The sequence below is a fragment of the Streptococcus thoraltensis DSM 12221 genome (assembly GCF_000380145.1).
Taxonomy (GTDB): domain Bacteria; phylum Bacillota; class Bacilli; order Lactobacillales; family Streptococcaceae; genus Streptococcus; species Streptococcus thoraltensis.
The window spans coordinates 115,344-173,014 of record NZ_KB904587.1 but is presented as its reverse complement, the minus strand read 5'-3'; the positions used below and the strand labels follow the sequence as shown (position 1 = coordinate 173,014).

At 38.7% G+C, this 57,671-nt stretch carries 48 protein-coding genes, 3 tRNA genes, 1 other RNA gene and 4 pseudogenes; 47 read left to right on the top strand and 9 right to left on the bottom strand.

The genetic code is table 11. The features are described from left to right. Positions 1 to 14: 14 nt before the first annotated feature. The 6 genes from A3IA_RS0102385 (at position 15) to A3IA_RS0102360 (ending at position 4,919) form a co-directional block, all read left to right on the top strand. Entirely contained in the window at positions 15 to 1,226 is a 1,212-nt protein-coding gene (locus A3IA_RS0102385) for a phosphopentomutase (protein WP_018379745.1), read from the top strand. A gap of 10 nt (positions 1,227 to 1,236) precedes the next feature. Further along, positions 1,237 to 1,647 carry an arsenate reductase (glutaredoxin) gene (gene arsC / locus A3IA_RS0102380; RefSeq protein ID WP_018379744.1) on the top strand — a complete coding sequence of 137 codons (411 nt, stop codon included), beginning with the start codon at positions 1,237 to 1,239 and terminating at the stop codon, positions 1,645 to 1,647. Positions 1,648 to 1,665: 18 nt separating this feature from the next. Next, a complete protein-coding gene (locus A3IA_RS0102375; RefSeq protein WP_018379743.1) occupies positions 1,666 to 2,475 on the top strand; it encodes a purine-nucleoside phosphorylase in 810 nt (269 codons plus the stop codon). Next, positions 2,475 to 3,176 carry a LemA family protein gene (locus A3IA_RS0102370; RefSeq protein ID WP_018379742.1) on the top strand — a complete coding sequence of 234 codons (702 nt, stop codon included), beginning with the start codon at positions 2,475 to 2,477 and terminating at the stop codon, positions 3,174 to 3,176. Before A3IA_RS0102375 ends, A3IA_RS0102370 begins: the two co-directional genes overlap by 1 nt. Before the next feature lie 263 nt (positions 3,177 to 3,439). After that, the gene (gene deoD, locus A3IA_RS0102365) at positions 3,440 to 4,150 is read left to right on the top strand and encodes a purine-nucleoside phosphorylase (RefSeq protein ID WP_018379741.1); all 711 of its coding nucleotides are present in this window, start codon (positions 3,440 to 3,442) and stop codon (positions 4,148 to 4,150) included. 1 nt (position 4,151) lies between these two features. Further along, entirely contained in the window at positions 4,152 to 4,919 is a 768-nt protein-coding gene (locus A3IA_RS0102360; RefSeq protein ID WP_018379740.1) for a hypothetical protein, read from the top strand. Between the two features lie 11 nt (positions 4,920 to 4,930). Here A3IA_RS0102360 and A3IA_RS0102355 read toward each other — a convergent pair whose 3' ends face one another. Further along, entirely contained in the window at positions 4,931 to 5,839 is a 909-nt protein-coding gene (locus A3IA_RS0102355) for a LysR family transcriptional regulator (protein ID WP_026217520.1), read from the bottom strand. A gap of 294 nt (positions 5,840 to 6,133) precedes the next feature. On the opposite strand from A3IA_RS0102355, the gene pyrF reads away from it, so the two are divergent. The 10 genes and pseudogenes from pyrF to A3IA_RS0102310 all read left to right on the top strand — a co-directional run bounded on the left by pyrF (position 6,134) and on the right by A3IA_RS0102310 (position 14,498). Beyond that, positions 6,134 to 6,832 carry an orotidine-5'-phosphate decarboxylase gene (gene pyrF / locus A3IA_RS0102350; protein WP_018379738.1) on the top strand — a complete coding sequence of 233 codons (699 nt, stop codon included), beginning with the start codon at positions 6,134 to 6,136 and terminating at the stop codon, positions 6,830 to 6,832. 41 nt (positions 6,833 to 6,873) lie between these two features. Beyond that, complete coding sequence (gene pyrE, locus A3IA_RS0102345) at positions 6,874 to 7,503, top strand: orotate phosphoribosyltransferase (RefSeq protein WP_018379737.1); 630 nt, start codon at positions 6,874 to 6,876, stop codon at positions 7,501 to 7,503. 104 nt (positions 7,504 to 7,607) lie between these two features. Next, positions 7,608 to 9,050 carry an amidase gene (locus A3IA_RS0102340; RefSeq protein WP_018379736.1) on the top strand — a complete coding sequence of 481 codons (1,443 nt, stop codon included), beginning with the start codon at positions 7,608 to 7,610 and terminating at the stop codon, positions 9,048 to 9,050. 100 nt (positions 9,051 to 9,150) lie between these two features. After that, a complete protein-coding gene (locus tag A3IA_RS0102335; protein WP_026217519.1) occupies positions 9,151 to 10,020 on the top strand; it encodes a transporter substrate-binding domain-containing protein in 870 nt (289 codons plus the stop codon). Between the two features lie 182 nt (positions 10,021 to 10,202). Continuing rightward, a complete protein-coding gene (locus A3IA_RS0102330; RefSeq protein WP_018379734.1) occupies positions 10,203 to 10,871 on the top strand; it encodes an amino acid ABC transporter permease in 669 nt (222 codons plus the stop codon). A gap of 86 nt (positions 10,872 to 10,957) precedes the next feature. After that, positions 10,958 to 11,458, top strand: a complete 501-nt coding sequence (locus A3IA_RS0102325) for a YbhB/YbcL family Raf kinase inhibitor-like protein (protein ID WP_018379733.1) — start codon at positions 10,958 to 10,960, stop codon at positions 11,456 to 11,458. 9 nt (positions 11,459 to 11,467) lie between these two features. Further along, on the top strand, positions 11,468 to 12,121 hold the full coding sequence (locus A3IA_RS0102320) for a uracil-DNA glycosylase (RefSeq protein ID WP_018379732.1): 654 nt from the start codon (positions 11,468 to 11,470) through the stop codon (positions 12,119 to 12,121). Between the two features lie 510 nt (positions 12,122 to 12,631). Further along, positions 12,632 to 12,805, top strand: a pseudogene (locus A3IA_RS13630) (DUF1398 family protein); the annotation flags it as partial. A gap of 57 nt (positions 12,806 to 12,862) precedes the next feature. Then, positions 12,863 to 13,201, top strand: coding sequence for a MazG nucleotide pyrophosphohydrolase domain-containing protein (locus A3IA_RS0102315; protein ID WP_018379731.1), 339 nt, complete (start codon positions 12,863 to 12,865; stop codon positions 13,199 to 13,201). Between the two features lie 28 nt (positions 13,202 to 13,229). Then, on the top strand, positions 13,230 to 14,498 hold the full coding sequence (locus A3IA_RS0102310) for a dihydroorotase (RefSeq protein WP_018379730.1): 1,269 nt from the start codon (positions 13,230 to 13,232) through the stop codon (positions 14,496 to 14,498). Positions 14,499 to 14,566: 68 nt separating this feature from the next. On the opposite strand, the gene plsY is transcribed toward A3IA_RS0102310, so the two are convergent. Next, a complete protein-coding gene (gene plsY, locus A3IA_RS0102305; RefSeq protein ID WP_018379729.1) occupies positions 14,567 to 15,202 on the bottom strand; it encodes a glycerol-3-phosphate 1-O-acyltransferase PlsY in 636 nt (211 codons plus the stop codon). A 124-nt stretch (positions 15,203 to 15,326) separates the two neighbouring features. Between plsY and parE the strand changes: the two genes are divergently transcribed. The 10 genes and pseudogenes from parE to A3IA_RS0102250 all read left to right on the top strand — a co-directional run bounded on the left by parE (position 15,327) and on the right by A3IA_RS0102250 (position 24,699). Beyond that, a complete protein-coding gene (parE, locus tag A3IA_RS0102300; RefSeq protein WP_018379728.1) occupies positions 15,327 to 17,276 on the top strand; it encodes a DNA topoisomerase IV subunit B in 1,950 nt (649 codons plus the stop codon). Positions 17,277 to 17,572: 296 nt separating this feature from the next. Further along, positions 17,573 to 17,989 (top strand): YkvA family protein, encoded by a 417-nt coding sequence (locus tag A3IA_RS0102295; protein ID WP_026217518.1) that lies wholly within the window; start codon positions 17,573 to 17,575, stop codon positions 17,987 to 17,989. Positions 17,990 to 18,051: 62 nt separating this feature from the next. Next, positions 18,052 to 18,690, top strand: a pseudogene (fic, locus tag A3IA_RS11700) (protein adenylyltransferase Fic). A 312-nt stretch (positions 18,691 to 19,002) separates the two neighbouring features. Continuing rightward, complete coding sequence (gene parC / locus A3IA_RS0102280) at positions 19,003 to 21,462, top strand: DNA topoisomerase IV subunit A (protein ID WP_026217517.1); 2,460 nt, start codon at positions 19,003 to 19,005, stop codon at positions 21,460 to 21,462. Positions 21,463 to 21,641: 179 nt separating this feature from the next. Further along, complete coding sequence (locus A3IA_RS0102275; RefSeq protein ID WP_018379721.1) at positions 21,642 to 22,667, top strand: branched-chain amino acid aminotransferase; 1,026 nt, start codon at positions 21,642 to 21,644, stop codon at positions 22,665 to 22,667. Between the two features lie 114 nt (positions 22,668 to 22,781). Continuing rightward, on the top strand, positions 22,782 to 23,012 hold the full coding sequence (locus A3IA_RS0102270) for a DUF2969 domain-containing protein (protein WP_026217516.1): 231 nt from the start codon (positions 22,782 to 22,784) through the stop codon (positions 23,010 to 23,012). Between the two features lie 58 nt (positions 23,013 to 23,070). Next, a tRNA-Tyr gene (locus A3IA_RS0102265) sits at positions 23,071 to 23,151 on the top strand. Positions 23,152 to 23,156: 5 nt separating this feature from the next. Then, positions 23,157 to 23,228, top strand: a tRNA-Gln gene (locus A3IA_RS0102260). A 122-nt stretch (positions 23,229 to 23,350) separates the two neighbouring features. Then, entirely contained in the window at positions 23,351 to 24,556 is a 1,206-nt protein-coding gene (gene rpsA, locus A3IA_RS0102255; protein WP_018379719.1) for a 30S ribosomal protein S1, read from the top strand. Between the two features lie 71 nt (positions 24,557 to 24,627). Then, positions 24,628 to 24,699 (top strand) — tRNA-Arg (locus A3IA_RS0102250). A 697-nt stretch (positions 24,700 to 25,396) separates the two neighbouring features. Here the strand turns inward: A3IA_RS0102250 and A3IA_RS0102245 are convergent. Beyond that, the gene (locus tag A3IA_RS0102245; protein ID WP_018379718.1) at positions 25,397 to 26,023 is read right to left on the bottom strand and encodes a DUF3862 domain-containing protein; all 627 of its coding nucleotides are present in this window, start codon (positions 26,021 to 26,023) and stop codon (positions 25,397 to 25,399) included. Between the two features lie 105 nt (positions 26,024 to 26,128). Continuing rightward, positions 26,129 to 26,737, bottom strand: coding sequence for a TVP38/TMEM64 family protein (locus tag A3IA_RS0102240; protein ID WP_018379717.1), 609 nt, complete (start codon positions 26,735 to 26,737; stop codon positions 26,129 to 26,131). 78 nt (positions 26,738 to 26,815) lie between these two features. Between A3IA_RS0102240 and ssrA the strand changes: the two genes are divergently transcribed. The 10 genes from ssrA (at position 26,816) to A3IA_RS0102190 (ending at position 41,413) form a co-directional block, all read left to right on the top strand. Next, positions 26,816 to 27,163: a transfer-messenger RNA gene (ssrA, locus tag A3IA_RS12430) on the top strand. An 81-nt stretch (positions 27,164 to 27,244) separates the two neighbouring features. Next, entirely contained in the window at positions 27,245 to 30,349 is a 3,105-nt protein-coding gene (locus tag A3IA_RS0102235; protein WP_018379716.1) for a DNA polymerase III subunit alpha, read from the top strand. Positions 30,350 to 30,429: 80 nt separating this feature from the next. Further along, the gene (gene pfkA / locus A3IA_RS0102230; RefSeq protein WP_018379715.1) at positions 30,430 to 31,437 is read left to right on the top strand and encodes a 6-phosphofructokinase; all 1,008 of its coding nucleotides are present in this window, start codon (positions 30,430 to 30,432) and stop codon (positions 31,435 to 31,437) included. Positions 31,438 to 31,511: 74 nt separating this feature from the next. After that, the gene (gene pyk, locus A3IA_RS0102225) at positions 31,512 to 33,014 is read left to right on the top strand and encodes a pyruvate kinase (RefSeq protein WP_026217515.1); all 1,503 of its coding nucleotides are present in this window, start codon (positions 31,512 to 31,514) and stop codon (positions 33,012 to 33,014) included. A gap of 102 nt (positions 33,015 to 33,116) precedes the next feature. Continuing rightward, positions 33,117 to 33,674: a signal peptidase I gene (lepB, locus tag A3IA_RS0102220; RefSeq protein WP_018379713.1), complete on the top strand. Its 558-nt coding sequence runs from the start codon at positions 33,117 to 33,119 to the stop codon at positions 33,672 to 33,674. A 379-nt stretch (positions 33,675 to 34,053) separates the two neighbouring features. Continuing rightward, entirely contained in the window at positions 34,054 to 35,865 is a 1,812-nt protein-coding gene (glmS, locus tag A3IA_RS0102210; protein WP_018379711.1) for a glutamine--fructose-6-phosphate transaminase (isomerizing), read from the top strand. Positions 35,866 to 36,001: 136 nt separating this feature from the next. Then, positions 36,002 to 37,771 carry a PTS mannitol transporter subunit IIBC gene (locus A3IA_RS0102205; RefSeq protein ID WP_018379710.1) on the top strand — a complete coding sequence of 590 codons (1,770 nt, stop codon included), beginning with the start codon at positions 36,002 to 36,004 and terminating at the stop codon, positions 37,769 to 37,771. An 88-nt stretch (positions 37,772 to 37,859) separates the two neighbouring features. Further along, positions 37,860 to 39,809: a BglG family transcription antiterminator gene (locus A3IA_RS0102200; RefSeq protein WP_018379709.1), complete on the top strand. Its 1,950-nt coding sequence runs from the start codon at positions 37,860 to 37,862 to the stop codon at positions 39,807 to 39,809. 1 nt (position 39,810) lies between these two features. Then, complete coding sequence (locus A3IA_RS0102195) at positions 39,811 to 40,248, top strand: PTS mannitol transporter subunit IIA (protein WP_018379708.1); 438 nt, start codon at positions 39,811 to 39,813, stop codon at positions 40,246 to 40,248. Positions 40,249 to 40,261: 13 nt separating this feature from the next. After that, positions 40,262 to 41,413: a mannitol-1-phosphate 5-dehydrogenase gene (locus tag A3IA_RS0102190; RefSeq protein WP_018379707.1), complete on the top strand. Its 1,152-nt coding sequence runs from the start codon at positions 40,262 to 40,264 to the stop codon at positions 41,411 to 41,413. Positions 41,414 to 41,719: 306 nt separating this feature from the next. Here A3IA_RS0102190 and tnpC read toward each other — a convergent pair. The 4 genes and pseudogenes from tnpC to A3IA_RS0102170 all read right to left on the bottom strand — a co-directional run bounded on the left by tnpC (position 41,720) and on the right by A3IA_RS0102170 (position 43,800). Next, positions 41,720 to 43,073, bottom strand: a pseudogene (gene tnpC / locus A3IA_RS11695) (IS66 family transposase). After that, the gene (locus A3IA_RS0102180) at positions 43,021 to 43,233 is read right to left on the bottom strand and encodes an IS66 family transposase (protein ID WP_018379706.1); all 213 of its coding nucleotides are present in this window, start codon (positions 43,231 to 43,233) and stop codon (positions 43,021 to 43,023) included. The pseudogene tnpC and the gene A3IA_RS0102180 overlap by 53 nt, the downstream one beginning before the upstream one ends. Before the next feature lie 50 nt (positions 43,234 to 43,283). Then, positions 43,284 to 43,634: an IS66 family insertion sequence element accessory protein TnpB gene (gene tnpB, locus A3IA_RS0102175; RefSeq protein ID WP_018379705.1), complete on the bottom strand. Its 351-nt coding sequence runs from the start codon at positions 43,632 to 43,634 to the stop codon at positions 43,284 to 43,286. After that, positions 43,615 to 43,800 carry a hypothetical protein gene (locus tag A3IA_RS0102170; protein ID WP_018379704.1) on the bottom strand — a complete coding sequence of 62 codons (186 nt, stop codon included), beginning with the start codon at positions 43,798 to 43,800 and terminating at the stop codon, positions 43,615 to 43,617. The genes tnpB and A3IA_RS0102170 overlap by 20 nt, the downstream gene beginning before the upstream one ends. A 202-nt stretch (positions 43,801 to 44,002) precedes the next feature. On the opposite strand from A3IA_RS0102170, the gene A3IA_RS0102165 reads away from it, so the two are divergent. From A3IA_RS0102165 to A3IA_RS0102150, 4 genes are all read left to right on the top strand, one after another. Next, a complete protein-coding gene (locus A3IA_RS0102165; RefSeq protein ID WP_018379703.1) occupies positions 44,003 to 44,338 on the top strand; it encodes a zinc ribbon domain-containing protein YjdM in 336 nt (111 codons plus the stop codon). A 283-nt stretch (positions 44,339 to 44,621) separates the two neighbouring features. After that, entirely contained in the window at positions 44,622 to 45,263 is a 642-nt protein-coding gene (locus A3IA_RS0102160; RefSeq protein WP_018379702.1) for an amino acid ABC transporter permease, read from the top strand. Between the two features lie 162 nt (positions 45,264 to 45,425). Further along, positions 45,426 to 46,055, top strand: a complete 630-nt coding sequence (locus tag A3IA_RS0102155) for an amino acid ABC transporter ATP-binding protein (protein WP_018379701.1) — start codon at positions 45,426 to 45,428, stop codon at positions 46,053 to 46,055. Between the two features lie 15 nt (positions 46,056 to 46,070). Continuing rightward, a complete protein-coding gene (locus tag A3IA_RS0102150) occupies positions 46,071 to 46,907 on the top strand; it encodes an amino acid ABC transporter substrate-binding protein (RefSeq protein WP_018379700.1) in 837 nt (278 codons plus the stop codon). A gap of 309 nt (positions 46,908 to 47,216) precedes the next feature. Here the strand turns inward: A3IA_RS0102150 and A3IA_RS13360 are convergent, their stop codons facing one another. Beyond that, on the bottom strand, positions 47,217 to 47,885 hold the full coding sequence (locus A3IA_RS13360; protein ID WP_018379699.1) for a hypothetical protein: 669 nt from the start codon (positions 47,883 to 47,885) through the stop codon (positions 47,217 to 47,219). Between the two features lie 329 nt (positions 47,886 to 48,214). Here A3IA_RS13360 and guaC point away from each other — a divergent pair, with 329 nt between their 5' ends. The 7 genes and pseudogenes from guaC to A3IA_RS0102115 all read left to right on the top strand — a co-directional run bounded on the left by guaC (position 48,215) and on the right by A3IA_RS0102115 (position 56,236). Beyond that, positions 48,215 to 49,198 carry a GMP reductase gene (gene guaC / locus A3IA_RS0102140; protein WP_018379698.1) on the top strand — a complete coding sequence of 328 codons (984 nt, stop codon included), beginning with the start codon at positions 48,215 to 48,217 and terminating at the stop codon, positions 49,196 to 49,198. Between the two features lie 156 nt (positions 49,199 to 49,354). After that, positions 49,355 to 49,936 carry a xanthine phosphoribosyltransferase gene (locus tag A3IA_RS0102135; RefSeq protein ID WP_018379697.1) on the top strand — a complete coding sequence of 194 codons (582 nt, stop codon included), beginning with the start codon at positions 49,355 to 49,357 and terminating at the stop codon, positions 49,934 to 49,936. Between the two features lie 96 nt (positions 49,937 to 50,032). Further along, positions 50,033 to 51,574 carry an ABC-F family ATP-binding cassette domain-containing protein gene (locus A3IA_RS0102130; protein WP_018379696.1) on the top strand — a complete coding sequence of 514 codons (1,542 nt, stop codon included), beginning with the start codon at positions 50,033 to 50,035 and terminating at the stop codon, positions 51,572 to 51,574. A gap of 713 nt (positions 51,575 to 52,287) precedes the next feature. After that, positions 52,288 to 53,190 (top strand): annotated as a pseudogene (locus A3IA_RS13745) (SH3 domain-containing protein); the annotation flags it as partial. 84 nt (positions 53,191 to 53,274) lie between these two features. Beyond that, positions 53,275 to 54,681 (top strand): LD-carboxypeptidase LdcB/DacB, encoded by a 1,407-nt coding sequence (ldcB, locus tag A3IA_RS13740; protein WP_483294758.1) that lies wholly within the window; start codon positions 53,275 to 53,277, stop codon positions 54,679 to 54,681. Between the two features lie 428 nt (positions 54,682 to 55,109). Then, a complete protein-coding gene (locus tag A3IA_RS0102120) occupies positions 55,110 to 55,817 on the top strand; it encodes a CPBP family intramembrane glutamic endopeptidase (protein ID WP_018379694.1) in 708 nt (235 codons plus the stop codon). Between the two features lie 20 nt (positions 55,818 to 55,837). Beyond that, positions 55,838 to 56,236 carry a hypothetical protein gene (locus A3IA_RS0102115; protein WP_018379693.1) on the top strand — a complete coding sequence of 133 codons (399 nt, stop codon included), beginning with the start codon at positions 55,838 to 55,840 and terminating at the stop codon, positions 56,234 to 56,236. Positions 56,237 to 57,671 lie beyond the last annotated feature (1,435 nt).

The window sequence follows — 57,671 nt, the reverse complement described above, 5'->3', positions numbered from 1 at the left end:
AGATAGGAAAATTTATGTCTACTTTTGATCGAATTCACTTAGTGGTACTTGACTCTGTTGGTATCGGTGCTGCGCCAGATGCTAATAATTTTGTCAATGCAGGGGTTCCTGACGGTGCTTCTGATACCCTTGGTCATATTTCAAAAACGGTGGGTCTCAATGTACCAAATATGGCTAAATTAGGTCTTGGAAATATCCCGCGTGAAACACCGCTTAAAACCGTACCTTCTGAAAGTCATCCAACTGGCTATGTGACAAAATTAGAAGAAGTATCACTCGGAAAAGATACAATGACTGGTCACTGGGAAATCATGGGTCTAAATATCACTGAACCTTTTGATACCTTCTGGGACGGATTCCCTGAGGAAATTTTGACAAAAATTGAAGAATTTTCTGGACGTAAAGTTATTCGTGAAGCTAATAAACCTTATTCAGGAACAGCTGTTATTGATGATTTTGGTCCACGTCAAATGGAGACTGGCGAACTCATCATTTACACCTCTGCTGATCCAGTGCTTCAAATCGCTGCCCACGAAGACGTTATTCCACTTGAAGAGCTCTACCGTATCTGTGAGTACGCACGTTCGATTACCCTTGAGCGTCCTGCCCTTCTAGGTCGTATCATTGCCCGTCCATATATCGGTGAACCAGGTAACTTCACCCGTACCTCAAATCGTCGTGATTTGGCTGTGTCACCGTTTGAAGACACTGTTTTGAACAAATTGGCTGACGCTGGTATTTCAACTTATGGTGTCGGAAAAATCAACGATATCTTCAATGGTTCGGGTATTACCCATGACCAAGGTCACAACAAATCAAATAACCATGGGGTTGATACGCTGCTTAAAACTCTTCAAGACCCAGAATTTACCAAAGGTTTTTCATTTACCAATTTGGTAGATTTTGATGCTCTATATGGACACCGCCGTGATGCCCACGGTTACCGTGATTGTCTGGAAGAATTTGATGCTCGCTTGCCAGAAATCACAGCGCTTTTAGGGGATAAAGACCTGCTTCTCATCACAGCCGACCACGGTAATGACCCTACCTATGCTGGAACAGACCATACCCGTGAGTACATTCCCCTCTTGGCATATAGCCCATCCTTTACAGGCAGTGGTGTGATTCCACAGGGGCATTTTGCTGATATTTCAGCAACGGTTGCCGACAACTTTGGTGTTGACACCGCCATGATTGGAGAGAGTTTCCTAGCCGAATTAAAATAAGGTGAACTAAATGGAAAAAGTCATTATTTATCACAATCCAAATTGTGGCACCTCTCGAAACGTGCTAGCTATGATTAAGCATGCTGGTATCGAACCAAAAGTCATCGAGTATTTAAAAACACCTCCTAGTCGTGAGGAACTGGTTGACTTATTAGACCAAATGAAGATAAGCCCCAGAGAATTACTTAGAACAAATGTAGATGAATTTGACAAGCATCACTTATCAGATGAAACCTTGTCGGATGAAAAGATAATTGATGCTATGATGGCAGATGCTATTTTAATCAATAGACCAATTGTGGTAACGAGTAAGGGAGCGAGGTTGTGTCGTCCATCAGAGACTTTGTTAGACATCCTTCCAGTTTCTTTACCAAGCCCATTTACCAAAGAAGATGGCGAAATCGTCTATCCTAAATCATAAAATAAAAAGGAGTTTATAATGTCACTATTAGAAAAAATTAGAGTTACCCAGTCTTTTCTAGAAAGTAAAGGGATTCAGTCACCAGAATTCGGTTTGATTTTGGGTTCTGGATTAGGAGAGCTTGCAGAAGAAATCGAAAATGCAATTGTTGTTGATTATGCTGATATTCCAAATTGGGGTCAGTCAACCGTTGTTGGTCATGCTGGAAAATTAGTCTTTGGTGACTTATCAGGACGCAAGGTATTAGCGCTTCAAGGTCGTTTTCACTTTTATGAAGGTAATCCTATGGAAACGGTCACTTTCCCTGTTCGTGTTATGAAGGCATTGGGATGTGAAGGAGTTATGGTCACCAATGCAGCAGGAGGTATTGGCTATGGTCCAGGAACTTTAATGGCCATCAATGACCACATCAATCTGACAGGAACTAATCCACTCATCGGTGAAAACCTTGAGGAATTTGGACCACGTTTCCCAGATATGTCAGACGCTTATACAAAGGCTTACCGTGAAGTAGCTCACAAAGTTGCTGAAAAACAAGGCATCAAATTGGAAGAAGGTGTTTATATCGGCGTAACAGGCCCAACCTACGAAACACCAGCGGAGATCCGTGCCTTTAAAACATTGGGTGCAGATGCTGTTGGTATGTCAACTGTTCCAGAAGTTATTGTGGCGGCACATTCAGGCATGAAAGTCTTAGGAATCTCAGCAATCACTAACTTCGCAGCTGGCTTCCAATCAGAGCTCAACCACGAAGAAGTGGTAGAAGTGACAACCCATATTAAAGAGGACTTCAAAGGTCTGGTAAAAGCGATTTTGGTGGAACTTTAATGAATAAACCTTGGTTTGCTGTTGCTAAAGGCATTCTTATGATTCTGGTATTGACAATGTTTTGGCTGATTATTTTTGCCGCTCTGGACACGAGTGGTTCAGAGCTGAATTATGAGCCTTTTAACGGAGCTTCCATAGTCTTAGGAATCCTGTCTTATGTCGTCATTTTATTTATCATCCAATATAACAAAGTCATTAAACTAAAGGAAGAAATTGCCAGTTCCTTCTATGCTATTGGTATAAAAGAAGGACATGTGACCAAGTTAATCGGACAACTAGATGAAGTTGCCAATAGATTACTTGATCATGAGTTGAGAATGTCTATCAAAAATACTTATTCAGAATTGGTAGAAAATGAAAAAACAACAGATAATATTACTTCCGATAATAGCAATGCTTATCATGATCAGGAGAAAAGGCGTTTTGAAAACCATTCTGGCTCCAAAAATCTTCATGAAAATTATTCTCAAATGTCTGATAAAGTGAGTAAGTTGGTTGAGCGTATTGAACGTGATACCAATGGAACAGCTAACCAAGACTTACGTGATTTAGCAAGTGAGATTAAAGAAGCAGAAGTGCTTGTAACTAATCAGAGACTGCACCATAATGATACAGTTTCAAGTTACAATAAAGCTATCTATGAGTTACCATTTGCTTTTTTACGTAAAACATTGGGGCATGTCGAACAACCTTATATTTAAAATGATTTTGGAGGAATTGTCAGACGAACAAGGATAACTGGACTATTGTAGCTGGTGTTTTAAGTTATTTGACTAGCATAATGTTATTTCTGGAAGACAATGGAACCATGGCACTCGTTCTGGTTCTGCCTAGGAACTGTGTGGTTTAGCCTATCCATGAAACAAAGTAGACGATTCCTCCGATTAAAATCAATATTACTAGCTCTGCCTACGGGGCGCCGCAGTCGCTACGGCAGACACTACCATAAGAAAGGGTATAAAAAATGTCAATTCATATCTCCGCCAAACAAGGCGACATTGCTGATAAAATTCTCCTTCCAGGAGATCCACTTCGAGCAAAATTTATCGCAGAAAACTTCTTAGAAGACGCTGTTGGCTTCAATGAAGTGCGTAACATGTTCGGCTACACTGGTACTTACAAGGGACAACGTGTCTCTGTCATGGGAACAGGGATGGGAATGCCATCTATCTCAATTTATGCGCGTGAATTAATTGTTGATTACGGCGTTAAAAAACTTATTCGTGTTGGAACAGCTGGCTCAATCGACCCAAGCGTTCATGTACGTGAATTGGTTTTGGCCCAAGCTGCAGCTACAAACTCTAACATCATCCGTAACGATTTTCCAGAGTATGACTTCCCACAAATTGCTAACTTCCAATTGCTTGATAAGGCCTATCATATTGCGAAAGACCTTGGTTTAACAACACACGTTGGTAATGTTTTGTCTTCTGATGTCTTCTACTCGAACATTCCAGAACGCGACATGAAGTTGGGTGAGCTTGGTGTAAAAGCGATTGAAATGGAGGCGGCAGCTCTTTATTACCTTGGAGCACAACATGGTGTTGATACCCTAGCCATCATGACTATTTCTGATAGTTTGGTATATCCTGATGAAAACACGACAGCAGAAGAACGTCAAAATACCTTTACTGACATGATGAAGGTAGGACTAGAGACCTTGATTGCGGAATAACATGACTATAGATACTGATAAGATTGCTGTTCTTTTAGATTTATACGCTTACCATCACTTATGGGAAATTCTTGACGATAAGATAAATGATGAAACTTATTTTCTTTTAGAAAGTTTGAAGGAGCGTAGAGAACTGAATGTTGCTTATCTTTTCAAGAAAGAAAAGGAAAGAAAGCAGTGCGAAGCTTACTTTAATCATCAACTGATATCCAATCCTTATGAGAAAGAGTTGCTAGCCAATTATATTTTCGACTTAGAAGCTAAGCTACGCAATGGCAAGATTATCGATTTTGTCAGAGCTGTTAGCCCCATCTTATATCGCTTATTTTTAGAACTTCTTGAAAATCAAGTGCCTGAATTAGCTGACTATATTAATAATTCTAAATCATCTCAATATGATACCTGGAATTTTCATAAAATGCATGCTTCTAATAATAAGGCGATAATATCGTATGTTTCTAAAAAACGAGATGGAAAAGTAACTTCTAGCAGTTTATCAGAATTGATTCAACACACTGATTTAGATGAAACCGTTAAAAAGACAGTTTCAGATTTGCGGGAATTTGAAAAGTCAGTTCGCAATCCATTAGCGCATTTGATCCAATCTTTCGATGAAGAGGAACTCCATCGGACAACTGGCTTTTCATCACAAACTTTTTTAGCGAAAATTATTGATTTAGCTCTGTGTTGTGATGTTGTCTATAATCGAGAAAAGTTCTATTTTGATCAAATGAATAGCCTAATATTAAAGGAATTAAAAAATGATTGACAAGCTGTCAATCATTTTTTGAATTGTACTTCTTCCAGCAAGTAATCGATGAATTTCTCACCCATTTTTGAAAGATTGGCCTTCTCATGTTTTAAATAGACAATATCAATTTGGTCGTCAACATCAAGTGGAATAGACACAATATTGTCACCGTTAAGTTTGCTGTTTAAGACACCTGTTGCGATGGTATAGCCATCAAGACCAATCATAAGATTGAAAAGTGTTGCACGGTCTGACACCACAATGGACTTGGGATGAGGAACCTGAGCCATAATTTCTTCAGAGAAGTAGAAAGAATTATGAACCCCTTGATCGTAGCTGAGGTAAGGAAAGTCTGCCAGATCTTCCAGTTGGATGACCTCTTTGGTTGCCAAAGGATTGTCCTTGCTGACAAAAATGTGCGGTTGAGTCGAGAATAGATTAGTCGCTACCAAGTGACTGTCGTCAAACAATTTTGTCAAAACATCCCTGTTGTAGCTATTGAGGAACAGCACACCAATCTCAGAACGGAAATTCTTAACGTCATCAATAATTTCATACGTTCTCGTTTCACGCAAAAATAACTCATACTTCGTCATATCCGTCTTATTTAACAGTGAGACAAAGGCATTGACAACGAAGGCGTAGTGTTGAGACGATACACTAAAAAGTTCCCTCTGAGCTGTTGGATTTTTATAGCGTTCTTCGAGAAGGTCAGTCTGCTCAATAACCTGTCGAGCGTAAGACAAAAACTCAACGCCATCCTTAGTCAGTGTGATTCCTTTTGGATTACGAATAAAAATAGTAATACCCATTTCGCTTTCCAAATCACGAACAGCGTTGGAAAGACTGGGTTGTGTAATATAGAGTTGTTTAGCTGCTTCATTCATTGAACCAGTTTCTACGATTTTTATAATGTATTGTAATTGTTGGATTCGCATAGCAATATTGTATCATAAAGCCATCTGAAAGATAAGATATTGTTAGCATTTCTCATAGAATGACTGGAAAATGCGGATTATATTTTGACAAGGGCTTAACAATTGGATATAATGGATGAAATTAAATAACCTTTAACTAAGTCCAGAGAGGCATAGAAGGTTGAGGTCTGCGGATCTCTTTCGGAATAATATAGTCAGTTAGCTTAGTCTGACTGGTCTGAAAAAGGAAAGTTCCTTGTTTTCGTAAAGCCTTGCCGTTTCTGGTGAGGCTTTTATTTTGCAAAGGAGACCAAATTGTTTGAAAAGAGACCGATTATTGCCCTTGATTTTCCTGATGGTGATAGCGTTAAGAGATTTTTAGGAAAATTTCCAGAAGGTGAAAGCCTTTATGTCAAGATTGGGATGGAGCTCTACTATGCCTGTGGTGCTGAGATTATTTCTTATGTCAAATCCATGGGACACAGTATTTTTCTGGATTTGAAGCTACATGACATCCCTAACACGGTTGAAGCAGCCATGAGAGTTTTAGCCGAGCTTGGAGTTGATATGACCAATGTTCATGCGGCAGGTGGTGTAGAGATGATGGCAGCAGCAAAACGCGGATTTGGCAAGCAAGGTATCTTAATTGCCGTTACCCAGCTAACTTCTACAAGTCAAGAACAGATGCAAGACAATCAAAATATTCAAACTACTTTAGAAGATTCTGTCAGACATTACGCTAAAAAAACTGCGGAGGCTGGTTTAGATGGTGTTGTTTGTTCGGCACATGAGGTTGGACTAATTAAGGAGGCGACGTCGATAGATTTTGTTTGCCTAACACCCGGCATTCGTCCGGCTGGTTCAGACTGCGGTGATCAAAAGCGCATAATGACACCCCGTCAAGCTAGGTCTGCGGGTTCAAACTTTATTGTAGTTGGCAGACCAATCACTCAAGCAGCCGATCCTTACCAAGCCTACCAAGCCATTAAGGCTGATTGGAATGCTTCATTATAACCCATAAATACAATTACTAAAAAGTCAAAAAGGAGACTGTTATGACACTTGCCACACAAATTGCTTCAGATTTATTAGACATTAAAGCCGTTTATCTACAACCAGAAGATCCTTTCATATGGGCATCTGGTATCAAATCGCCCATTTATACTGATAACCGCATTACCTTATCTTATCCAGAGACACGTACCTTGATTGAAAATGGTTTTGTTGAAGTGATTAGAGAACATTTTCCCGAGGTAGAAGTCATTGCGGGGACAGCGACAGCAGGGATTCCACATGGAGCCATTATTGCCGATAAGATGAACTTGCCATTTTCATACATCCGTTCAAAACCTAAGGATCACGGCGCTGGTAATCAGATTGAAGGGCGTGTGGTCAAAGGTGAAAAAATGGTCATCATTGAAGATTTGATTTCAACTGGTGGGTCTGTTTTGGATGCTGTTAAAGCTGCTCAGGATGCAGGGGTAGAAGTTTTGGGTGTGGTTGCTATTTTCACTTATGAATTACCCAAAGCTCAAGCAAACTTTGAAGAAGCTAATATCAAATTAGTGACCCTTTCAAACTACAGCGAATTGATTAAAGTCGCCAAAGTTCAAGGCTATATCAATGCTGATGGTCTCATGCTCTTGAAAAAATTTAAGGAAGATCAAGAGAATTGGCAAGATTAAAAATCAAGAAGCTGCTCCAGTCAGCTTCTTTTTTGGTATAATGCTCATCATTAATAATACTGTTTGAAGAGTAATACTCGTCTTTGAAAAAGAAAGAGGTTAGGATGTTTAAAGATGCAACTGATATGGCAAAAAGTGTCCGCTCTGGGGAAGTTTCAGCTAAGGAATTAGTCCTAGAGACTATCGCCAAAGCTGAAAAGGAAAATCCCAGATTAAATGCCATCACAAACACACGTTTCGAGAAAGCTTTGGCTGAGTCGGAATATAGAGATTTCACTACTCAACCATTTGCAGGGGTTCCTATTTTCTTGAAGGACTTGGGACAAGAGCAGGCTGGAGAGCTATCAACATCAGGATCATGCTTATTTGCAAACTATCGTGCCAAGCAGTCTGATAACTATGTCAAAGGACTGGAATCACTCGGTTTTATCGTCCTCGGGCGAACAAACACCCCAGAGTTCGGTTTTAAAAATACCTCTGATAGCCAACTACATGGTCCAGTCAATCTTCCAGATGATACCAGGCGTAATGCAGGCGGGTCATCTGGTGGTGCGGCGGCTCTTGTTGCTTCTGGGGTCAGTCCACTAGCAGCTGCTAGTGATGGTGGTGGTTCCATTCGAATTCCAGCCTCTTTCAACGGTCTTATTGGACTGAAACCAACGCGTGGTCGCATTCCCGTCGGTCCCAACTCCTATCGCGGCTGGCAGGGGGCATCGGTTAATTTTGCTCTGACAAAGACTATCAGAGATACCAAACATCTGTTAGAACACTTTCAAGCGTGTCAGATGGAAAGCCCATTTGTATTGCCTCGACTTAGTCATGAGGATTTGTTTGAAAAATCCATAAAACCCTTGAGAATTGCCTTGCAATTGGAATCTCCTATCGGTGGACAGGTATCGGCTGAAGCTATTTGTGCTGTTAAGAAAGCTGCGCACTTCTTAGAAAAAGAAGGCCACGAGGTTTTTGTTCTCGATAAACAGCCATTGGACGGTATTGAAGCTATGAAATCTTATTACATCATGAATTCAGTCGAAACGGCTGCCATGTTTGATAGTATAGAAGCCAGCTTAGGACGTCAAATGACAGTTGATGATATGGAGCTGATGACCTGGGCTATTTATCGAAGTGGTCAAAAAGTTCCTGCTAAGACCTATTCTAAGATTTTGTCACAATGGGATCAATATAGCCGTTTGATGCATGATTTTCATGAAAAATATGATATTCTCTTGTCGCCAACAGTAGCAGACGTTGCCCCTAAGCATGGGCAGTTTGACTTATCAGACCAGCTAAGAAACCATTTAAAACATATTGATGATTTTAATCAGTCAGAACAACAAGATATTATCTGGCAGATGTTCCAGCATAGTCTGGACTGGACACCATTTACCCAGCAAGCAAATCTCACTGGGCAGCCCTCTATTAACCTTCCGATTTATCGCACAGAATCTGGTTTGTCTCTTGGTGTTCAAGCGACAGCTGCAAAAGGAAGAGAAGACTTACTGTTAGAATTAGGAGAATTGTTTGAAAATGAGAATCAATTTGTTTGATAGTTTCAAGGTGTTCTTCTTGAAAGAAGTGAAAAAATGCAGTAAACTATTCGAGTAAGCCTTTTCAGTCTTATAAAAAAATTAAAAGGATGATATGATGATTAAGAAAGTTACTGCACTTGTGTCATTGGGTATGGCTGCTAGCCTTTTAGCTGCTTGTTCAAACGATAAAGCAACTAAAAGTGAGTCTAGTTGGGACAAAGTAAAGGAAGCAGGTGTTTTGGAAGTCGCAACACCTGCAACGCTCTATCCAACCTCATACTATGACGACAATAAAAAACTTATCGGTTATGAAATCGACATGATGAATGAAATTGGTAAGCGTCTTGATGTAAAAGTGAACTACCAAGAAATCGGTGTGGCAGAAGCCTTTACTTCAGTTGATAGTGGTAAAGTCGATGTTGCTGTCAATAATTTTGACACAACACCAGAACGCCTTAAGAAATACAATTTCTCTATTCCTTACAAGTATTCAGTTGGCGGTATGATTGTCCGTGAAGATGGTTCTTCTAATATTAAAGCCAAAGACCTATCTGACTGGAAAGGAAAGAAAGCTGGTGGTGGTGCTGGAACTCAGTACATGAAAATCGCTGAAAAACAAGGTGCAGAGCCAGTTATCTATGATAATGTGACCAACGATGTCTATCTTCGTGACGTCTCTACAGGTCGTACAGATTTTATTCCAAATGATTATTACACTCAAAAAGTAGCTGTCAAGTTTGTGACGAAACAATACCCAGACATCAAAGTTAAAGTTGGTGAGGTCAAATACAATCCAACGGAACAAGGAATTGTTATGAGTAAAAAAGATAAATCGCTCAAGAAAAAACTGGACAGTGTCATCAAGGAAATGAAAGAAGATGGAACACTCAAAGAAATTTCAGAAAAGTATTATGCAGGACAGGATTTAACAAAACCTGAAAAAGGCACTGAAAATTTACCAACAATTGATGTTTCAAATAAAGACTAAATCTTTTGATTGATGCTTACGCAGGAGACTGGGTGATAGACTCATACTTTTCGAAAATAAAAAGCAGACGTTGTTGGCTTGATTTGATGAAGACAGTTCTATCTGCTATCTGTGTCGCTTAGTCTGCTTTTGATTTTCATTGAGTATCAGTCTTCTCTTTGGATAAGTAAAGGAGATATAGTATGTCCATCAATTGGCAAGCCTTGTTTAATCCGGAGTTAGCTATTGAAGCTATCCCTGTTATTTTAGAAGGACTCCCATACACCCTAGCCCTATCACTGGTCGGATTTTTCTTGGGAACCATTCTAGGATTTTTCGTTGCCCTTTGTCGCATGTCGCATCTCTTGCCATTGAGATGGCTGGCAGCTGCCCATGTATCACTCATGCGAGGAATTCCCTTAATGGTGTTGCTGTTTTTCATCTACTTTGGTCTTCCATTTATGGGGATTGAATTAGATGCCATTGCAGCAACTATCATTGCCTTCACCTCTATGTCCAGTGCCTACATTTCAGAAATTATCCGTTCTTCATTAGGAGCTGTTGATAAAGGACAATGGGAAGCCGCTCGCTCCCTTGGGCTTAAAACTTCAATTATTTACCGAAAGGTCATTATTCCCCAAGCTGTTAGGATCGCGCTTCCACCTTTGAGTAATGTGCTATTGGATATGGTTAAAAGTACAGCTTTGACAGCTATGATTACAGTCCCAGAAATGTTTAACAAGGCTAAAATCATCGGCGGTGCCAAATCAGACTATATGACAGTCTACATCGTTGTCGCGCTCATGTACTGGGTTATTTGTACTCTGTATGCCATCGGGCAGGAAAAAATGGAAAAACGTTTGTCTTTTTAAAATTATGCTAAGGTTTGGATACCCTTCCAAGCCTTTTTCTTTCGCCGTTATGCTAAAATAGAATCAAGAAAGTTGAGGTGGTTCTGATGAAAATTAATCATTATTTTGAAAACAATACCCTTCCAGATTTGTATAGTAAATACACAGATAAGCCGCTTGACGGTTTTTCTGCGACATCCTTTCCTTTTGAGATAATTGATTTACCTGAAAATACGGTTAGCCTAGCCTGGACCTTTACAGATATTGATGCCATTCCAGTCTGTGGTTTTGAGTACATCCACTGGGTTGTAGCTAATGCCTCTCCAGAAAAAACCAAGATTGCAGAAGATTTTGCCAGTCAAGATAAAGAGCACCTCAAAGGCTCAAATAGTTTAACCAGTAAATTTATGGATAAAGATTTTGGGGATTTGTCAAAAACTTATATCGGTCCTTGCCCACCCGACAAAGACCATCTTTATACCTTGACAGTCTATGCTTTAGATAAAGAACTTGACTTAAAAGAAGGCTTCTTCCTTAATGAGCTTCGTCACGCTATGAATGGTCATATCTTAGCTCAAGCCAGTCATGATTTCGTAGGACGTTCATAGGAGTAAGATATGGGACATTCTAAATGGCATGATTTGTTAAAAAAACAATTGCCAGCAGGCTATTTTTCTAAAATCAATCATTTCTTAGATGCTGTGTACGCTCAGGAAATTATCTATCCCGAACGAAAGAACGTTTTTAAAGCTCTTGCAAGCACAGATTACGATCAGGTCAAGGTTCTCATTCTTGGTCAAGATCCTTACCATGGACCAGGGCAGGCACAAGGCTTATCTTTTTCAGTGCCTGATGATATGCCGGCTCCGCCTTCCTTACAAAATATCTTGAAGGAATTAGCGGACGATATTGGTCCCAGAAGTCATCATGATTTGACGCCTTGGGCTGAGCAGGGAGTGCTTCTGTTAAATGCTTGTCTAACCGTGCCTGCGGGACAGGCGAATGGACATGCGGATATTATTTGGGAGCCATTTACTGACGCTGTCATCTCTTTACTTGATCAAAGAGAAGAACCGTTAGTTTTCATCCTCTGGGGTGCCTATGCTCGTAAGAAAAAAAGACTGATTAAGAACCAGAGACATCTCATTCTTGAGGCTCTACACCCGAGCCCACTGTCAAGCTACCGTGGCTTTTTTGGCAGTAAGCCTTTCTCTAAAACCAACCAGTTTTTAGAAGAAACTCATCAGAAGTCTATTGACTGGTTACAGTAGAAAGAAGACTTTATGCTAAATATAGTCAAATGAATTAAGATTGAGACAAAGAGCTGGGACACGGGCAACACTTGAGTAGGGAAAGGCGAAAGTGACGATGTCTCAACCTTAATTCAAAAGACTATAAGACTGACATTCAAGTCGCTCATCAACAATTTACAGGGCAGTGTTTCTAAAATTCATTCAAGTTTTAAAGAAATGGAGATAGTGACACCTACCGTTTCTTTTGAAAAAGACTAGTTATAGTCAAATGAATCAACTTTCAGACAAGAAACTGAAACGCAGAACAGTACTTGATACTTTTTGAAAATCAAAAGCAAACCTTGTTGACTTGATTTAGTGGACTTCAGTTCTATCTGCTATCTGTGTTGCCTAGTCTGTTTCTAATTTTCATTGAGCATAAGTACAGCAAGTCGAAAGTGATGGTGTAGTAAAGTTAATTCAAAAGACTATGCTTATACAGGTGTTGTTGGTGATGATGCTGTTCAGTAAACTGGCAAACATGTTTATACGTCAATTGCACAAAGACGTGACAAAGGACAAGCGCAAGCAAATTTGCAAGTTCATCAAGCAAGTCAGACAAAGTTTCCAACTCTGTGCGAAGACATAACTAAATCAGGTATTGTCTACTGGACCATTGATTTAGAAGTGATGACCTGCACTTATTATGACCAAAACGATTAAGCTGTTATCATAGAGAATATTCCAAGTGTCTAATTTTATATTCAAGGAGAGAATAACATGTCATTAACATTATCAGATTTACAGAACTATTTAGCCAATCATTACGGCGATGATCGAGATGAACAAGGTTTGTTTATAAAGTTAGTTGAGGAAGTGGGGGAAGTTGCTGAAGTGCTCAATAAACGAGCTAAGCGGAAAAGTTCAGGTGATGAAAATTTGCAAGAAGAACTTGGCAAAGAGTTGGCAGATCTTATCCATTATGCTATCGCTATTGCTACGGTTAATCAGGTTGATTTAACCAGTGTTATTATTGAAAAAGATAGAAGTGCAGCTCTTAAGTACCAGCACGAAGTGAATTTAGAAACATTTTTGTCCAAGCTTCATTCAAATTTATAATAATTGCAGTAGTTTAGAAGGAGAACCCATGATACTCATAAAAAATGGTCGCCTAATTGATCCTAAAAGTGATTTTGATGGTGTGACGGATATTTTAATTGATGGTCAAAAAATTATCAAGATTGCCAAAGACATTCAGGTAGATGGTGCTAAAGTGATTGATGCTAGTAGCAAAATTGTCGCTCCCGGTTTGGTCGACATTCATGTTCACTTTAGAGAACCAGGGCAGACTCACAAAGAAGATATTCATACAGGTGCCCTTGCAGCAGCGGCTGGTGGCTTTACGACAGTTGTTATGATGGCTAACACTAATCCCACCATCTCGACTGTAGAAACCTTGGCAGAAGTTTTAGAGTCGGCTGCTAATGAAAATATTCATATCAAAACCAATGCCTCAGCAACCCTTGATTTTGACGGGCAAACAGTGACAGATTTTGAAAATCTCCTCAAAGCAGGAGCAGTTGGGATTTCAGATGACGGTATTCCTTTAGAAAACGCAGGTGTCGTTCGTCAAGTCTTTAAGAAAGCCAAAGCATTGGATGCTATTGTGGCTCTTCACGAAGAAGATCCCAATCTTAATGGTGTTTTGGGGCTAAACGAAACCATTGCTCGGGAACATTTTGGCTGTGGCGGTGCACGAGGTGTTGCCGAATACTCTATGATGGCGAGAGACGCTATGATTGCTTATGAGGTGGGCAACAAATTCCATGTTCAACATTTGTCCAAAGCTGAATCTGTCAAGGTTGTCGAATTTGTTCAAGGTTTGGGTGCTAAGGTGACCGCAGAAGTCTCGCCACAGCATTTTTCAAAAATCGAAGCACTTCTTCTAGAAAAAGGTGCCAATGCCAAGATGAATCCACCTTTGCGCTTAGAAGAAGACCGATTGGCTGTCATTGAAGGATTGAAATCAGGTGTCATCTCGGTTATTGCGACTGACCATGCACCTCATCATAAGGATGAAAAAAATGTTTCTGACGTCACAAAAGCTCCTTCTGGCATGACAGGCTTGGAAACGTCGCTATCTTTAGGCTTGACCTATCTGGTTGATGCGGGTCATCTATCTCTTTCTGAATTATTAGCTAAAATGACAATCAATCCGGCACAACTATATGGTTTTGATGCTGGTTATGTAGCGGAAAATGGGCCAGCTGACCTAGTGATTTTCTCAGAAGAAAATCGTCTCGTAACTGAGGATTTTAAATCCAAGGCTTCCAATTCACCATTTGTTGGTGAGAAACTCAAAGGAAAAATTAGTTATACCATCTGTGATGGTCATATTGTTTATCAAAATGATTAAACTATAACGCAAATGTCGAATATGAAAAAACTCCTTGTCAGTATAGTAGTTGACAGGGAGTTAGCCGTTTATTTTGGTTTTTGTTTAGTGATATTTAGACCGAAGGGAACAAGATTTTCTTTCTTAGCTCTGATACGTTGAATATTGTCTTGATGCCGATAGATAATCACACCTGCCATTGCTAATACAACAAGCGTAAACAAGATGTCATAATCCTTTAAGATAAAATCAAAAGCCGGGAAGAACAAGGCGCTAACTGCAGCAATGATAGCCACCGTAATACTAGTAAAGGAAATCATGCTAGAAAGCAGGAGTGTCACCACAAAAATGACAAACAGGTAAAAAAGAAAAGCAGGCGCGAATCCAAGCAAGACCCCTGCGCTGGTGGCAACAGCCTTACCGCCTTTAAATTTGGCAAAAATCGGATAAGTATGACCGATAATGGCAAAGAACCCAATAAGCAAAGGAGAGACGGAGCTATCTAGCCAAATGGCTAGGAGAACTGGCAAGGTTCCCTTTAGTAAATCAACCGCAAGCGTTACGAGACCAGCCTTTCTGCCTAAAATACGGAAAGTATTGGTCGTTCCCATATTTCCAGAACCAAAATGACGTAAATTAATGTGGTAAAAATGCTTGCCAATCCAAAGACCAGTAGGGATTGAGCCCAACAAATAGGCAATTAATACGAGTAAAATTGTTTTCATGTAACTATTATAGCATAGCCCCCCGAACGAACAAACTTATTTTTAAGGTTAATCTTTTAAATTTTTTTGCAAATTTTTTGGAAAACTTGTAATATAGGAAAGATGAAACTATTTGGAGGCTATTTTGGCTAAAAAAGAAATTAATATAAACAACTACGGCGATGATGCCATTCAAGTGTTAGAAGGATTGGATGCCGTTCGAAAACGTCCCGGTATGTACATCGGATCAACTGACGCGACAGGTCTTCATCATTTGGTGTGGGAAATCGTTGACAATGCTGTCGACGAAGCTCTCTCAGGATTCGGAGAGAAAATTTCAGTAACTCTCAACAAGGATGGCTCAGTTAGTGTAGCTGATAACGGTCGTGGCATGCCAACTGGTAAACACGCCATGGGGATTCCAACAGTTCAGGTTATTTTCACGGTTCTCCATGCGGGTGGTAAGTTCGGTCAAGGTGGCTACAAGACCTCAGGTGGCTTGCACGGTGTCGGTTCTTCGGTTGTTAATGCCCTATCTTCTTGGTTAGAGGTTGAAATTACACGTGACGGTGCAGTATACAAGCAACGATTTGAAGATGGTGGAAAGCCTGTTACCACCTTGAAAAAAATTGGCACAGCGCCCAAGTCAAAAACAGGAACAACCGTTACCTTTATGCCAGATGCCAGCATCTTTTCAACGACGGATTTCCGTTTCAACACCATCTCTGACCGCCTTAAAGAATCCGCCTTTCTTCTAAAAAATGTCACCATGACTCTGACAGACCTTCGTTCGGAGGAAGAAGTACACGAAGCATTCCACTACGAAAACGGTGTACAAGATTTCGTCACTTACCTCAATGAAGATAAAGAAACCTTGACACCAGTCATCTCTATCGAGGGGAGCGACCAAGACTTCCAAGTTGATATTGCCATGCAGTACAACGACGGCTTCTCGGATAACATCCTTTCTTTTGTCAATAATGTCCGTACCAAAGACGGTGGAACACATGAAACAGGACTAAAGTCAGCTATTACCAAAGCCATGAATGACTATGCCCGTAAAACGGGATTACTGAAAGATAAGGACAAAAACTTAGAAGGTTCTGATTATCGTGAAGGCCTATCGGCAGTTTTGTCCATTCTAGTTCCTGAAGAACACCTTCAATTTGAAGGGCAAACTAAGGACAAGCTTGGTTCTCCCCTAGCAAGACCAGTCGTTGATGGTATCGTCTCTGAAAAACTAACCTATTTCCTACTTGAAAATGGGGAAGTAGCTTCAAACCTTATCCGCAAAGCGATTCGCGCTAGGGATGCTCGTGAAGCCGCCCGAAAGGCGCGTGACGAAAGCCGAAACGGAAAGAAAAACAAGAAAGACAAAGGGCTACTCTCAGGCAAGCTAACTCCTGCCCAGTCTAAAAATGCTAAGAAAAATGAGCTTTACTTGGTCGAGGGAGATTCAGCCGGTGGCTCTGCCAAACAAGGACGTGATCGCAAGTTCCAAGCTATCTTACCGCTTCGTGGTAAGGTTCTAAATACCGAAAAAGCTAAAATGACCGATATTCTCAAAAATGAAGAAATCAATACCATGATTCATACCATTGGTGCAGGAGTAGGTGCCGATTTTAGCTTGGACGACATCAACTATGATAAAATTATTATTATGACCGATGCTGATACCGACGGTGCCCATATCCAAACGCTCCTTTTAACCTTCTTCTATCGATACATGAGACCTCTAGTAGAAGCAGGGCATGTCTTCATTGCTCTTCCACCGCTTTACAAGATGTCAAAAGGTAAAGGAAAGAAAGAAGTGGTTGAGTATGCTTGGAGTGATGGTGAGTTAGAAGAACTTCGTCATAAATTTGGCAAAGGCTCCCTCTTGCAACGCTATAAAGGTCTTGGTGAGATGAATGCTGACCAGCTTTGGGAAACAACCATGAATCCAGACACGCGCACTCTTATCAAAGTAACCATCGATGACCTAGCGCGTGCAGAGCGTCGCGTTTCAGTTCTCATGGGAGACAAAGCAGCACCACGCCGTCAATGGATTGAAGATAACGTTAAGTTTACATTGGAAGAAAATACGGTTTTCTAATGCAATCCCCGCTATAAACGACAAGATACTAACTCAAAAGTATAGTCAAATGAATTAACTTTCAGACAAGGAACAGAAGGACACAGAAAGTACTTGATTTTCATTGAGTATGAGTAGGGCAAGTCGAAAGTGACGACGCATCACAGTCAATTCAAAGACTATACTACGCACCGATTTTGTTTTAATGTATTTTGACTACGTTATTTCTTATTGTTTGTAAATCAGTCTCAGTTAGTTGATTATTTTTGATAAAACTTAAATTCACCCCCATTTCGGGTAGAACAAAAGGTAACATGATGAAAAGATATTTTGATAAGAAACAAGCCATGACGGAATTGCAAAGCCGTTATCAAAAGGCCGACACGCTCTTAAAAGATGATGCTAAAATGGAGCCTTTTCTCGAGAAACTTGAAAAGAGACTTAAGTGGATTCCATTTTTGAGACAAGAATTTAAAACCCTCCCCATCTTGATCAGCATGGTACGCAGTTATTGGAAAAAAGACTATACTCGTGTGCCTAGAAGAACAATATTAGCAATTATTAGCGCCCTAATCTATTTCTTATCACCGATTGATGTTATCCCCGACTGGATTCCCGTATTAGGACAAATGGACGATGCCCTTGTCATCGCAACCTGTTGGAAACTAGTCGATAAAGACATCGCTGACTATCGAAAATGGCAGAAAGAACGAAAGAATCCTATCAGGGATTAATTGAGAAGAGGGCTTGAAAAGTCCGTTTCTAAAAAAAAGAAAACATCAGAGAGTGAGCAATCATGGTTCTAGAAAATAAACTAGTTTCGATAGATTCTCTCGCATTGGTCAACCAAGAAGCAAAAATCAGTAAAACGCTTGCCAAACGTTTGTTTGAAGAAAATCTTCTAGCCAATTAAGCAGCTGGTTCCTTTAACACGCTACTGTCTATCTATCAATTTCTTTTTGAAGAAATCTATGGTTTTTCGGGTAAGATTTGGACTGTTAATATGGCGAAAGAAAATTTCCGCTTTGCGCCAGTCATGTATCTAGATGCTTCGCTGGATCATATCGAAAAAATGCTTTAATCCATTTTTGAGGAAATTGTCGAGAAGTATCTGGAACTGACTATTGCCCATCCCTTTCGTGAAGGCAATGGTCGAAGTATGCGTATCTGGTTAGACCACCTTTTAAAAGGTGAGTTGGGGCAGGTGATTGGCTGGTCAAAAGTAGACAAAGAAGATTACTTACTAGCTATGGAAAGAAGTCCTATTTGAGACATAGAAATCAAATATATTTTGAAACAAGCGTTGACTAATGAGATTGCCAATCAAGACTTGTACATGAAAGGCTTAGACCACAGCTACTACTATGAAGGCTACACTCTATATAAGACAGAAACATTGCAAGTCGTCACTCAGGCGAGTGAAACGAGCCAATAGCTCCTAGTTGCAATAGTTAGAAGAAGATAATCGTGGAGCGATTATTTCGAGGGAAGTCGAGAGAACTTAAGCTCCCAACTTAGCCATGAAACCATAAGTTTTCTGGCGTTCCACGCTACATAAGACAACTATTTATAAAAAATTACAAAAAAAACAAAGTAAGAAAGGAAAGTTCAGTTGATTCCTTATAACTGAACATGGGACTAATTTTCTAGGAAACAAGATAAATCTTTCTAAATGCTGGAGCATCTTCGTTAGATTTCCTATTTTCTACGGGAATTTTCGGTAAGCCGAATCGTCCCTTTGTATCTTATGAGTACAATTCAAAACATGTCCCTCGAGGACATCATGGGAGAGCGTTTTGGTCGCTACTCCAAATACATTATTCAAGAACGGGCTTTACCGGACATTCGTGATGGTCTAAAACCTGTTCAACGTCGTATTCTTTATTCTATGAATAAGGATGGAAATACCTTTGACAAGGGTTTTCGCAAATCTGCCAAGTCTGTTGGTAATATCATGGGTAACTATCACCCCCACGGGGATAGTTCTATTTATGATGCCATGGTTCGTATGTCACAAGACTGGAAAAACCGTGAGATTTTGGTTGAAATGCACGGAAACAACGGTTCCATGGATGGCGATCCACCAGCTGCCATGCGTTATACGGAAGCCCGATTGTCTGAAATAGCAGGGTATTTATTACGTGACATTGACAAAAAAACTGTCCCTTGGGCTTGGAATTTTGATGATACGGAAAAAGAACCGACAGTCTTACCGGCTGCTTTTCCCAATCTCTTGGTCAATGGTGCCACAGGGATTTCAGCAGGGTATGCAACTGATATTCCCCCTCATAATTTGTCAGAAGTTATTGATGCGGTCGTCTATATGATTGACCATCCGTCAGCCAAATTAGATAAATTAATGGAATTTCTCCCTGGACCTGATTTCCCAACAGGAGCCATCATTCAAGGAAAGGACGAGATTCGCAAGGCTTACGAAACAGGCAAAGGAAGAGTTGTGGTTCGTTCTCGTACGGAGATTGAAACGCTTCGTGGTGGTAAAGAGCAAATCATTGTCACGGAAATTCCCTACGAAATCAATAAGGCTGTTCTGGTTAAGAAAATCGATGATGTTCGTGTGAATAATAAAGTTCCCGGTATTTCTGAGGTCCGTGATGAATCCGACCGAGAGGGCTTGCGTATTGCGATTGAACTCAAAAAAGACGCCGATACGCAAACCATTCTTAACTATCTCTTCAAATACACGGATTTACAGGTCAACTATAATTTCAACATGGTCGCCATTGATAATTACACGCCTAGACAAGTTGGACTGCAAAAAATCCTATCTAGCTATATTGCTCATCGACGTGATGTTATTGTTGCCCGTTCAAAATTTGACAAAGAAAAAGCAGAAAAACGACTTCATATTGTTGAAGGTTTAATCCGCGTACTCTCCATTTTGGACGAAGTAATTGCCCTAATCCGTGCATCTGAAAATAAAGCCGACGCTAAAGAAAATCTGAAAGTTTCTTATGACTTTTCAGAAGAACAGGCAGAAGCCATCGTAACTCTACAACTCTACCGCTTGACCAATACTGATATTGTGACCTTGCAGAATGAGGAAACAGAATTGCGTGAGCTTATCGCGACTTTATCCGCGATTATTGGCGATGAAAGAACCATGTACAATGTCATGAAACGTGAACTTCGTGAGATTAAAAAGCAATTCGGTAACCCACGTCGTTCTGACTTAGAAGCAGAAGCTGCGACCATTGAAATCGATACGGCAAGTCTTATCGTTGAGGAAGAGACCTTTGTCAGTGTAACCCGTGGTGGTTACATCAAACGCACCAGCCCACGTTCATTTAATGCCTCGACAGTTGATGAACTCGGTAAACGTGATGATGATGATTTGATTTTCTATGCACAGGCTAAGACAACGCAACATCTACTGATTTTTACCAATAAAGGGAATGTTATCTACCGACCAGTTCATGAATTAACAGATATTCGTTGGAAAGATATTGGAGAACATCTCTCTCAAAATATCACTAATATCAGCAATGAAGAAGAAGTGCTCTATGCGGAAATTCTCGATCATTTTGATTCAGGTATCTACATGGCTGCTACTCAAGAAGGTCAAATCAAACGTTTTGAGCGTAAAGAATTATCACCTTGGCGTACTTATCGGACAAAATCTATGAAATTCGCTAAACTTAAAAGCGATACTGACAAAGTTGTGACAGTTCTCCCTATTAATCTTACAGATATTATGGTAGTAACACATAAAGGGTATGCACTGCATTTTAATGTGGAAGAAGTTCCTGTAGTTGGGCCAAAAGCTGCTGGGGTTAAAGCTATCAATCTCAAAAATGATGACCATGTTCAGAGTGTCTTTTTAACAGATACATCAAGTTTCTATTTATTGACTCACAGGGGGAGTCTCAAGCGCATGAAGACCTCAGATATTCCCTTGAGTAAGCGGGCTGGACGCGGGTTACAAGTCCTTCGTGAATTGAAATCCAAACCCCACCGTGTCTTCCAAGCAGGACCAGTTTATATTGCTGAAGACAATTTAGGTGCTGAAATGAATCTCTTCTCAACACCTGCTGAAAGCGACCAAGTTATTTTAGAAATTGTATCAAATACAGGTGAGACTAAAGAGATGGACTTAACTGCTTTAAATCTATCAGAAAGAACAAGTAATGGCTCCTTTGTCTCAGACACTATTTCGGAACAAGGTGTTTTCTCAGCTAAAATGATTTAATCAATCATTTATAGTTGCAACGAATTCTGGGTAGTGACGAAACATTAGAATGGAAAGAGTTTGGATTTTTTCCAAACTTTTCTTTTTTGATAAATTGTCAGAATTTTACAAAAAAGTCTTGAAAACATCAAAAAAATGAGCTATACTAGACAACAACTTTTAAAGAAAAGAGGTTACTTATGGTAGTAGAATTAGATTGGGAAAACCTAGGATTTTCGTATCACAAATTACCTTATCGCTACGTTTCACATTTTAAAGACGGAAAGTGGGATGAGGGTGAATTAACAGAAAATGCAACATTGACCATTTCAGAAAGTTCACCAGCCCTCAACTACGGCCAACAGGCTTTTGAAGGTTTGAAAGCCTATCGCACAAAGGACGGCAACATTCAATTGTTTCGACCTGACAAAAATGCAGAACGTTTACAAAATACCGCCGACCGTTTGTTGATGCCACAAGTGCCTACTGAAAAGTTTGTTGAGGCATGTAAAGCAGTTGTAAAAGCAAACCATGAGTATGTTCCTCCTTATGGAACAGGTGCTACACTTTATTTACGTCCATTATTAATCGGTATTGGGGATGTGATTGGTGTTGTTCCTGCAGATGAGTACATTTTTACTGTTTTTGCAATGCCGGTGGGTTCATACTTTAAAGGTGGACTTACACCAACTAATTTTGTTGTGTCAGAAGACTTTGACCGTGCCGCACCTTATGGAACAGGAGCTGCCAAAGTTGGTGGGAATTACGCCGCTAGCCTTCTACCAGGTAAAAAAGCCAAGGCAGCAGGGTTCTCTGATGTTATCTACCTCGACCCAGCAACACATTCAAAAATTGAAGAAGTTGGAGCAGCAAACTTCTTTGGTATCACCGCGGATAATGAATTTGTCACACCCTTGAGTCCCTCAATCTTGCCATCAATCACAAAATATTCATTATTAGAATTAGCAGAAACGCGTCTTGGATTGAAAGCTGTTGAAGGAGATGTGCCAATTGATCAACTGGATCGCTTTGTAGAAGCAGGTGCTTGTGGAACGGCAGCGGTCATCTCACCAATCGGTGGCATTCAGTATCAAGATAAACTTCATGTCTTTTACAGTGAAACGGAAGTTGGTCCAGTAACTCGTAAATTATATGATGAGCTTGTTGGAATCCAATTTGGCGATATTGAAGCCCCAGAAGGCTGGGTTGTCAAAGTTGATTTATAAGAAAGATGCTTGCACTCTTGCAAGCTCTTTTGTTTTTCGGTAAAATACTTTTTAGTAAGATAAGGAGAAGATATAGTTTTTGGCTGTAAACCTTAAAACTATTCTGTGATTGAAATGAGTAAAAAAGATAAAAAAATTGAAATTCAAGTTAGTGATGCACAAGTTACTGTAAATAAGCAAAAAGTAGATGGCTACCAGCTACAAGCGGGTAAAAAAGTAATTGGTGAAATCGCTGAATTAGACAACCGTTTTGCCATTGTAGATAAAGAAACAGTGACAGAATTCCATAAAACATTGGACAGTGCTGTTCAGGTAGTTATCGCTAATTATAATTTAAACAATTAAAAGTGGTTAAACCTCTTGCGGCTTAACAAAAACTATGATAAAATAGTTTTTGTTGTTCGGAGAGATAGCGAAGTGGCTAAACGCGGCGGACTGTAAATCCGCTCCTTCGGGTTCGGGGGTTCGAATCCCTCTCTCTCCATTCTTTGGGGTATAGCCAAGCGGTAAGGCAAGGGACTTTGACTCCCTCATGCGTTGGTTCGAATCCAGCTACCCCAGTCATGGTATGTGGCAAAGCCTAATTGTCTTAGCGATCAGTTGTGCCCTTGCGAGTTACCTTGAGAAAATATATTGGTATCAAAAATCAGAATAGGCTGATTTTTGTTGGAGGATTTTTTAGAATGAATGAATTTGAAGATTTGCTAAACAGTGTTAGCGAAGTTAACCCTGGTGACGTTGTCACTGCAGAAGTTTTAACAGTTGATAACGATCAAGCAAACCTTGTCATCGAAGGTACTGGTGTTGAAGCTGTTCTTACTCTTCGTGAATTGACAAACGACCGCGATGCAGATATTAACGAACTTGTTAAAGCTGGCGAAACAATTGAAGTGCTTGTTCTTCGTCAAGTAGTAGGTAAAGACACTGACACAGTAACTTTCTTAGTATCTAAAAAACGCTTGGAAGCTCGCAAAGCTTGGGACAAACTTGTTGGACGTGAAGATGAAGTTGTTACAGTTAAGGGCACTCGTGCCGTTAAAGGTGGACTTTCAGTAGAATTTGAAGGTCTTCGTGGATTTATCCCAGCTTCAATGATTGACACTCGTTTTGTACGCAACACTGAACAATTTGTAGGTCAAGAATTTGATGCAAAAATCAAAGAAGTTGATCCAGCAGAAAATCGTTTCATCTTGTCACGTCGTGACGTTGTTGAAGCAGAAGCTGCAGAAGCACGTAAAGAAATCTTCTCTAAAATTGAAGAAGGTTCAGTAGTGACTGGTAAAGTTGCTCGTTTGACAAGCTTCGGTGCTTTCATCGATCTCGGTGGTGTTGATGGACTTGTTCACGTTACTGAATTGTCACATGAACGCAACGTATCACCTAAATCAGTTGTGTCAGTTGGTGATGAAGTCGAAGTAAAAGTTCTTTCTATCGATGAAGAAGCTGGACGCGTTTCACTTTCACTTAAAGCTACAACACCTGGACCATGGGATGGTGTTGACCAAAAATTAGCTAAAGGTGATGTTATCGAAGGTAAAGTTAAACGTCTTACAGACTTCGGTGCTTTTGTAGAAGTTCTTCCAGGTATCGATGGACTTGTACACATCTCACAAATTTCACACAAACGTGTTGAAAATCCAAAAGATGTTCTTTCAGTAGGTCAAGAGGTGACTGTTAAAGTTCTTGAAGTTGATTCTTCAGCTGAACGTGTATCACTTTCAATCAAAGCTCTCGAAGAGCGCCCAGCACAAGCTGAAGGTGAAAACAACAGTGAAAAACGCCAATCACGTCCACGTCGTCCAAAACGTGAAGCTAAACGTGATTATGAATTGCCAGAAACTCAAACTGGTTTCTCAATGGCTGACCTCTTTGGCGACATTGAATTGTAATTAAAAATAAAAGCTTGCCTAGCAAGCTTTTTATTATCTTGGGTCATCGGTCATCCCATGACTCAAGTTCTCCACCTTTAGTGTAATGGATATCACGTAAGATTCCGGTTCTTAAGATGGGGGTTCGATTCCCTCAAGGTGGATAGCGTGCATTTGATATCCTTTAAAGCAAAGGATTTTTCTGACTCAGATTTTTAATTATTTGAAATGTTTGTGGCTTCAAACTGATAATAAATGAAGTTGGAAGAATCAGGTATTATTGCTTGGACTAAGATACAAGAAAAAACACTCTCGTTGAAGTCTAGTTAGTAAACTAGAAACGGGAGTGTTTTTAATATGGTCAAAAATGCTTATCCACTGAATACAAAAATGGCCTGTATTAAAATGAAGAAAGCTTGTAAAAATATGAAGTTTTAAGAAAAATTTAAAGTTTAAAAATGACAGACGAACTTATCCTGAATAAGATGGTATGAAGATAATGAGCGTCTTACTTTTCTTAATCTGTTGGAAAAAAACACACTTAGGGTAAAGGCGTGGTTGAAGTGTTCGAGGTTGATTAGTTATCGTCTTTTGAAATAATTTTGATCCATCGTCACTTTCGACTTGCCGTACTCAAACTTAAGTACTGTCCGCATCTCAGTTCCTTGTCTAAAAGTTAATTCACTTGGCTCTAAAACGACAGATTGAGCAGTTAAAAGGTCAAGTGTCGCAGCTTGGTAAAGAAATCGATAATGAAATTAAAATTCAAAGAAAGTTAAACGACCAGTCCCTGTACAATGCAGGAAACTGGTCGTTTAACTTTTTTATCTCATTAGTATAATGTCGTTATGCTCTAGTTTTTTATTCTAGTCCTTTTTGCGATTTTTCGCTGAGCTTTCCGTTTTTAAAAATCAATTCGATTTGTCTAGTATTGTCTTCTCCTTTTAAATTACTTGACCACAAGGCTTGTAAACGTTCTCCATCGGATGAAACAGCTTCCGACATAACGTCAGGTTGTCCAAGAATCTCAGTGACTTCTGTAAATGTTAAATCATTAGGCAATTTTTTATCGTAGATTTTCTTTGTCACGGTTTGCTTACGTTCAAAGGCAAAGTTTGAAATTGCTCTAGCGATCGTACTGTTTTCAAACAATTGAGCACTGATTGTGACGCCATCAACTTCCCAAGTATAAACATCAAGTGTTACATCTCCTGCAGGTTTTGTAGTGTGTGATGTTGGCTCACCGTACAATTCTTTTATTTGTTCAAGTGATGTTCCACCCTTAAAGTTATTTTCAGCCGTTGCAGTCTTAATGTCGTTAAATTTTAAGCGAACCTGAGGATCTTGTTTAGGTTCTGATTTTGACTGTAAGGTGGTTAATTCTTTTTTCTTGGCAGTATGGTTAGTGTCTTTATTACTTGTACATGCTGAAAGGCTAATAAGAGCTAACCCTAAGGTTGCTACTGGTAGTATTTTTTTGAAATTCATATGCATTCCTTTTTGATTGATTATGAGTATTATAGCATATCTTTAAGAAAATCATAATACTATAAGATATAAAAAATATTCCCAAGTCAGAGACTTGCGAATATTTTACAGGAATTTTTTAATCCAATCTCCACCGTAAATCCATAGAGCGCTGTAGCCAATGAACGAGAATGGTTTAGTAATAAGAATTATCGTAGTGAAGCGTTTCAAGCTCATATTAGTAAGAGCGGTAACCATAACCATCATATCAGCAGGTGAAACAGGAGCAATCATACATAGTATAAAGAGAATTTCAAAATGTTTACTCTCTAATTTTTGTTCGTATTTGAAAAAGGTCTCTTCTTTGACAAAAAGCAGAATGAATTTTCTACCAAAACGTTTAACTAGTAGAAATAAAATAATACTTCCTACGATAATGCCAATATAATTATAGATAAAGCCTTGCCACCACCCAAAGACCCAAAATCCTACAACAGTAGTTAATCCACCAGGAATAACTGGGAAGACAACTTGGATGATTTGGATGACAATAAAGATGAGCGGCCCCATAAGCTCGTGTCTTTTAATAACTGATTTTAAAACATTTGTATTATTTAATATACCGATGTGGTAGAGCCAGAGGATTAAAATACCCGTAGCAATCAAACAAAGAAAACCAATATATCTGATTATTTGTTGTAATAATCGGTAGCGCTTGCCATATTTCATTTCCATAGCTTAATCATACCATAACGGACTTTTTTTTGCTATTTGAAATTACATTTGGTATAATATTATTATCATTTTTGTTCTGGGGTCGTTACGGATTCGACAGGCATTATGCGGCATATTCTGCGACTCATCGTGCGGATGTAAAACGTCAGTTAAATATAACTGCAAAAAATAACACTTCTTACGCTTTAGCTGCCTAAAAAACAGCGGGTGTGACTTGCTTGGAATTGCTTGTGTTTCAAGTCAAGTCTTATTTTAGCAAGCTACGTTCAAGTATTGTCTAGCTGCTTGAAAAGAGATTGATAGACTCGCTTAGTATAGGGTTGAGCTATGTGTCGATACTGAGTTAAATTAAGACATAGCCTATAGTTGTAGACGAATGTGATGGCAGGTGTTTGGACGTGGGTTCGACTCCCACCGGCTCCATAGTGTCCCCCTTTATCAGAGATGGTAAAGGGGTTCTTTTATTATTTTAATGTTATTGCTTGATGAGAAATTGGGGAGAAGTAAATGTTTGTGCCATTAGAGACAAAGACTGTCTATAGCTTTATGGAAAGTCTCATAGATATAGATACTTATATTTCCCGAGGACGAGAACTTGGCTATTCGGCTTTAGGGATTATGGATAGGGACAATTTATATGCTGCCTATCATTTCATTCAAAAATCCAAATCAGCAGGTATTCAGCCGATTGTTGGACTTTCAACGAGCCTCCTTTATCAAGATAATCAGATAGAATGTCGCTTGGTTGCTCTAAATTCTCAAGGGTATAGAAACCTAATGAAAGTATCAACTGAGGTGATGTCGGGTAATCGGCAATTTAAGGATTTACTGCCTTATTTTGACAGTATATTGACCATTATTCCTTATTACGAGGGCATCAATTCTTTAGAGATTCCAGTACCGTTCTCAATCGGCGTTGATTTAGATACTCCGGTTCAATTCTTTAATAAAGAAATTCTTCCTCTTCACCAAGTAACTGCTTTTGAGTCAGTAGATAAAGAAATTCTTCAAATGCTTGAAGCAATTAAGGAAAATCTTCCTTTGAAAGAAGTCACCATCAGTTCACAGCCTTCTGTTTTGTCTGATGCAAAGCAAATGGAAGAAGCGTTTGAAAGTCGTTTTCCTGGAATTATAGCGCGGTTAACAGAAATCACCAAAGGTATTTCCTACTCATTTGATACTAATTTAAAATTACCACGTTTTAATCGTGAGAAGGAAGCTCATGTAGAGTTAAGAGAGCGGACGTTTGCTGGACTGAAAGAAAAGGGACTAACGTCACCAATCTATCGTGAGAGACTAGAGAAAGAATTAACCATTATTCATGATATGGGGTTTGATGATTATTTCTTGATTGTCTGGGATTTATTAGCCTTTGGCCGTCAACAAGGTTATTATATGGGGATGGGGCGAGGTTCAGCAGCAGGAAGTCTGGTTGCCTATGCCCTTTCTATAACGGGCATTGATCCTGTGAAGAATGACTTGCTTTTTGAACGGTTTTTAAATACTGAACGGTACAGCATGCCAGATATTGACATCGATTTACCTGATATATATCGTAGTGAATTTTTACACTATGTTCGTGACCGCTATGGCTCCAACCATGCTGCTCAAATTGTAACTTTCTCGACATTTGGCGCAAAACAAGCTATTCGAGATGTTTTCAAACGATTTGGAGCTGCAGAGTACGAACTGACAAATATTACTAAGAAAATTTCATTTCGAGATAATTTGACGAGTGTTTACGATAAAAACATGTCTTTCAGACAGATTATTAATAGCAAGCCTGAGTACCAGAGGGCTTTTGAAATTGCTAAAAAAATTGAAGGCAAACCGCGTCAGACTTCCATCCACGCTGCTGGTGTGGTGATGAGTGATGATTTATTAACAGATCATATACCACTGAAATCTGGTGATGAAATGATGATTACCCAATACGATGCGGGTGCTGTTGAAGCTAACGGTCTGTTAAAAATGGATTTCTTGGGCTTACGGAATTTGACCTTCGTTCAAAAAATGAAAGAAACGGTGGCTTCCGAACTGGGAGAGCAGATTGTTATTGAAGATATTGATTTAGAAGATCAAAAAACCTTGAGACTTTTTGCTGCTGGACGAACCAAGGGTATCTTTCAATTTGAACAGGCAGGTGCCATAAATCTTTTAAAACGCATTAAGCCCGCCCGTTTTGAAGAAGTCGTCGCTACAACAAGTCTAAACCGACCAGGAGCAAGTGATTATATTGATAATTTCATTGCCCGAAAATATGGCAAGGAAAAAATTGATCTGATTGATCCAGTAGTGGCACCAATTTTAGAGTCAACTTTTGGTATCATGCTTTATCAAGAACAGGTCATGCAAATTGCTCAAGTATTTTCAGGTTTTACACTTGGTAAGGCGGACATGCTTCGTCGAGCCATGTCCAAAAAAAATGTTGCTGAAATGCAAAAAATGGAAGCTGATTTTTTAAAAGGAGCAACAGAATTAGGAAGAAACCCAGAAACAGCCAAACGCTTATTTGAAATGATGGCTAAGTTTGCCGGCTATGGGTTTAACCGAAGTCACGCCTTTGCTTATTCAGCTTTGGCGTTCCAACTTGCTTACTTTAAAGCTCACTATCCTTCTATTTTTTACGATGTCATGCTCAATTATTCAAGCAGTGATTATCTACACGATGCCTTGACTTCAGATTTCACCCTATCCAAATTATCAATTAATCATATTCCTTATAAGGATAAAATTTCAAAAGGTAAGATTTACTTAGGCTTAAAAAATATCAAAGGGCTACCAAGAGAGTTAGCCTATTGGATTATTGAGAGTAGACCCTTTCATGGGGTGGAAGACTTCTTAACACGCTTACCGGAGAATTTTCAAAAGTCGGAAGTTATTCTTCCTCTCGTACAGGTTGGTTTATTTGATCAATTTGAGAAAAATCGTCATAAAATTGAAGTAAACTTAGAAAACCTAATTCTCTTTGTGCAGGAACTCGGAAGTCTTTTTGCCGAATCCTCCTATAATTGGATGGAAGAAACTGATTATTCCAATGCTGAAAAGTATCGTCAAGAGGTTGCAGTGTTAGGGGTTGGCATCAGTCCTCATCCTTTGAAAGAATTGATGAGCAATAATTCTCGTTCAGTCGATAAAATAGCACATTTGACAGCGAATCAAACAGTGACTATCTTGGGTCAGATTGAGTCTATAAGAATCATTAGAACTAAATCAAGTGGTCAACAAATGGCGTTTTTGAGAATAACAGATACTGAGCGACAAATGGATGTCATCTTATTTCCAGAAACTTACTATCATTTATCAAGTCAGTTAAAGGAAGAAGGTATCTATTATTTCACTGGTCGTACACAAGAGCGTGATGGGCGAATTCAACTTATTTTAAATCAGCTTGAAATGGCGAGCACTGAAAAATATTGGATTCAAGTTCAAAACCATGACCATGACCTGATTATAGCCAGAATTTTGAAAGAACACTCAGGGAATATTCCGGTTGTGATTCACTACCAAGAAAGTCATGAAACCATTCAAAGTAAGACATATTTTGTTGAAAAATCACAAGATTTGGACCTTGACTTAAAACCATATGTCATGAAAACGGTTTTTCGTTAAATTATGGTGGAAATCCTCCCGTTTCAAGGCTGAATGTGCTATAATGAAGAAGTTAAAAATGTAAAGGAGTAACATGCAAAATGAAACGTATTGCTGTTTTAACTAGTGGTGGTGACGCTCCTGGTATGAATGCTGCTGTTCGTGCAGTAGCTCGTAAAGCAATCACAGAAGGAATGGAAGTCTTCGGTATTAACCGTGGTTACGCTGGAATGGTTGATGGTGACATTTTCCAACTTGAAGCCGGTACAGTTGCTAATATTCTTTCTAATGGTGGTACTTTCCTCCAATCAGCTCGCTATCCTGAATTTGCGACTGTTGAGGGTCAACTTAAAGGTATTGAACAATTAAAGAAACACGGTATTGAAGGTGTCGTTGTTATTGGTGGCGATGGATCATACCATGGAGCTATGCGCTTGACAGAACATGGCTTCCCAGCAGTTGGTGTTCCAGGAACAATCGATAATGATATTGTTGGTACAGACTACACAATCGGGTTTGATACTGCTGTAAGTACAGCCACTGAAGCCCTTGACCGTATTCGTGATACATCTGCATCACATGACCGTACTTTCGTTGTTGAAGTAATGGGACGTAATGCTGGAGATATAGCACTTTGGTCAGGTATTGCATCAGGTGCTGACCAAATTATTATTCCTGAAGAAGAGTATGATATTAATGATGTTGTTGCTAAAATCAAACAAGGATATAGTCGCAACAAAAAACACCATATCATTGTTCTTGCTGAAGGTGTTATGAGTGGTGAAGAATTTGCTGCTAAATTGAAAGAGGCAGGGGATGACTCTGATCTTCGTGTCACTAACTTAGGACACTTGCTTCGTGGTGGTGCACCAACTGCTCGCGACCGCGTTCTTGCTTCATGGTTGGGCGCTCGCGCTGTAGAACTTTTAAAAGAAGGTCGTGGTGGAGTTGCTGTAGGTGTCTACAAAGAAGAATTAGTCGAAAGTCCAATTCTTGGAACTGCTGAAGAAGGTGCTTTGTTCACACTTGAAGGTGACAAAATTGTGGTTAACAATCCACATAAGGCACGTTTAGATTTTGCTAAATTGAACAAAGATTTGGCAAACTAGTTTGAAAGTAGTTATTTAATTTTAGTTAATCGTCGATAATCGACAAAAAATAAAGGGAGTTTTTATATATCATGATGAATAAACGTGTAAAAATCGTTGCAACACTTGGTCCAGCGGTTGAAATCCGTGGTGGTAAACGTTTCGGAGAAGATGGATATTGGAGTGAGCAACTAGATGTTGAAACGTCTGCAGCTAAAATTGCTGAGTTAATCGAAGCAGGAGCTAACGTTTTCCGTTTCAACTTCTCACATGGTGATCATGAAGAGCAAGGTGCTCGTATGGCTACTGTACGTCGTGCTGAAGAATTGGCACGTCAAAAAGTTGGTTTCCTTCTTGATACAAAAGGACCAGAAATGCGTACAGAATTGTTTGAAGGCGATGATAAAGAGTTTTCATACACAACAGGTGAAAAAATCCGTGTTGCTACCGCTCAAGGTCAAAAATCAACTCGTGATGTTATTGCATTGAACGTGGCAGGTGCGCTTGACATCTACGATGAAGTATCAGTTGGTAATACTATTCTTATCGACGATGGAAAACTTGGTTTGCGTGTTCTTGAAAAAGACATTGCAAAACGTGAATTTATTGTTGAAGTTGAAAACGACGGTATTATTGCTAAACAAAAAGGTGTTAATATCCCTAACACTAAAATTCCTTTCCCAGCGCTTGCTGAACGTGATAACGCTGATATCCGTTTTGGTCTTGAACAAGGTCTTAACTTTATCGCTATCTCATTCGTACGTACTGCAAAAGACGTTGAAGAAGTTCGTGCGATCTGTAAAGAAACTGGTAACGAACACGTTCAATTGTTTGCGAAAATTGAAAACCAACAAGGTATCGACAATATCGATGAAATCATCGAAGCAGCTGACGGTATCATGATTGCTCGTGGTGACATGGGTATCGAAGTTCCATTTGAAATGGTTCCTGTATTCCAAAAAATGATCATCACTAAAGTTAATGCAGCAGGTAAGGCAGTTATTACAGCAACAAACATGCTTGAAACAATGACTGACAAACCACGTGCAACACGTTCAGAAGTATCTGACGTCTTCAATGCTGTTATTGATGGAACTGATGCAACAATGCTTTCAGGTGAGTCAGCTAACGGTAAATACCCAGTTGAAGCTGTTAAAACAATGGCTACAATTGACAAAAATGCACAAGGTCTTCTTAACGAATACGGTCGTTTAGATTCTTCAACATTCCCACGCACTAATAAAACTGATGCTGTGGCTTCAGCAGTTAAAGATGCTTCACATTCAATGGACATCAAACTCGTTGTTACGATTACTGAATCAGGAAACACTGCACGTGCGATTTCTAAATTCCGTCCAGATGCAGACATCTTGGCAGTTACTTTTGATGAAAAAGTACAACGTTCATTGATGATGTACTGGGGTGTTATTCCAGTTGTCACTTCAAAACCAGGTACAACTGATGACATGTTTGAATTGGCTGAAAAAGTTGCTCTTGAAACAGGTCTTGTACAATCAGGTGATAACATTGTTATCGTTGCTGGTGTACCTGTTGGATCAGGTGGAACTAACACAATGCGTATCCGCACTGTTCAATAAGAAATTATATTTTGACTTAAGTAGAGTAGTCTTAGGATTACTCTACTTTTTTTATGTTATGAAAAATGGTATAATAGTTTTCAAAACAAGGAGAAGTTAAGTATGGTAAAGCGTGATTTAATTCGAAACATTATTTTAGCCGTTATTTTTGCACTAGTCCTTTTTTTTATTGGTAGATTCTACATTTCTACTATTAAAGTGAACGAGGAAAGTGAAAATAGTTTCTTAAAAGCTAATGATGTTTTGGTTTATAATAAACAAGAAAAACCTAAACCTGATGACTATATTGTTTATGAGGCTGATGGTAGAAAGCATATTAGCCGTGTCATTGCCGAAAGCGGTGATAATGTAGCGTCCATGGATGACGTTCTTTATATTAATGGCGTTGTTAAGCCAGAACCTTATATCGAAGATTTAAAAGCGGCTTATCTGGCTAAAACGAATCATCAAGTCAACTTCACGATGGATTTTAATCTACAAACAATTAGCAAATCATCTAAAGATAAAATTGCTAAAAATCATTTTCTTGTTTTGAATGATAACCGTCAAGATGAGCAAGATAGTCGTCAATTTGGTTTGATTGACCAAGCTCAAATAAAAGGAGTATTGACATTCAAGCTGTATCCATTCGACGAATTTGGATTTTTAGAAAATAAATAATTATCGGAAAAGATTATAGAATGCCTCGGATTGAAGAAAAAGTCCATTTTGGATATTTTTCTTCAATCTTTTTGATTGTAGTCAAAAATAAAACAGTTTTAAAAACTTTGAAATAACAGCGTTTCTAAAAGTGTATTTAGCATTCATCTCCCTGCAAAATTTCTAAATTACCCAATTTTTAAGGGTTTGTCCACGTTCAGAGAATGTCTATGGATTTTTTATTTTTTAAAAATATGACTATACCAATTTTTTGTGTTGACATAATCGAAATATCGTTATATACTATCAATGTCTTATTTTTGAGGTATAAATGACTATACCAATTTAGAAATGAAAAAGGAGGAGTGGTTATCGATTTGAGATAACTACGAAGAAATTTATGTGTGGAATTGTTGGTGTTGTAGGAAATCGTAATGCAACAGATATCTTGATGCAAGGTCTTGAAAAGTTGGAATACCGAGGTTATGACTCAGCAGGTATTTATGTCGCTAATGGTGACAATTCTAGCCTTGTAAAATCAGTTGGTCGTATTGCAGACCTACGTGCTAAGATTGGTATTGATGTTTCTGGAAGCACTGGTATCGGTCATACACGTTGGGCTACTCATGGTCAAGCAACTGAGGATAACGCTCACCCACATACATCAGCAACTGGGCGTTTTGTTCTCGTTCATAATGGTGTTATTGAAAACTACCTTCAAATCAAAGAGGAGTACCTTGCAGGTCATGACTTGAAAGGTCAAACAGATACAGAAATTGCTGTTCATTTGATTGGTCAATTTGTTGAAGATAGTTTGTCAGTTCTTGAAGCCTTCAAGAAAGCATTGTCAATCATCGAAGGTTCCTATGCCTTTGCATTGGTTGATTCTGAAGATACAGATACTATCTATGTCGCTAAAAACAAATCACCTCTTTTGATTGGTTTGGGCGATGGATACAACATGGTCTGTTCAGATGCGATGGCAATGATTCGTGAAACTTCTGAATTTATGGAAATCCATGACAAAGAATTGGTTATTTTGACTAAAGATGCAGCGACAGTTACTGACTACGATGGAAACGAAATTGAGCGTGATTCTTACACAGCTGAGTTGGATCTCTCTGATATTGGTAAAGGTACCTATCCATTTTATATGCTCAAAGAAATTGATGAGCAACCAACTGTTATGCGTAAATTGATTTCAACATACGCTGACAGCGAAGGCAATATGAACATCGATCCAGCCATCGTTAAGTCTGTACAAGATGCTGATCGTATCTATATTCTTGCAGCAGGTACATCATACAATGCTGGTTTTGCTTCAAAAGCTATGCTTGAAAAATTAACTGATACACCAGTAGAACTTGGAGTTGCATCTGAGTGGGGCTATAACATGCCACTTCTTAGCAAAAAACCAATGTTTATCTTGCTCAGCCAATCGGGTGAAACAGCTGATAGCCGTCAAGTACTTGTAAAAGCCAATGAAATGGGCATCCCAAGTTTGACAGTAACTAACGTTCCTGGTTCAACGCTTTCACGTGAAGCAACCTATACAATGCTCCTTCACGCTGGACCTGAAATTGCCGTTGCATCAACAAAAGCCTACACAGCTCAAGTAGCTGCCCTTGCGTTCCTAGCTAAAGCGGTTGGTGAAGCAAATGGCAAAGCTGAAGCAGCTGAATTCGATCTTGTGCATGAGCTATCTATCGTAGCGCAATCTATCGAGGCGACCTTATCTGAAAAAGATATGATTGCAGATAAAGTGGAAAAATTATTATCTACAACGCGTAACGCTTTCTATATTGGACGTGGTAATGATTACTATGTAGCTATGGAAGCATCGCTCAAATTAAAAGAAATTTCATACATCCAATGTGAAGGTTTTGCAGCTGGTGAGTTGAAGCATGGTACGATTTCATTGATTGAAGATGGAACACCAGTTATCGGTTTGATTTCTTCAAGCGAACTTGTAGCTGCTCATACACGTGGTAATATCCAAGAAGTAGCTGCTCGTGGTGCCAATGTCTTAACGGTTGTTGAAGAAGGATTGGAACGTGAAGGTGATGATATTGTTGTTAATAAAGTTCATCCATTCTTAGCAACAATTGGTATGGTTATTTCAACACAATTGATTGCTTACTATGCATCACTTCAACGTGGTCTTGACGTTGACAAGCCACGTAACCTTGCTAAAGCTGTTACTGTTGAATAAGTCCTTAATATAAAGAGAAGATGTCAGGCAAAAGTCAGGCATCTTTTTTTGGCACAAAAAATGTGTCAAAGTTTGAGTGTTATAGAAAACGCTTTAATGTTATCATGAATAAGTAAAAAAAATAGGAGGCGTTCTCATGGAACAACAATCATCATTAAAAGTGAAAATCCAAAAACTTGGAACAACACTTTCTAATATGGTCATGCCCAATATTGGGGCATTTATTGCTTGGGGGGTAATCACAGCACTTTTTATTGAGGCAGGTTACTTACCAAATGAAAAATTAGCCACAATTGTAGGTCCAATGTTGACTTACTTGCTTCCAATTCTTATTGGTTACACTGGTGGTTACAACGTCTATGCACAACGTGGAGGTGTTGTTGGTGCCATTGCTACGTTTGGAGCTATCGCTGGTTCCACAGTACCAATGTTTATCGGTGCTATGATTATGGGGCCTCTTGGTGGTTGGCTTATCAAAAAATTTGATGAAAAATTCCAATCAAAAATCCCAACTGGTTTTGAGATGTTGGTTAACAACTTTTCAGCTGGTTTAATTGGTTTTGGTCTTGTCTTACTAGCCTTCTTTGCCATTGGGCCAGTTGTAGCAACACTTACTGGTTGGGTTGGTGACGGTGTTCAAGCAATTGTTGACGCTAAACTCTTACCAATTGCTAACTTGATTATTGAACTTGCCAAAGTTCTCTTCTTGAACAATGCCCTTAACCATGGTATCTTTACACCACTGGGCACTGAGCAAGCAGCAGAGACTGGTAAATCAATTCTTTATCTTCTTGAAGCTAACCCTGGACCTGGTCTTGGTATCCTCCTTGCTTATGGTATTTTTGGCAAGGGTTCAGCAAAAGCTTCTTCATGGGGAGCAACTATTATTCACTTCCTTGGTGGTATTCACGAAATCTACTTCCCATATGTCATGATGAAACCTGCTATGTTCTTAGCAGCAATCGCAGGTGGTGTGACAGGTACCTTTACTTTCCAACTTCTTGGAGCGGGTCTAACATCACCATCTTCACCGGGTTCAATTATCGCCATTATGGCTATGGCACCTAAAGGATTTGGTCCTCACTTAGTTGTTCTTGCAGGTGTCTTCGCAGCGACAGCAGCATCATTCTTTGTGGCATCCATTATCCTTAAAACAGATAAATCAACAGGTGATGATTTGGCTCAAGCTCAAGCAGCAACAGCAGCGGCGAAAGCACAATCAAAAGGTCAAGCAACTTCAACGCAATCATCACCAATCACTGAAGAAATTTCATCAGAAGCCATTGACCAAATTATCTTCGCATGTGATGCTGGTATGGGGAGTTCAGCTATGGGTGCTTCAATTCTCCGTGATAAAGTGAAAAAAGCTGGTCTTAACATTCCTGTTACTAATAAAGCCATTTCAAACCTTACAGACGTTGATCGCACTTTGATTGTGACTCAAGAAGAGTTAGCACCACGCGCCTATCAACGCACACCACGTGCGGCACACGTGTCAGTGGACAACTTCTTAGCCACACCAAAATATGATGAAATTGTAGCCTTGTTGGCAGAAGAAGTGACCTCTGTTTCAGCTCAAGAAAAACAAGTGGTTGCTACAGATGAGAATGTTGATTTGAACCAAATTGATGAAGTCGTATTTGCCTATGGGAAAGCTGAAGGTTCAGCAACAATGGGGCAAGCAACTCTCGAAGCAATCTTTAAAAATAAAAATGTTGGTATTCCAGTATCAAAAGCACCATTTGTAGAACTCGACCGTTTCAATGCTAAAAATATTCTGGTTGTTACCACAATCGCTAATCAAACGGATGTACAATCAGCTGCACCAAATGCTCAGCTTCTTGTTGTTGATAGCCTTGTAACAACACCAGAATATGACAAAATGGTCGATCGAATGAATAAATAATTGAAGTTGGAACTCAATCATGTCACTTAGATTTTATAGTCTAATGGGGACATTGAAAGCAAGAATAGAAAAGTAGTATAATAAGTTTATGCTATTGACAAAACGTGAAGAACAATTGTTGAAAGCTTTCCTGGAATATGGGAAGCTTTCCGTCAATCAACTAACAGATATTCTACAAGTATCAAAACGAACAACCTACCGAACTATTGCTGATCTTACCGAGAGCTTACATACTATTCAAATAGGGATATTGAGAGAATCAGGAAAGTATTACTTGTCTGGTGATTTAGACAAACTCGAGCATTACCAGTCCCAAAAGACCTATTCTCAGAAAGAAAGACTTTCTCTGATTTCTCTTTCTTTATTGATGGAAGACAAGCCTTTAACCAATGAGTTGTTACAAGAAGAATTTATAGTTAGTAATGTGACAATCATTCAAGATATTGCGACTATTGAAGGACGTTTCAATGATTTTAACCTTCGAATGCATCGTCAGGGAGGTTACTCACTTGAAGGGGATAATGGCTTAAAAAGATGGTTAGCAGCCGTTATTTTGACACAAAGCCTAGCGGTTTCTGACTTTAGTAAATTAGAGCAACTGCATCTGCCGTGGTTCAATGTGAAGCAGTTTAAGATTGCGAAAAAACTGTTTGAACAAATCGGTGAACAACTTCCTGAATGTGATGCTATTATGGGACACTTCCTGATTGTTTTGTTGAGTTTGGCAAATGTTAATCAACTTGAACTACAAAGTCGCCCTGTCAGTCGAGAAGCTCTCGATTTAACGCAATCACTTTTTAATGATTATGCTAAGGAATCTGGTCAATTCTTTAACTTACAAGAAATTCTGTATTTCGCTCAACGTTTGGATGAATTTGTTATTAAACGACAGCCAGATCCACTCTTTCAAGAGCAGGTGGATAGTGAGTTTTATTACAACATCTCGAATCTGATTGATAAAGTATCTCTTTACACAAAAAGTAATTTCGCTAAAGATCAGATTTTATTCAAGTTTCTTTTTAATCACATTCGTTTAAGTTTAGCTGTACCAGAGATTTTTGGTGAATCTAGTCAGAACGCTATTGCACACAGTGCTTTGCGACACAGTTCTTATCTGCATCGTGTTGTCAGCTTACTGGTTAAGGATATTTTCCCAACATACTTACAAACAGAAAATGAATATGAGCTGATTACCTTACATTTTGCCTCTAGTTTGAGAAGAAGCCCTGATATATATCCTATTCGTCTCTTATTGTTGACAGATGAAAGACCTCTAGCTAGAGAGCTTTTGGTTACTAGGATTAAAAACTTGGCACCTTTTATAGAACGCTTAAGTGTTACCTCACCGAGTCAATTTGAGGCGACAGCAGTTGAGCAATACGATGCTGTTTTAACCACTCAACCAACTAAGGAAGACTTCTATTTTATCTCTATTTATCCTGATGGAAAAGAACTTCTTGCCCTTCAGGATTTCTTGCAGAGTGTTCAAGAGAATCGTGATGTGGTTGTTCGCTCGGAATTACCCATTGAAGCTAGCTTTGACGTTCAAGATTATCTGGTAGTCAGCCAGTCTTTGTTACAACATTTTAATGTTTATCAAGTGGCTAATGTTGGCTCTTTTGAAGATGCGGTACTATCTGTTGTTAATGTTTTACCAGGTATTACTGATTACGATTACCTATCTGCAAAGTTAATCCAACGCTTTGAGCAAAGTCCTATGGCCATTCCAGAAACGGGCTTGATGCTTCTTCATACGCGCTCAAGTCGTGTAAAACAATCAGGCTTTTACATTTGTGATTTAGAGCAACCTGTGACAGCTATTTCTATGAATAGAACTCCTGAAGTGGTTACAAGGGTATTAGTCATGCTGACGGGCATTTCTGAAAGTGATACAGTTAGAGAATTGATGACAGCAATTGGTCAATCAATCATTGAAAACCATCTCTATACAGAGATTTACAAAACTGGTAATAAAGCTATTATCTATCAGTTACTCAACCAAATTTTCACAGAAAATATCAAGAAATTGGAGAATTAACATGCAATTCGAAAAAGAACTAATCAAGTTAAATCAAGCCTTTGGTAGTAAAGAAGATGCTATTCGCTATTGTGGTAATCTTCTCAAAGATAGAGGTTATGTTAACCCATCATATGTAGACGCTATGATTACGCGTAATGAAGAGTTATCCGTTTATATGGGAAACTTTATTGCCATCCCACATGGCACAGATAAGGCTAAAAAAGAAGTTTTGAAATCTGGTATCACTGTTGTTCAAGTGCCTAAAGGTGTTAACTTTGGAACAGATGAAACCCCTCAAACAGCGACAGTCTTGTTTGGTATCGCGGGTATTGGAGATGAACACTTGGATATGATTCAAAAAATTTCAATCTTCTGTGCAGATGTCGATAATGTGGTTAGATTGGCAGATGCTCAAACCGAAGAAGAAATTATTCGTTTGTTGAACAGTGTTGCATAAAAAGGAGAACATGATGAAAAAAGCAGTACATTTTGGTGCCGGAAATATTGGTCGCGGTTTTATCGGTGAAATTTTATTTGCCAATGACTTTTCAATTGACTTTGTAGATGTTAATGAAACGATTATTGATGCCTTGAATGATCGTCATAGTTATGATATTGAAATTGCTGAAGACGGTAAACGTCATATTACAGTTTCAAACGTTTCAGGTATTAACAACTCTAAAAATCCAGCAGATGTGGTTGCAGCAGTAGCGGAAGCCGACTTGATTACAACAGCCATTGGACCAAATATTTTGCCATTTATCGCTGAATTGATTGCAGATGGATTGAAAGTTCGTAAAGAAGCTGGTAGCACACAGCCTATTGACGTTTTAGCCTGTGAGAACATGATTGGTGGTTCACAATTCTTGTATGAAGAAGTGAAAAAGTACCTTTCAGACGAAGAGTTGACTTACGTTGAAGAGTACGTTGGATTTCCCAATGCAGCCGTTGACCGTATCGTGCCAGCTCAAAGTCACGAAGATCCCCTCTTTGTTGTCGTAGAACCATTTAACGAATGGGTAGTGGAAACAAGTCGTATGAAAAACACCGACTTAAAATTGGAAGGTGTGCATTACGAAGAAGACCTAGAACCATTTATCGAGCGTAAATTGTTCTCTGTTAATTCCGGCCATGCAACATCAGCCTATGCAGGAGCATACTACGGTGCTAAAACAATTCTTGAAGCCCTTCAAAATATTGATGTCAAAGCACAATTAGAAGCAGTTCTTGGTGAAATTCGTTCACTCTTAATTGCAAAGTGGGACTTTGATGAAGCCGATTTGAAAGCCTATCACGATGTGATTATTAGCCGTTTTGAAAATCCATACATCATTGATGATGTTGTCCGTGTAGCTCGTACACCAATCCGTAAACTCGGTTTTGATGAACGTTTTATTCGTCCGATTCGAGAATTGCGTGATCGTGGTTTATCATACGAAAACCTCCTTAAAACGGTGGCATTTGTCTTTAGCTATAAAGATGAAAATGATGAGCAAAGCGTACAACTTCAACAGTTATTAGCAGAAAAATCACTCAGTGACGTTGTTGTCGAAGTTACTGGACTTGAAGATCCAGCACTTATTGCTGAAATCGTTACCAGTGTTGAGGGATTGAAGAATTAAATGCATTAACCTAAAGATGGAATTCTCTTCCATCTTTTTAGGTTTCTTTGTGGAAAGAAAAAACTCTCAGAAAGCTTATCAAAACAACAGTTATAGTCAAATGAATTAGCTTTCAGACAAGGAACTGAGACGCAGACAGTACTCGCGTACGGCAAGTCGAAAGTGACGATGTATCAAAGTTAATTCAAAAGACTATATAAGAGCTTGTTTTAGTGATAATCAGGTCTTTCATTGTTTATTTGTAAGCGCCCCATAACGGAGTATATTGAAAAGTTCCAAAGTCTTGATTGACTCTGGAACTTTTTCCTATCTGCAGTTGTTTTGAATACTTTCCGCCCACAGTAAATAAGCCTCTAGAACATCCTTATTTGCGAGGCTTTCCTCGCTAGGAAGATGTTCTAGAAGATAGGTCATATATTTCTCTGAATCAAGGCCGTGTCGCTTAGCTGTTTCCAAGAGACTAAGGATGATAGCTGTTGACTTGGCTCCCTCAAAACTTTGAGAGAACAACCAATTTTTACGCCCCATAACCAAAGTCTTCATAGCCCTCTCTGCTATATTGTTAGACAGGACTAAGTTACCGTCCGAGAGAATGGTTCGGAAGGTGGTTTCGTATTTGAGGCTATACTCTAAGGCGATGCCCAATTTAGAACCTGATAAAACAGCCTGCTCACGGCACCAGTCGAAGAACTCATCCATCCAAGGGAGCTAACTCTGTCTGGCGTTTATGCAGACGCTCTTCAGTAGAGAGGTCAACCCAGTCATTCTCCAAGGCAAACAGCTGGTCGCAATACCTTAATCCCTTAGCTCCTAAAGAACTCTGGTCTGCCTTCTTAGGTGTTGCCTCAAAAAATTTACGTCTCACATGTGCCCAACAGCCAACCAGCTTAGCTTTTTCTAGTTGTCTATATGCCGACCACATATCGCAGTGAAGGTAGCCTGCGTAATGCCCAAGAAATTCCTTCACAACCAACCCACTCCGTCGTTTATCATGATGATAAAGGGTAATCCCTTGTTCTTCATGCTTGCCAGATAAGAAGGTCCAATAATAAGTCAGCTGGCTATCGCTCTCTAAGACCTTGTAGGAAGTCTCATCCGCATGGAGAATGGGCTGTTCCAACAACTTATCACGAAGAAGGTCATAAAGTGGTTCAAAATAATATTGGCTAGACTTAATATGCCAGTTGGCAATTTCTTTTCTTGTGATAGGCAAGCCAAGCTTGTTCCAATCCTCTTCCTGGCGGTAGTTCGGTACCTTGAGATTGAACTTCTGATGAATCGTATGGGCGATGATGGAGGCTGACCCCAAGCTATGTGCTAAAGGGGCTTTAGGGACGGGAGCTTTGACAATCTTATCACTGAGATTCTTCTCGCTACACGCTTGACACTTGTAGGCGTGTTGGACATGATCAATCCGCTTCAATTGCGCAGGAATAAAGACCAACTCTTGCCGTTGGACGGTTGAACCAATCTCCTTTAACTGACCATGACAATCTGGACAAGTACAGTCTTCACCCTGTAATTCGTGATGAACAATCTCTGGAGTGAATTGACTAAAAATAGCCTGACGAACTCCCTTCGTCTTCCTACGTTTATAGGTAATAGTCTCAGTCTGACCTGGGTAAGTCAGATTCTTCTTCTGGTAGGTTTTCCTCACCAAATAAGCTGAGCTGACCAGGTTGATGCACAACCTTCTCTGATGACTTTCCGTAGAGTTTCTGAGTCAGATAAGCCACCTGTTCACGAAGGAGAGCGAGTTCATTAGACATGACTTCAATCGTCTTTGTTAAACTTTCAATGACCTTATCTTGTGAATTCATAGCTATCCTCCTGATATTTTCTTTATTATACCGAAAAGAAAGCCATGATTTCAATAGAAATCACGACTTTTTGAAACATTTATTTTGGGAAAGATGGAAAATCCTTTCATCAGCCAGTCTACTTGCTCGCAAGTGAGGGCTGTGACTTCATTTTCATCACTTGGCCAATTGAGTTTGCCGTTTTCAAATCGCTTATAGAGCAACCAGAAACCTTGTCCGTCCCAATAAAGTGCTTTGAAACGGTCTTTGCGTCCTCCACAGAAGAGAAAGACCTGACCTGAGAAGGGATCTAACTCAAATTGACGTTTAACGAGATAGGCTAGTGAATCAATACCTTGCCTCATATCCGTTTTCCCACAAACCAAATAGACTTGCCCTAAATCACTGAGTTGAATGGTCATAGAGCAATACCTTATCTAAAATAGTTTCTAGTGTTTCTTGATGAAGAGATTGGAACAAGCTTAGTTCAAGCTTTCCAATACGCATTTTCAGCACCATCTCATTTTTGTTTTTCTTATCAAAACGACGAGATTGGGGCGTTTCCAAAGGAACAATGGGTTCTGACATCACAATAGCCTCCAATTCTGTTTTCTACTAACAGTATACTGGAGAACTGACAATCTCGGTAGATACCTCGTTATGGAGCGGTTACGTTTATTTTCTATCGTGTAGTGGGTGTATCTACCATCTTTTTTACTTAGCACGCACTTGCCAAATTAAGGATTCTAAAGTAAAATAAAGAGAATTATTTTTTTATTTAGGAGATATGATGACATTACCAAATTGTCCAAAATGTAACTCAGAGTATGTCTATGAAGACGGAACTCTACTAGTTTGTCCTGAGTGTGCTTATGAATGGTCACCAAGTGAAGTGGCTGAGGAAGAAGAAGGATTAATTGTTAAAGATAGCAACGGTACTCGCTTATCAGATGGTGATACTGTTACTGTTATTAAAGATCTTAAAGTTAAAGGTGCCCCAAAAGATATTAAACAAGGCACACGTGTTAAAAACATTCGATTAGTTGAAGGTGATCATAATATCGATTGTAAAGTTGATGGCTTTGGGGCTATGAAACTCAAATCAGAATTTGTTAAAAAACTTTAAGTAAAACTTGTATTAGGGTATTGGGGAAAAATACGATGGAGCAGTTTTTTATGAGCTGCTCATAAGGTTTCCTCTACCAGTATTTACAAATTAAAAGATTATCGAATCTTTCTAGCAAATGGAGTGGTGTACAGAACTTTAAGTGATGCGAAAAGTTCTGTATCACTTCTTTTTGCATTTTTAAATAATTTTGATGAATTTTAAACAGATTTTCCAATATTTTCTTCTAAAATATCCAAAATTTTGATATAATATACGGAAATAATTTTTTTTGGAGTCACATATGACCTATTTATCAGAGGTATTACCTAGTTTGCTACAAGGCGCCATGGTTACCTTACAAGTATTTTTTATTGTTATTATTTTATCAATACCGATTGGAGCCGTACTTGCCTTCTTAATGCAAGTTAGGTTTAAACCATTAGAGTGGCTCATCACACTCTACATTTGGGTTATGCGCGGAACCCCTCTTTTGTTACAACTGATTTTCTTCTACTACGTGTTGCCAAGCGTCGGTGTGACGATGGATCGTATGCCAGCAGCTATTCTTGCTTTTACCCTTAATTACGCTGCTTACTTTGCAGAAATCTTCCGCGGAGGTATTGAAGCCATTCCTAAAGGGCAATACGAAGCTGCAAAGGTTCTAAAATTTAGCCAATTCCAAACGGTTCGCTACATTATCCTACCCCAAGTGTTTAAAGTCGTTTTACCGAGTGTCTTTAATGAAGTCATTAACCTCGTCAAAGATTCTTCTTTGGTCTATGTCCTAGGTGTCGGTGATTTGTTGCTTGCAAGTAAAACAGCTGCTAACCGTGATGCGACTCTGGCTCCCATGTTTATCGCCGGAGCTATCTACCTCATTTTAATTGGGGTGGTAACCATCATCTCTAAGCAAGTTGAGAAAAAATTCAACTATTATAAGTAACATGAGCATATTTCTAAATTAGAAAAAACTATTTTGAAATTGTACCGTTGCTATAATTCTTTGCTTATCACACTAGTTAATTGACGATGTCCTCAGTGACGTCATATAAGCATCAACGTTTGCATGATTCTAGACCTATGGTCGCATTAGAAAGGAAGCCTTATGTTAGAATTGAAAAATATTTCTAAAGCTTATGGCTCAAAAGTTATTTTTGAAAATTTCAACTTGACCATTTCTCAAGGACGTATTCTGGCTTTGGTAGGTCCATCAGGCGGAGGAAAAACAACACTCCTTCGTATGCTTGCCGGTTTGGAGAAAGTTGATTCAGGTCAGATTGTTTACAATGGTGAAGAAGTTGCCATTGATCACCTCGAAGAGCGAAATCTACTTGGTTTTGTATTTCAGGATTTCCAACTTTTCCCACACATGACTGTTTTGGAAAATTTAATATTATCACCGATGAAAACCATGGGTACCTCAAAAGAAGTCGCTACAGAAAAAGCGACTGACTTGTTAAATCGTTTAGGTTTGGGGGAACATGTTGAGGTGTATCCCCACTCCCTATCTGGCGGTCAAAAACAAAGGGTCGCCCTAGCACGTGCGATGATGATTGATCCACAGATTATTGGTTATGATGAACCAACATCTGCTTTGGATCCTGAACTCCGCAAAGAAGTGGAGAACTTGATTTTACAAAACCGCGAGACGGGAATTACCCAAATTGTGGTTACGCACGATATGGCCTTTGCTGAAAATATTGCAGATGATATTTTAAAGGTCAATCCCAAATAACAAAGGGGAAGATATATGATGAAAAAATTAGTTAGCATTTTAACGGTAGCTTTTGTGGCTATGTTTTTAGTTGCCTGTGGTTCAAATAAAGCTAAAGAAAATACCTCAAAAGATAATTGGAAAACCTATCAAAGTAAAAAAATAATTACAATCGGTTTTGATAATACATTTGTGCCGATGGGGTACGAAGATAAATCAGGCAAAAATGTCGGTTTTGATATTGATCTTGCCAATGCTGTGTTTAAAGAGTACGGTATCAAGGTGAAATGGCAAGCTATTAATTGGGACTTAAAAGAAACAGAACTCGAAAATGGCAATATTGATATGATTTGGAATGGTTATTCTATTACCAAGGAACGTCAGGAAAAAGTTGCTTTTACTAATCCTTACATGAAAAATGAACAAGTATTGGTTTCTAAAAAGTCTAAAAACATCACTGATTTTAAAGCTATGAAAGATAAGGTTTTGGGGGCACAATCTGGTTCATCTGGTTACGAAGCGTTTACTGCCAATCCAAAAGTCCTTAAAGATTTTGTCAAAGATGGCGATGCCAATCAGTACGAAACATTCACACAAGCTCTTATTGATTTGAAGAATGATCGTATAGATGGTCTTCTCATTGACCGTGTCTATGCCAACTACTACCTTAAAGAAGAAGGTAATATTGACCAGTATAATATTGTAACTGGTGATTTCAAAGGCGAGGACTTCGCAGTAGGAGCACGTAAAACTGATAAGACTTTGGTCAAGAAAGTTAACGGAGCCTTCAAAAAATTGTATAAAGATGGTAAATTCCAAGATATTTCAAATAAATGGTTCAGTGAAGATGTCGCAACAGACGCTATCAAATAAAGAAAAAAACGAGGCAGAACTTTAAACTGCCTCGTTTTTTTGTGATGTGATTTTTCGGTTCGTCTCTCTTTCGAAAGTGCGAGACAAAGAACCAACCGCTATCCTCCCTGTCAAGTAGACAAGGTAAATAATCAAACCCTACTTCAGAGATATCATATCACTATGCGGGTGCGCTGCATTAGTAGTGATACACTAAAAAATTCCAAACACAGTAAAAACAAGTATTCAAGTCCTTTAAAAAGCGAAAGGAGTATAAGAGTATCGCTTATCACAAGCGAATAGGATATTTAAAAGCCACATTATTTCTAGTTAATCATTAAACAACTCATTTGAAATGGATGCGCCTGAAGTGGTATCTGACCATCCCACCAAGGCCTGGCCGGATTCTTCAAGATAGGTCGCAAGTAGGGGTTGAAGGTCAATGACCTGAGAGAAGGTTCCACAGAAGTTTCCTTCTTGGTCATATAACCCTCGATAGTCTTGGATTAAAATTTGGTCAAAAGAACTTGAGGGGATGGTAACAGTCACTTGGTGATTGGCATTGCTTTTAATTTGATCCTGAATCCAATCTTCTAAATGCTCAGTTTCTTGAACGAAAGAAAAAAGGTTACCATCAAATCCCTCGTTGTCGTAAATTGGCTGACCATTTGCATCATAATAGACCAATTTTAGAGGGTATTTATCTGGATAGGTTATCAATTCTTGATAAAACCGTATTAGCTGCTGGCTTAATTGTAAAATAAATGAAGGATTATCCGAGTAATTCTTAGGAATGTCGAGTAAACTTTCAACTGTCGCTGAGTGAAGAAGGAGCTGATTGTTATTCTTAAAGGCGATATAATTGATGTGTTGATGGTCAACAGAGCTTCTCGTTGAAGTAATCTCGAAGAGATTGTTAAAAGAATATTGTAACCAATCGAGAAAGGCTTTATCATTTTGCTGAGACCAAAAGGCCTTTATTTTTACAGGATATAACATAGGTCTATTGTACTATTTACAAGGAAAGCCTGCAATTTTTGAGATTAAGGAAAAACTAACTCTAAGACCAAAGTTCGTAAAAACCGAACTTTATTTCATAAAATAAAGTAAAAATTGTAAAAAACGTGTATTTTTAGTAGTATATAAAAAGGAAGGGCAAGAAACTGCCCAGCGATGCTACGAATTCGTAGTTATAGGAAGGTCATTATAGTTTTTAAGCGTTGCAGGTTTGAGAGAATGTGTGGTTTTTGACGAAGAATGACCGAAAAATAAAAACTTTTCCTCATTTTCTTTGTCATGGCCTTCCTGCAATAGAAATGAGGATTTTTATGTTTAGTGATTTACCAGTTTTTGACTATGAAGATATTCAATTAGTGCCTAACAAATGTATCATCAATAGCCGTTCAGAAGCTGATACAACCGTAAAATTAGGTAACTATACTTTCAAAATGCCTGTTGTTCCTGCCAACATGCAGACAATTATTGATGAAGCAGTTGCTGAGCAATTGGCTAAAGGCGGCTACTTTTATATTATGCACCGCTTTGATGAAGAGGCTCGTAAACCATTTATCAAACGTATGCACGAGCAAGGTCTGATTGCTTCAATCTCAGTGGGTGTAAAAGAATACGAATACGATTTTGTAACGTCATTAAAGGATGATGTGCCAGAATTTATCACTATTGATATTGCTCACGGTCATGCAGACAGTGTTATCAAAATGATTAAACATATCAAAGCTGAACTTCCTGAAACTTTTGTTATCGCAGGTAACGTGGGAACACCAGAAGGGGTTCGTGAATTAGAAAATGCTGGTGCAGATGCTACTAAAGTTGGTATTGGTCCTGGTAAAGTATGTATCACTAAAGTGAAAACTGGCTTTGGTACTGGTGGCTGGCAATTGGCTGCTCTTCGTTGGTGCTCAAAAGCTGCCCGCAAACCAATTATCGCAGATGGTGGTGTGCGTACTCATGGTGACATCGCTAAATCAATCCGTTTTGGTGCTAGCATGGTTATGATTGGTTCACTCTTTGCTGGACACATTGAAAGTCCGGGTAAAACAGTGGAAGTTGATGGTGAAACCTTTAAAGAATACTATGGTTCAGCATCGGAATACCAAAAAGGTGAGCACAAAAACGTTGAAGGTAAGAAAATTCTCCTCCCAACAAAAGGACATCTTCAAGATACCTTGACAGAAATGGAGCAAGATTTACAATCATCAATCTCTTACGCAGGTGGTAAGGATGTCGAAAGCTTGAAATTTGTTGACTATGTCATCGTTAAAAACTCAATCTGGAACGGTGATTCTATCTAAGATTATTCGTAAAAGAGCGTTTCTAGGCGCTCTTTTTTCTAGGAAAATCCTTTAAAACGTGATAGGATAAACGTTATAATGATTACGATTTACTTGATTTGGCTAGGGATACTTGTCCCTTCACTCAGATTTGGGGATTAAAAAGAAGGAGTTATCATGCAACTATTGGAAGAACGGATTTTAAAAGATGGACAAATTTTGGGAGATAACATCCTTAAAGTTGATTCTTTTTTAACCCATCAAGTGGATTACAAATTAATGAAAGCTATCGGGCAAGTGTTTGCGGATGCCTATAAGGAAGCTAATATCACCAAAGTGGTGACTATTGAAGCATCAGGAATAGCTCCTGCAGTCTATGCGGCAGAAGCGCTTGATGTTCCCATGATTTTTGCTAAAAAACATAAAAATATTACCATGACAGAAGGCATCCTAACGACTGAAGTCTATTCATTTACCAAACAAGTAACTTCAACGGTATCTATCGCTGGGAAATTCTTAGAAAAAGACGACAAGGTCTTAATCGTTGATGATTTTCTTGCTAATGGACAAGCTGCCAAAGGATTGATTGAAATCATTGAACAAGCTGGTGCACAGGTTGAAGGTGTTGGCATTGTTATCGAGAAATCTTTCCAAGATGGTCGTCGGTTGCTTGAAGATATGAAAGTAAAGGTTACGTCATTAGCTCGTATCGCTAGATTTAAAGATGGAAAACCTGTATTTGCCAGAGCAGATGCGTAGTAGGCTAAAATAGCTAGATTTTTGTCTGGCTATTTTCTTTTTAGGCTCATTTACGTTATAATGGTAGAGATTGAATTGTCACTGTAAAGGATTATTATGAGTATTTTAGAAGTTAAAAATCTTAGTCACGGTTTTGGTGACCGTGCTATTTTTGAAAATGTATCGTTTCGTCTTTTAAAAGGCGAACATATCGGTCTTGTCGGAGCAAACGGTGAGGGGAAATCAACCTTCATGAGTATTGTGACAGGACATTTGCAGCCTGATGAAGGTAAGATTGAATGGTCTAAGTATGTCACAGCTGGTTATTTGGATCAGCATACTGTTCTTGAGGCAGGTCAATCTGTTCGCGATGTTTTACGCACGGCTTTTGATGATCTCTTTAAAACGGAAGCCCGTATCAACGACATTTATATGTCTATGGCTGATGAAGGTGCCGATGTTGATGCTCTTATGGAAGAAGTTGGCGAGTTGCAGGATCGTTTGGAATCGCGTGACTTCTATACCTTGGATGCTAAGATTGATGAAGTAGCACGTGCTTTAGGTGTCATGGATTTTGGTATGGATTCTGATGTGACAGAGCTTTCTGGTGGTCAACGTACTAAAATCCTCTTAGCAAAACTATTGCTTGAGAAACCAGACATTCTTCTACTTGATGAGCCGACTAACTATTTGGATGCGGAGCACATTGACTGGCTTAAGCGTTATCTGCAGAATTATGAAAATGCCTTTGTCCTTATTTCCCATGATATTCCATTTTTAAATGATGTGATTAATATCGTTTATCATGTTGAAAATCAAGATTTGGTTCGATATTCTGGTGATTATTATCAATTCCAAGACGTTTATGCGATGAAGAAGGCTCAAAAAGAGGCTGCTTATGAGCGTCAACAAAAGGAAATCGCTGACTTACAGGATTTTGTCCAACGAAACAAGGCGCGTGTTGCAACGCGTAATATGGCTATGTCTCGTCAGAAGAAGCTAGATAAGATGGACTTAATTGAGCTTGATAAGGAAAAACCAAAACCAGAATTTCATTTTAAGGAATCTCGTACTCCAAGCCGTTTTATCTTCCAAACTAAGGATTTGGTGATTGGTTATGATCGTCCCTTGACTAGAAAACCTTTGAACTTAACTTTTGAGCGTAATCAAAAGGTGGCTATCACAGGTGCCAATGGTATTGGAAAAACAACCCTTTTGAAGAGCCTTTTGGGCGAAATCAAGCCTCTTGAAGGAGTAGTAGAAACCGGTGATTTTCTAGAGATTGGTTACTTTGAGCAAGAAGTTGCTGGTGGTAATCGTCAAACACCACTGGAAGCGGTTTGGGATGCTTTTCCGGCTTTGAATCAAGCAGAAGTTCGTGCCGCCTTGGCAAAATGTGGCTTGACCTCGAAACATATCGAAAGTCAAATCCAAGTTCTTTCAGGTGGTGAACAGGCAAAGGTTCGTTTCTGTCTGCTAATGAACCGTGAAAATAATGTTTTAATCTTGGATGAACCAACCAATCATTTAGATGCTGATGCGAAAGCTGAACTTAGTCGGGCGCTCCAAGCCTATAAAGGTTCTATTCTTATGGTCTGTCACGAACCTGAATTTTATCAAGGTTGGACGGAAGTTTGGGATTTTAATGAAATGATTTAAAACATATGAGAAAGAGTGGGAAAGAACGCTAACAAAGACAAAAGGACCTCGTTCTCTGGTTTCTAGGCTTAGGCTAAAATAATCCAGCGGATTGATTATTTTTCCCACCGCCCGCCCAGTTAATGATATTATCTTTGGAGCTAAAAAGCTGATGAAGATGCTCATCACCCACCGCGTCAATTTGATTTTATAGTCTTTGGAATTAACTTTGATACATGTTCACTTTCGACTTGCCCTATTCATAAGTAATGAAAATCAAGTACTGTCCGCTTCTTTCGTTCCTTGTCTGAAAGGTAATTCATTTGACTATACTAGAATAAGTTGAAGGAGGCTGGGACAAAAAAAGTTCAACCCTAAATATAAAAAGCGAACAAAACTAGTTTTCTGCCCTTCAGAATTCTGTCTTGTTCGCTTTTTATGTCTAATGTCTCAATTTAAAGAATTGATGATACAGAATTTCAAAAATCAAAATCTTTTTGTTCCAGACTCTTTTTCTTTGCGTTTGGAAAAGTTAAATGACTGTTTAGGATTTGGAGAAAAAATGTTATAAAACCCTTTAGGATAAAGCAATACTTCTTTATTTTTATAAATATGAAGATGTTTCTATACAAAAATAATGTTTCATTTATGTTACAAAAATTATAAATTTATTTGACAAATGGTGATTTGAAGTTTATAATAAAGGTAAAGGATATAGAAATGAGGATGGGGTTATGAAGCAATCTTTTGTTACAAACGAAAAGCAACGGTTTTCTATTCGAAAATATTCCTTTGGTGCGGCATCAATTCTGCTTGGAATGAGCTTTGTTTGTGCTGGTCAGGTTTCAGCTGATGAAAATCTTGCACCGAGTTCTAGTGCGATTGATAACTATCATCTAATGAAAGACAATAGTAGTAATGAGACCATGACATCATCTCCTGAACTCGTTTCTTCTAATGCTATGAGTCAATCTCTTGTGAGTTCAGAGTCAGTGGCTAGTTCGGAGGTGGTTCCTTCTTCTCAAGTCATTTCTGAAATTTCATTGACGGCTACAAGTGAGATGGCTAACCAGACGGATGCACATTCGCAAGTTCTTTCAGAAAATACGGCTGAAAACAGTAACGTGGATCCAACTATGATGCCGAATTCTGCAAGTCAAGCAGCATCTGAAGTCATGACAGAAGAGATTGAAACACCAAGACTTCCAAAACAAGGTACTTATATCTATCCAGAACGTACTGATATTCGTAATGAAGCTAGGCTGTCTGCACCTGTCCAATTCTATGTTAAAAAGGGTGATAAAGTTTTCTATGACAATCTGGTAACGAAAGATGGCTATCATTGGTTGACTTATCTTTCATATAGTGGGGTTAGACGCTATGCGCCTCTTGGGAAGGTAATGAAAAATCTTCCCAAGACTGAGTCAAAAGATACCCAAGATGTCCCAAAAGATTCTCAAACACTTGCTAAAAGTGGCACTTACCGTTTTACAGAAGAAGTTGCGGTGAAAAATGCTCCTAATACTGCTGCAAAGACAGAATTTACTTTTAATAAGGGAGAATCAATCAATTATGATAAAACATTGATTGCTGATAACTTTCAGTGGCTGTCTTATGTGAGTTACAGCGGTACACGCCGTTATGTTGCCCTTTCAAAGGTTAAGGATGTGCCAGTCGAAACGCCAACAGATAATCAAAAACTTACTCCAATTGAAGAAGAGATGCCAAAAGAAGAAGTTAAGGTCATTTCTCAATCTGGAACCTATACTTTTACGAAAGATAGTGCCATCAAGAATAAACCTGAAGTGGCAGCGAAGACCGAATTCGTCTATCATCAAGGTGACAAGGTTAATTACGACCGCTATCTTGAAAATGATGGTCATCAATGGTTGTCATATATCAGCTATGGTGGCACACGTCGTTATGTTGATTTAGGTCAAATAAAACAAGCAAATAATAACGAAAAACCACAATCTGAAGAAGACGTAAAACCAACCAGCAGCCTCAAGCTTTATGGTCGCATGGCTATTAAGGATATTTCAAATGAAGGTTTTACAGTAACTATTTCAGAAGTCTCTTCACCAACTACTATTAAGGCTATTAAAGTGCCTGTCTGGTCAGAGCAAGGTGGTCAAGATGACTTGATATGGTATACTGCCCAAAAACAAGCTAATAATACCTATCAAGTAAAAGTAGCAAGCAAGGACCACAAGGAAAATACGGGTGACTACCATGTCCATCTCTATTATGACTATGGCGTTGGTCAATTAAAAGGTATCCTATCTACCAGGATCACCTTACCAGCTAAAACAGTGGTAAAGCCAGTAACCTCTAGCACTTCAAAACAAAAAGTGACTTTTAATGGTTCTTACTACAGTGTGGCTGGTAAATATGGTGATGTCTTAGTGGTTAATAAAAAATATCCACTATCTGCCCAATACAATCCAGGTGAAGATCCAACGGCTAAAGCAGCTTTTGTTAAACTTCGTGATGATATGATTGCCAAAGGTTACAATGTGGGCTACGGCTATAGTGGTTTTAGAAGTTACAATACTCAAGCTAGAGTGTATCAGTCTTATGTTAATCGTGATGGACAAGCTGCGGCAGATCGCTATTCAGCAAGACCAGGTTATAGTGAACACCAAACAGGGTTGGCTTATGACTTGACCGACAGGAGTGGTCGTCTTTTGGAAGATAAAGAGGCTAGTGCATGGGTTCAAAATCACGCCCATGAGTATGGATTTGTTGTGCGCTATCAACCGGGAAAAGAAGCTATTACAGGCTTTATGCAAGAAGCTTGGCACCTTCGTTATGTCGGTAAAGAGGCAAGAGAAATTTATGATTCTGGGTTATCACTTGAGGAGTATTATGGTTTCCAAGGTGGTGACTATGGTAGTGTTAAACCAAGCACTGGCACAAGTCAAATGAACTTACCATCACAAGGCACCTATACCTTCAGTAAACGCGCTTCTGTTAAAGCTCAACCAAAACTATCAAGTCCTGAGTTAGCTTATTATAGTGAAGGTTCTTCTGTTAATTATGATAAGGTTGTGAATGTAGACGGTCATTACTGGTTATCTTACATGAGCTTTAGTGGCTTAAGACGCTATGTTGCTATTGATTATTAAGCTGAACAGGAGTATCGTGTAGCAAAATATGACCCGCACCCCAAAAGTTAGACAAAAAATCTAACGATTGGGGTGTTTTTGTATGAAATTAACTATTGATAACCTATATTAGAATCATTCTTGCTATCTCTAGCTTAGTCCCAAAGTTTTTATCAAGCTCACAAAATCCCATTACCCCTTGCTGTGGAGTTACCAACTACAGAAAGTATAGAGCCATTTTTTTGAAATAAATTGGATTATCACGAGCTTTATTGATAACAATTTTGAAAGATTTTTAACAAAAAATACCGTTTAGGACGATTGAATGACTGTTTAGGAAACAGTGATCATTTAACGATATTTTTTTGCTATACTAATATCATGTTAAGGTCATGTCGTAATGACTTAACTGTAAACATTTAATGACATTCAGAAAAAGGAGTTTTAATATGTCTTTATTTAATCGTATTATTAAATTTATTGGTTTGGTTCTCCTAGTCATAGGGGTTAATGTGATGCCTATGATTTTGATTGGAAATCAAAGTAAGACGCCAATAATGTTGCAGTGGGTCTTTGGTCTTCTTTATTTAGTGCTTGCTTTTTTGATTATTCGCAAGGTTTGGAAAACTTATCTCAAAAAAGAAGATTATAAAATCACTGGTAGACCATTCACTTTGGAAGAGTTGGGGATTGCAGTGTTATTCTTCTTCGGGGCGCGTCTTGTTGCTGTTGTAGGAACTCTTTTGTTACAAAAATTAACTGGTAATGCTATGTCAGCTAATGATGCAGCTTTACAAGCCAGTGCTAGTGATTTGAAGAATATGTTTCCTCTTTATTTTGTGGCTTTTCAAGTCATGATTGGCTTTTTTGCGCCAGTCCTAGAAGAATTGACCTTTAGAGGATTTTTCAGTCGTTATTTCTTTAAAAAAGATAATAAATGGGCAAAATGGCTTGTTAGTTCCTTGATTTTTGCTTTAATGCATGCTTTTAAACCAATAGAATTAATTATGTATTTTGCATTAGGTAGTGTTTTCTTTTTTGCTTTTAGACGCGAAGAAAATATCCGCGATTCCATCGTTGTTCATATGATGAATAATGGTTTGATTGTTATTTTTTCAGTTTTTAATTATATCCTCTTGCTAATGGGAGTGATTTGAGTAAAGTTTAGGAGTTTATGATGCTAAGAGAAAAAGGGAAGCGAGCACTGATAATCTTGAGCCTCGCTATTGTGATAAATGCAATTTTGAGTTGTATTTTCAAGATGTCGCTAATAAGGTTTAGCTTTTTAACAATTGTCATTGCTTTTGCTTATTTGATAGTCTTTTTATATGGTTTAGGGTGCGATCGCCCCTTATTGAGTTGGCAAGATTCCTTTGCACGCTATAAGAAAGTGATGATTGTTAAAAGACGTGTGCTTTTCGCTTTTATAGGGTCTTTTTTATTCGTTATGGCTTTCGGATCAGAACCTTACAATGTTTACTTCTTTTTAAATGTATTTGCATTTAATTTCCTAATGCTTTTCTTGCTCTGTTTACTAAATGTTGACTTAAGTATTGATATGACTGATTCAAACTAGTTTTGTAGTCATTTATGGTTTTAGAAAATTAGAACGATGATTATTGGACATTGTGGTTAATATCCTAATGACGCAAGGTCTGGGGTATCTATTTGACATGAAACCGTTTGTTCAATTATTCATGTCGGGGTTTTTGCAACTTTATTGTTCTTTGCCTTTCTATTTTCGATGATAGTCATCCAAGACCAATGTTATAGTATTTTGGCAAGAGTATATAAACTACTAAAAGCATCAGAAGATGATTATTGCTTTATCTTTGATGTTTTTGTTGGAGATTTTTTAGTCAAGGCTTATTATTTTATAAATATCTAGTTATCTTTCTTTCAAGTTCTATTTTTTTATGACCTTAGTTAATCAGTGATAATGGGTCGCAAAAACATTAAAATAAGTCCTTAGAATTAAGTTTCTGAGGGCTTTTTACTAGTTTTGGGCTATAATAAAAGAAAAGAGCTTGTAAAGGTGCCGTATGTTTCACAAAGAAAAAACCGGCTATAATCGCAACCAATTTGGATTCTATGCCTTTGATCAGTTCTGATTCAATCTCTGCCAAGACAAGAGCAGGGCAGTTAGCATTACCTCTAGGAATGGTCAATAGAATCTGGTATGCTTCAGAGAAACTCCTCTGAGGGATAGTTTTGAATTGCCTGATTGAGCTTATCTATTAAGCTTTGATACATCTGATATCCAGCTAATACTCTTCGAAAATTAACAGCAGACCTTGTTGACTTGATTTGATGACCTTCAGTTCTGTCTGCTATCTGTGTCGCCTAGTCTGCTTTTGATTTTCATTGAGTATAAACAGAATCGGTCTTCGATAGAGGAAGTTCTAGTCATCAACCTGAGCAATTTTTCAGAGGTTCCCTTGATATGGTGATGAATACAAGCTGAGATAGTTTCGATGCCAATGATTTTACCGATTGCACTTATTTATGGGGATAAACGTTATATCAATAAGAAGGTCAAAGTAGCGTTGGGCTATGGTCTTCGATTGCTGTCACAACTCAGAGAAAAATATGTCAGAGTACTCGTGGCTTGACAATTATAAAATTAGTCTTCTGCGAAAGTCACTCGAAACATTTGTTTAAGTTTAGAATACTTTGGACTAGAAGAGTGACGTGTTCTAAATCTTATAGTCCTAAGTTTTAGAGAATAAACAATATTACTTGCTTATTTTTTATGCTTGCCATCAGCTAAGCGCAGAAGTTATTTGATGCTTTGCTTGTTGATAGAGTTCTTAGGACTATTGAAAAATTATAGTCTTTTGAACTAACTTTGCTACATCGTCCCTTTCGACTTGTCCTACTCAAGTACTGTCCGCATTTCAGTTCCTTGTCTGAAAGCTAATTCATTCGACCATAGTATGTCATAAAATAATACATGGTAAAGTTTGTGGTTTGTGGATAGTTAATTTTTTATGTTTGATATTATTATAGCT

Bases quoted from the DNA above. Each gene is read 5' to 3' on its own strand.
- A3IA_RS0102295 (WP_026217518.1), top strand. From the start codon at position 17,573: ATGAAAAGATATTTTGATAAGAAACAAGCCATGACGGAATTGCAAAGC.
- deoD (WP_018379741.1), top strand. From the start codon at position 3,440: ATGTCAATTCATATCTCCGCCAAACAAGGCGACATTGCTGATAAAATT.
- A3IA_RS0102190 (WP_018379707.1), top strand. From the start codon at position 40,262: ATGAAAAAAGCAGTACATTTTGGTGCCGGAAATATTGGTCGCGGTTTT.
- A3IA_RS0102340 (WP_018379736.1), top strand. From the start codon at position 7,608: ATGTTTAAAGATGCAACTGATATGGCAAAAAGTGTCCGCTCTGGGGAA.
- ldcB (WP_483294758.1), top strand. From the start codon at position 53,275: ATGCCAAAAGAAGAAGTTAAGGTCATTTCTCAATCTGGAACCTATACT.
- lepB (WP_018379713.1), top strand. From the start codon at position 33,117: ATGGTAAAGCGTGATTTAATTCGAAACATTATTTTAGCCGTTATTTTT.
- A3IA_RS0102200 (WP_018379709.1), top strand. From the start codon at position 37,860: ATGCTATTGACAAAACGTGAAGAACAATTGTTGAAAGCTTTCCTGGAA.
- A3IA_RS0102170 (WP_018379704.1), bottom strand. From the start codon at position 43,800: ATGTCAGAACCCATTGTTCCTTTGGAAACGCCCCAATCTCGTCGTTTT.
- A3IA_RS0102120 (WP_018379694.1), top strand. From the start codon at position 55,110: ATGTCTTTATTTAATCGTATTATTAAATTTATTGGTTTGGTTCTCCTA.
- A3IA_RS0102245 (WP_018379718.1), bottom strand. From the start codon at position 26,023: ATGAATTTCAAAAAAATACTACCAGTAGCAACCTTAGGGTTAGCTCTT.
- pyk (WP_026217515.1), top strand. From the start codon at position 31,512: ATGAATAAACGTGTAAAAATCGTTGCAACACTTGGTCCAGCGGTTGAA.
- A3IA_RS0102315 (WP_018379731.1), top strand. From the start codon at position 12,863: ATGTCATTAACATTATCAGATTTACAGAACTATTTAGCCAATCATTAC.
- A3IA_RS0102320 (WP_018379732.1), top strand. From the start codon at position 11,468: ATGGGACATTCTAAATGGCATGATTTGTTAAAAAAACAATTGCCAGCA.
- A3IA_RS0102385 (WP_018379745.1), top strand. From the start codon at position 15: ATGTCTACTTTTGATCGAATTCACTTAGTGGTACTTGACTCTGTTGGT.
- A3IA_RS0102115 (WP_018379693.1), top strand. From the start codon at position 55,838: ATGCTAAGAGAAAAAGGGAAGCGAGCACTGATAATCTTGAGCCTCGCT.
- A3IA_RS0102355 (WP_026217520.1), bottom strand. From the start codon at position 5,839: ATGCGAATCCAACAATTACAATACATTATAAAAATCGTAGAAACTGGT.
- A3IA_RS0102165 (WP_018379703.1), top strand. From the start codon at position 44,003: ATGACATTACCAAATTGTCCAAAATGTAACTCAGAGTATGTCTATGAA.
- pfkA (WP_018379715.1), top strand. From the start codon at position 30,430: ATGAAACGTATTGCTGTTTTAACTAGTGGTGGTGACGCTCCTGGTATG.
- A3IA_RS0102310 (WP_018379730.1), top strand. From the start codon at position 13,230: ATGATACTCATAAAAAATGGTCGCCTAATTGATCCTAAAAGTGATTTT.
- A3IA_RS0102330 (WP_018379734.1), top strand. From the start codon at position 10,203: ATGTCCATCAATTGGCAAGCCTTGTTTAATCCGGAGTTAGCTATTGAA.
- plsY (WP_018379729.1), bottom strand. From the start codon at position 15,202: ATGAAAACAATTTTACTCGTATTAATTGCCTATTTGTTGGGCTCAATC.
- A3IA_RS0102235 (WP_018379716.1), top strand. From the start codon at position 27,245: ATGTTTGTGCCATTAGAGACAAAGACTGTCTATAGCTTTATGGAAAGT.
- arsC (WP_018379744.1), top strand. From the start codon at position 1,237: ATGGAAAAAGTCATTATTTATCACAATCCAAATTGTGGCACCTCTCGA.
- tnpB (WP_018379705.1), bottom strand. From the start codon at position 43,634: ATGACCATTCAACTCAGTGATTTAGGGCAAGTCTATTTGGTTTGTGGG.
- parC (WP_026217517.1), top strand. From the start codon at position 19,003: ATGAGTACAATTCAAAACATGTCCCTCGAGGACATCATGGGAGAGCGT.
- A3IA_RS0102150 (WP_018379700.1), top strand. From the start codon at position 46,071: ATGATGAAAAAATTAGTTAGCATTTTAACGGTAGCTTTTGTGGCTATG.
- A3IA_RS0102130 (WP_018379696.1), top strand. From the start codon at position 50,033: ATGAGTATTTTAGAAGTTAAAAATCTTAGTCACGGTTTTGGTGACCGT.
- A3IA_RS0102275 (WP_018379721.1), top strand. From the start codon at position 21,642: ATGGTAGTAGAATTAGATTGGGAAAACCTAGGATTTTCGTATCACAAA.
- A3IA_RS0102360 (WP_018379740.1), top strand. From the start codon at position 4,152: ATGACTATAGATACTGATAAGATTGCTGTTCTTTTAGATTTATACGCT.
- rpsA (WP_018379719.1), top strand. From the start codon at position 23,351: ATGAATGAATTTGAAGATTTGCTAAACAGTGTTAGCGAAGTTAACCCT.
- pyrE (WP_018379737.1), top strand. From the start codon at position 6,874: ATGACACTTGCCACACAAATTGCTTCAGATTTATTAGACATTAAAGCC.
- A3IA_RS0102370 (WP_018379742.1), top strand. From the start codon at position 2,475: ATGAATAAACCTTGGTTTGCTGTTGCTAAAGGCATTCTTATGATTCTG.
- A3IA_RS0102135 (WP_018379697.1), top strand. From the start codon at position 49,355: ATGCAACTATTGGAAGAACGGATTTTAAAAGATGGACAAATTTTGGGA.
- A3IA_RS0102180 (WP_018379706.1), bottom strand. From the start codon at position 43,233: ATGAATTCACAAGATAAGGTCATTGAAAGTTTAACAAAGACGATTGAA.
- A3IA_RS0102195 (WP_018379708.1), top strand. From the start codon at position 39,811: ATGCAATTCGAAAAAGAACTAATCAAGTTAAATCAAGCCTTTGGTAGT.
- A3IA_RS0102240 (WP_018379717.1), bottom strand. From the start codon at position 26,737: ATGGAAATGAAATATGGCAAGCGCTACCGATTATTACAACAAATAATC.
- A3IA_RS0102270 (WP_026217516.1), top strand. From the start codon at position 22,782: ATGAGTAAAAAAGATAAAAAAATTGAAATTCAAGTTAGTGATGCACAA.
- guaC (WP_018379698.1), top strand. From the start codon at position 48,215: ATGTTTAGTGATTTACCAGTTTTTGACTATGAAGATATTCAATTAGTG.
- A3IA_RS0102155 (WP_018379701.1), top strand. From the start codon at position 45,426: ATGTTAGAATTGAAAAATATTTCTAAAGCTTATGGCTCAAAAGTTATT.
- A3IA_RS0102375 (WP_018379743.1), top strand. From the start codon at position 1,666: ATGTCACTATTAGAAAAAATTAGAGTTACCCAGTCTTTTCTAGAAAGT.
- A3IA_RS0102160 (WP_018379702.1), top strand. From the start codon at position 44,622: ATGACCTATTTATCAGAGGTATTACCTAGTTTGCTACAAGGCGCCATG.
- A3IA_RS0102325 (WP_018379733.1), top strand. From the start codon at position 10,958: ATGAAAATTAATCATTATTTTGAAAACAATACCCTTCCAGATTTGTAT.
- A3IA_RS13360 (WP_018379699.1), bottom strand. From the start codon at position 47,885: ATGTTATATCCTGTAAAAATAAAGGCCTTTTGGTCTCAGCAAAATGAT.
- glmS (WP_018379711.1), top strand. From the start codon at position 34,054: ATGTGTGGAATTGTTGGTGTTGTAGGAAATCGTAATGCAACAGATATC.
- A3IA_RS0102205 (WP_018379710.1), top strand. From the start codon at position 36,002: ATGGAACAACAATCATCATTAAAAGTGAAAATCCAAAAACTTGGAACA.